The organism is Mycobacterium sp. (assembly GCF_049278535.1).
Lineage (GTDB): Bacteria > Actinomycetota > Actinomycetes > Mycobacteriales > Mycobacteriaceae > Mycobacterium.
In genome coordinates, this window is sequence record NZ_JBAPMI010000385.1 from 1 (window position 1) to 55270 (window position 55270).

Annotated in this window: 61 protein-coding genes and 3 pseudogenes (1 of these 64 cut by a window edge); 35 read left to right on the forward strand and 29 right to left on the reverse strand. The window is 63.8% G+C overall.

The window, feature by feature from the left end:
• Positions 1–622: 622 nt before the first annotated feature.
• Positions 623–1813: a YceI family protein gene (locus WAO18_RS24870; RefSeq protein WP_422208884.1), complete on the reverse strand. Its 1191-nt coding sequence runs from the start codon at positions 1811–1813 to the stop codon at positions 623–625.
• Positions 1810–2190, reverse strand: a complete 381-nt coding sequence (locus tag WAO18_RS24875; RefSeq protein WP_422208885.1) for a DoxX family protein — start codon at positions 2188–2190, stop codon at positions 1810–1812. The genes WAO18_RS24870 and WAO18_RS24875 overlap by 4 nt, the downstream gene beginning before the upstream one ends.
• A gap of 387 nt (positions 2191–2577) precedes the next feature.
• Here WAO18_RS24875 and WAO18_RS24880 point away from each other — a divergent pair, with 387 nt between their 5' ends.
• Together WAO18_RS24880 and WAO18_RS24885 are read left to right on the forward strand one after the other, a co-directional pair.
• Positions 2578–3066 carry a MarR family winged helix-turn-helix transcriptional regulator gene (locus tag WAO18_RS24880; RefSeq protein ID WP_422208886.1) on the forward strand — a complete coding sequence of 163 codons (489 nt, stop codon included), beginning with the start codon at positions 2578–2580 and terminating at the stop codon, positions 3064–3066.
• Between the two features lie 830 nt (positions 3067–3896).
• Positions 3897–4337 carry a pyridoxamine 5'-phosphate oxidase family protein gene (locus tag WAO18_RS24885; RefSeq protein ID WP_422208887.1) on the forward strand — a complete coding sequence of 147 codons (441 nt, stop codon included), beginning with the start codon at positions 3897–3899 and terminating at the stop codon, positions 4335–4337.
• Between the two features lie 171 nt (positions 4338–4508).
• Here WAO18_RS24885 and WAO18_RS24890 read toward each other — a convergent pair.
• Positions 4509–4661 (reverse strand): annotated as a pseudogene (locus WAO18_RS24890) (SDR family oxidoreductase); the annotation flags it as partial.
• Between the two features lie 36 nt (positions 4662–4697).
• Positions 4698–6431: an MOSC domain-containing protein gene (locus WAO18_RS24895; protein ID WP_422208888.1), complete on the reverse strand. Its 1734-nt coding sequence runs from the start codon at positions 6429–6431 to the stop codon at positions 4698–4700.
• Positions 6432–6855: 424 nt separating this feature from the next.
• On the opposite strand from WAO18_RS24895, the gene WAO18_RS24900 reads away from it, so the two are divergent.
• The 4 genes from WAO18_RS24900 to meaB all read left to right on the forward strand — a co-directional run bounded on the left by WAO18_RS24900 (position 6856) and on the right by meaB (position 10907).
• Positions 6856–8433 (forward strand): methylmalonyl-CoA mutase family protein, encoded by a 1578-nt coding sequence (locus tag WAO18_RS24900; RefSeq protein WP_422208889.1) that lies wholly within the window; start codon positions 6856–6858, stop codon positions 8431–8433.
• Positions 8433–8834, forward strand: coding sequence for a cobalamin B12-binding domain-containing protein (locus WAO18_RS24905; protein ID WP_422208890.1), 402 nt, complete (start codon positions 8433–8435; stop codon positions 8832–8834). The genes WAO18_RS24900 and WAO18_RS24905 overlap by 1 nt, the downstream gene beginning before the upstream one ends.
• A gap of 43 nt (positions 8835–8877) precedes the next feature.
• Entirely contained in the window at positions 8878–9951 is a 1074-nt protein-coding gene (locus tag WAO18_RS24910; RefSeq protein WP_422208891.1) for a CaiB/BaiF CoA transferase family protein, read from the forward strand.
• Between the two features lie 71 nt (positions 9952–10022).
• Positions 10023–10907, forward strand: a complete 885-nt coding sequence (meaB, locus tag WAO18_RS24915) for a methylmalonyl Co-A mutase-associated GTPase MeaB (protein ID WP_422208892.1) — start codon at positions 10023–10025, stop codon at positions 10905–10907.
• A 29-nt stretch (positions 10908–10936) separates the two neighbouring features.
• On the opposite strand, the gene WAO18_RS24920 is transcribed toward meaB, so the two are convergent.
• Positions 10937–11653, reverse strand: a complete 717-nt coding sequence (locus tag WAO18_RS24920) for an enoyl-CoA hydratase/isomerase family protein (RefSeq protein WP_422208893.1) — start codon at positions 11651–11653, stop codon at positions 10937–10939.
• A 135-nt stretch (positions 11654–11788) separates the two neighbouring features.
• On the opposite strand from WAO18_RS24920, the gene WAO18_RS24925 reads away from it, so the two are divergent.
• Positions 11789–12433: a GntR family transcriptional regulator gene (locus tag WAO18_RS24925; RefSeq protein ID WP_422208894.1), complete on the forward strand. Its 645-nt coding sequence runs from the start codon at positions 11789–11791 to the stop codon at positions 12431–12433.
• 60 nt (positions 12434–12493) lie between these two features.
• Here WAO18_RS24925 and WAO18_RS24930 read toward each other — a convergent pair whose 3' ends face one another.
• Positions 12494–12916, reverse strand: a complete 423-nt coding sequence (locus WAO18_RS24930) for a PPOX class F420-dependent oxidoreductase (protein WP_422208895.1) — start codon at positions 12914–12916, stop codon at positions 12494–12496.
• A gap of 256 nt (positions 12917–13172) precedes the next feature.
• Between WAO18_RS24930 and WAO18_RS24935 the strand changes: the two genes are divergently transcribed.
• Positions 13173–13601 carry a cellulose-binding domain-containing protein gene (locus WAO18_RS24935; RefSeq protein WP_422208896.1) on the forward strand — a complete coding sequence of 143 codons (429 nt, stop codon included), beginning with the start codon at positions 13173–13175 and terminating at the stop codon, positions 13599–13601.
• A gap of 37 nt (positions 13602–13638) precedes the next feature.
• On the opposite strand, the gene WAO18_RS24940 is transcribed toward WAO18_RS24935, so the two are convergent.
• Entirely contained in the window at positions 13639–14511 is an 873-nt protein-coding gene (locus WAO18_RS24940; RefSeq protein ID WP_422208897.1) for a L,D-transpeptidase, read from the reverse strand.
• Positions 14512–14771: 260 nt separating this feature from the next.
• Here WAO18_RS24940 and WAO18_RS24945 point away from each other — a divergent pair, with 260 nt between their 5' ends.
• The 3 genes from WAO18_RS24945 to WAO18_RS24955 all read left to right on the forward strand — a co-directional run bounded on the left by WAO18_RS24945 (position 14772) and on the right by WAO18_RS24955 (position 16992).
• Positions 14772–15044 carry a hypothetical protein gene (locus tag WAO18_RS24945; RefSeq protein ID WP_422208898.1) on the forward strand — a complete coding sequence of 91 codons (273 nt, stop codon included), beginning with the start codon at positions 14772–14774 and terminating at the stop codon, positions 15042–15044.
• A gap of 166 nt (positions 15045–15210) precedes the next feature.
• Positions 15211–15414 carry a cold-shock protein gene (locus WAO18_RS24950; protein WP_009952110.1) on the forward strand — a complete coding sequence of 68 codons (204 nt, stop codon included), beginning with the start codon at positions 15211–15213 and terminating at the stop codon, positions 15412–15414.
• Positions 15415–15738: 324 nt separating this feature from the next.
• A complete protein-coding gene (locus WAO18_RS24955; RefSeq protein ID WP_422208899.1) occupies positions 15739–16992 on the forward strand; it encodes a cytochrome P450 in 1254 nt (417 codons plus the stop codon).
• Here WAO18_RS24955 and WAO18_RS24960 read toward each other — a convergent pair.
• Positions 16981–17790: a DUF1906 domain-containing protein gene (locus WAO18_RS24960; protein ID WP_422208900.1), complete on the reverse strand. Its 810-nt coding sequence runs from the start codon at positions 17788–17790 to the stop codon at positions 16981–16983. The genes WAO18_RS24955 and WAO18_RS24960 overlap by 12 nt on opposite strands.
• A gap of 212 nt (positions 17791–18002) precedes the next feature.
• Between WAO18_RS24960 and WAO18_RS24965 the strand changes: the two genes are divergently transcribed.
• The 3 genes from WAO18_RS24965 (at position 18003) to WAO18_RS24975 (ending at position 19930) form a co-directional block, all read left to right on the forward strand.
• Positions 18003–18332, forward strand: coding sequence for a VOC family protein (locus WAO18_RS24965; protein ID WP_422208901.1), 330 nt, complete (start codon positions 18003–18005; stop codon positions 18330–18332).
• Positions 18333–18361: 29 nt separating this feature from the next.
• The gene (locus WAO18_RS24970; RefSeq protein WP_422208902.1) at positions 18362–19009 is read left to right on the forward strand and encodes a maleylpyruvate isomerase family mycothiol-dependent enzyme; all 648 of its coding nucleotides are present in this window, start codon (positions 18362–18364) and stop codon (positions 19007–19009) included.
• A gap of 195 nt (positions 19010–19204) precedes the next feature.
• Positions 19205–19930, forward strand: coding sequence for a hypothetical protein (locus WAO18_RS24975; RefSeq protein WP_422208903.1), 726 nt, complete (start codon positions 19205–19207; stop codon positions 19928–19930).
• Between the two features lie 13 nt (positions 19931–19943).
• On the opposite strand, the gene WAO18_RS24980 is transcribed toward WAO18_RS24975, so the two are convergent.
• Complete coding sequence (locus tag WAO18_RS24980; protein WP_422208904.1) at positions 19944–20132, reverse strand: hypothetical protein; 189 nt, start codon at positions 20130–20132, stop codon at positions 19944–19946.
• 38 nt (positions 20133–20170) lie between these two features.
• On the opposite strand from WAO18_RS24980, the gene WAO18_RS24985 reads away from it, so the two are divergent.
• Positions 20171–21016 carry a serine hydrolase gene (locus WAO18_RS24985; protein WP_422208905.1) on the forward strand — a complete coding sequence of 282 codons (846 nt, stop codon included), beginning with the start codon at positions 20171–20173 and terminating at the stop codon, positions 21014–21016.
• Between the two features lie 66 nt (positions 21017–21082).
• Here WAO18_RS24985 and WAO18_RS24990 read toward each other — a convergent pair whose 3' ends face one another.
• From WAO18_RS24990 to WAO18_RS25000, 3 genes are all read right to left on the reverse strand, one after another.
• Complete coding sequence (locus WAO18_RS24990) at positions 21083–21403, reverse strand: barstar family protein (protein ID WP_422208906.1); 321 nt, start codon at positions 21401–21403, stop codon at positions 21083–21085.
• Positions 21400–21828, reverse strand: a complete 429-nt coding sequence (locus WAO18_RS24995) for a ribonuclease domain-containing protein (protein WP_422208907.1) — start codon at positions 21826–21828, stop codon at positions 21400–21402. Before WAO18_RS24995 ends, WAO18_RS24990 begins: the two co-directional genes overlap by 4 nt.
• Before the next feature lie 200 nt (positions 21829–22028).
• Complete coding sequence (locus tag WAO18_RS25000; RefSeq protein ID WP_422208908.1) at positions 22029–22745, reverse strand: PAS domain-containing protein; 717 nt, start codon at positions 22743–22745, stop codon at positions 22029–22031.
• A gap of 78 nt (positions 22746–22823) precedes the next feature.
• Here WAO18_RS25000 and WAO18_RS25005 point away from each other — a divergent pair, with 78 nt between their 5' ends.
• Together WAO18_RS25005 and WAO18_RS25010 are read left to right on the forward strand one after the other, a co-directional pair.
• On the forward strand, positions 22824–23609 hold the full coding sequence (locus WAO18_RS25005) for an aldolase (protein WP_422208909.1): 786 nt from the start codon (positions 22824–22826) through the stop codon (positions 23607–23609).
• A 21-nt stretch (positions 23610–23630) separates the two neighbouring features.
• Complete coding sequence (locus tag WAO18_RS25010; protein ID WP_422208910.1) at positions 23631–24512, forward strand: dihydrodipicolinate synthase family protein; 882 nt, start codon at positions 23631–23633, stop codon at positions 24510–24512.
• A gap of 3 nt (positions 24513–24515) precedes the next feature.
• Here WAO18_RS25010 and WAO18_RS25015 read toward each other — a convergent pair whose 3' ends face one another.
• From WAO18_RS25015 to WAO18_RS25025, 3 genes are all read right to left on the reverse strand, one after another.
• Positions 24516–25454, reverse strand: coding sequence for an SDR family NAD(P)-dependent oxidoreductase (locus WAO18_RS25015; protein WP_422208911.1), 939 nt, complete (start codon positions 25452–25454; stop codon positions 24516–24518).
• A gap of 206 nt (positions 25455–25660) precedes the next feature.
• Positions 25661–26686 carry a fused (3R)-hydroxyacyl-ACP dehydratase subunits HadA/HadB gene (locus tag WAO18_RS25020; protein ID WP_422208912.1) on the reverse strand — a complete coding sequence of 342 codons (1026 nt, stop codon included), beginning with the start codon at positions 26684–26686 and terminating at the stop codon, positions 25661–25663.
• Positions 26687–26779: 93 nt separating this feature from the next.
• Positions 26780–27622: a sigma-70 family RNA polymerase sigma factor gene (locus WAO18_RS25025; RefSeq protein ID WP_422208913.1), complete on the reverse strand. Its 843-nt coding sequence runs from the start codon at positions 27620–27622 to the stop codon at positions 26780–26782.
• 92 nt (positions 27623–27714) lie between these two features.
• On the opposite strand from WAO18_RS25025, the gene WAO18_RS25030 reads away from it, so the two are divergent.
• Positions 27715–28077 carry a DoxX family protein gene (locus WAO18_RS25030; RefSeq protein ID WP_422208914.1) on the forward strand — a complete coding sequence of 121 codons (363 nt, stop codon included), beginning with the start codon at positions 27715–27717 and terminating at the stop codon, positions 28075–28077.
• On the opposite strand, the gene WAO18_RS25035 is transcribed toward WAO18_RS25030, so the two are convergent.
• Positions 28074–29069 carry a glycoside hydrolase family 6 protein gene (locus tag WAO18_RS25035; RefSeq protein WP_422208915.1) on the reverse strand — a complete coding sequence of 332 codons (996 nt, stop codon included), beginning with the start codon at positions 29067–29069 and terminating at the stop codon, positions 28074–28076. The two genes, WAO18_RS25030 and WAO18_RS25035, sit on opposite strands and share 4 nt — an antisense overlap.
• Before the next feature lie 79 nt (positions 29070–29148).
• Between WAO18_RS25035 and WAO18_RS25040 the strand changes: the two genes are divergently transcribed.
• Together WAO18_RS25040 and WAO18_RS25045 are read left to right on the forward strand one after the other, a co-directional pair.
• Complete coding sequence (locus WAO18_RS25040) at positions 29149–30087, forward strand: NAD(P)H-dependent flavin oxidoreductase (RefSeq protein WP_422208916.1); 939 nt, start codon at positions 29149–29151, stop codon at positions 30085–30087.
• A 120-nt stretch (positions 30088–30207) separates the two neighbouring features.
• Positions 30208–30855, forward strand: coding sequence for a hypothetical protein (locus WAO18_RS25045; protein WP_422208917.1), 648 nt, complete (start codon positions 30208–30210; stop codon positions 30853–30855).
• A gap of 42 nt (positions 30856–30897) precedes the next feature.
• On the opposite strand, the gene WAO18_RS25050 is transcribed toward WAO18_RS25045, so the two are convergent.
• From WAO18_RS25050 to WAO18_RS25070, 5 genes are all read right to left on the reverse strand, one after another.
• The gene (locus WAO18_RS25050; RefSeq protein ID WP_422208918.1) at positions 30898–31740 is read right to left on the reverse strand and encodes an alpha/beta fold hydrolase; all 843 of its coding nucleotides are present in this window, start codon (positions 31738–31740) and stop codon (positions 30898–30900) included.
• Between the two features lie 27 nt (positions 31741–31767).
• On the reverse strand, positions 31768–32418 hold the full coding sequence (locus WAO18_RS25055) for a maleylpyruvate isomerase family mycothiol-dependent enzyme (protein ID WP_422208919.1): 651 nt from the start codon (positions 32416–32418) through the stop codon (positions 31768–31770).
• A 61-nt stretch (positions 32419–32479) separates the two neighbouring features.
• On the reverse strand, positions 32480–32929 hold the full coding sequence (locus WAO18_RS25060) for a DUF5990 family protein (RefSeq protein WP_422208920.1): 450 nt from the start codon (positions 32927–32929) through the stop codon (positions 32480–32482).
• A gap of 5 nt (positions 32930–32934) precedes the next feature.
• Complete coding sequence (locus WAO18_RS25065; protein ID WP_422208921.1) at positions 32935–33303, reverse strand: hypothetical protein; 369 nt, start codon at positions 33301–33303, stop codon at positions 32935–32937.
• A 22-nt stretch (positions 33304–33325) separates the two neighbouring features.
• Positions 33326–34123: a HugZ family protein gene (locus WAO18_RS25070; protein ID WP_422208922.1), complete on the reverse strand. Its 798-nt coding sequence runs from the start codon at positions 34121–34123 to the stop codon at positions 33326–33328.
• A 105-nt stretch (positions 34124–34228) separates the two neighbouring features.
• Here WAO18_RS25070 and WAO18_RS25075 point away from each other — a divergent pair, with 105 nt between their 5' ends.
• Positions 34229–34651 carry a hypothetical protein gene (locus WAO18_RS25075; RefSeq protein WP_422208923.1) on the forward strand — a complete coding sequence of 141 codons (423 nt, stop codon included), beginning with the start codon at positions 34229–34231 and terminating at the stop codon, positions 34649–34651.
• 44 nt (positions 34652–34695) lie between these two features.
• On the opposite strand, the gene WAO18_RS25080 is transcribed toward WAO18_RS25075, so the two are convergent.
• The gene (locus tag WAO18_RS25080) at positions 34696–34992 is read right to left on the reverse strand and encodes a hypothetical protein (RefSeq protein ID WP_422208924.1); all 297 of its coding nucleotides are present in this window, start codon (positions 34990–34992) and stop codon (positions 34696–34698) included.
• A gap of 194 nt (positions 34993–35186) precedes the next feature.
• Here WAO18_RS25080 and WAO18_RS25085 point away from each other — a divergent pair, with 194 nt between their 5' ends.
• Both WAO18_RS25085 and WAO18_RS25090 read left to right on the forward strand, forming a co-directional pair.
• Entirely contained in the window at positions 35187–36260 is a 1074-nt protein-coding gene (locus WAO18_RS25085) for a DUF1214 domain-containing protein (RefSeq protein WP_422208925.1), read from the forward strand.
• Positions 36260–37432 carry a sulfotransferase family protein gene (locus tag WAO18_RS25090; RefSeq protein ID WP_422208926.1) on the forward strand — a complete coding sequence of 391 codons (1173 nt, stop codon included), beginning with the start codon at positions 36260–36262 and terminating at the stop codon, positions 37430–37432. The genes WAO18_RS25085 and WAO18_RS25090 overlap by 1 nt, the downstream gene beginning before the upstream one ends.
• 95 nt (positions 37433–37527) lie before the next feature.
• Here the strand turns inward: WAO18_RS25090 and WAO18_RS25095 are convergent, their stop codons facing one another.
• Complete coding sequence (locus WAO18_RS25095; RefSeq protein ID WP_422208927.1) at positions 37528–38097, reverse strand: TetR family transcriptional regulator; 570 nt, start codon at positions 38095–38097, stop codon at positions 37528–37530.
• A gap of 69 nt (positions 38098–38166) precedes the next feature.
• Between WAO18_RS25095 and WAO18_RS25100 the strand changes: the two genes are divergently transcribed.
• The 3 genes from WAO18_RS25100 to WAO18_RS25110 all read left to right on the forward strand — a co-directional run bounded on the left by WAO18_RS25100 (position 38167) and on the right by WAO18_RS25110 (position 41616).
• Positions 38167–39099, forward strand: a complete 933-nt coding sequence (locus tag WAO18_RS25100) for a TauD/TfdA dioxygenase family protein (protein ID WP_422208928.1) — start codon at positions 38167–38169, stop codon at positions 39097–39099.
• A gap of 61 nt (positions 39100–39160) precedes the next feature.
• Entirely contained in the window at positions 39161–39922 is a 762-nt protein-coding gene (locus WAO18_RS25105) for an SDR family NAD(P)-dependent oxidoreductase (RefSeq protein WP_422208929.1), read from the forward strand.
• Positions 39923–40029: 107 nt separating this feature from the next.
• The gene (locus WAO18_RS25110; RefSeq protein WP_422208930.1) at positions 40030–41616 is read left to right on the forward strand and encodes an MFS transporter; all 1587 of its coding nucleotides are present in this window, start codon (positions 40030–40032) and stop codon (positions 41614–41616) included.
• Here WAO18_RS25110 and WAO18_RS25115 read toward each other — a convergent pair.
• Positions 41609–42103: a nuclear transport factor 2 family protein gene (locus tag WAO18_RS25115; protein WP_422208931.1), complete on the reverse strand. Its 495-nt coding sequence runs from the start codon at positions 42101–42103 to the stop codon at positions 41609–41611. The genes WAO18_RS25110 and WAO18_RS25115 overlap by 8 nt on opposite strands.
• 142 nt (positions 42104–42245) lie before the next feature.
• Between WAO18_RS25115 and WAO18_RS25120 the strand changes: the two genes are divergently transcribed.
• From WAO18_RS25120 to WAO18_RS25130, 3 genes are all read left to right on the forward strand, one after another.
• Entirely contained in the window at positions 42246–43346 is a 1101-nt protein-coding gene (locus WAO18_RS25120) for a sulfate ABC transporter substrate-binding protein (protein ID WP_422208932.1), read from the forward strand.
• A gap of 7 nt (positions 43347–43353) precedes the next feature.
• On the forward strand, positions 43354–45150 hold the full coding sequence (locus WAO18_RS25125; protein ID WP_422208933.1) for a SulP family inorganic anion transporter: 1797 nt from the start codon (positions 43354–43356) through the stop codon (positions 45148–45150).
• A 78-nt stretch (positions 45151–45228) separates the two neighbouring features.
• Positions 45229–46464, forward strand: coding sequence for an APC family permease (locus WAO18_RS25130; RefSeq protein ID WP_422208934.1), 1236 nt, complete (start codon positions 45229–45231; stop codon positions 46462–46464).
• A gap of 9 nt (positions 46465–46473) precedes the next feature.
• Here the strand turns inward: WAO18_RS25130 and WAO18_RS25135 are convergent, their stop codons facing one another.
• The 3 genes and pseudogenes from WAO18_RS25135 to WAO18_RS25145 form a co-directional block, all read right to left on the reverse strand.
• Complete coding sequence (locus WAO18_RS25135) at positions 46474–47691, reverse strand: GNAT family N-acetyltransferase (RefSeq protein WP_422208935.1); 1218 nt, start codon at positions 47689–47691, stop codon at positions 46474–46476.
• 81 nt (positions 47692–47772) lie between these two features.
• Positions 47773–49368 (reverse strand): annotated as a pseudogene (locus WAO18_RS25140) (cytochrome b).
• 110 nt (positions 49369–49478) lie between these two features.
• On the reverse strand, positions 49479–49745 hold the full coding sequence (locus tag WAO18_RS25145) for a YdeI/OmpD-associated family protein (protein ID WP_422208936.1): 267 nt from the start codon (positions 49743–49745) through the stop codon (positions 49479–49481).
• Positions 49746–49818: 73 nt separating this feature from the next.
• Between WAO18_RS25145 and WAO18_RS25150 the strand changes: the two genes are divergently transcribed.
• Together WAO18_RS25150 and WAO18_RS25155 are read left to right on the forward strand one after the other, a co-directional pair.
• Entirely contained in the window at positions 49819–50172 is a 354-nt protein-coding gene (locus tag WAO18_RS25150; RefSeq protein WP_422208937.1) for a glyoxalase superfamily protein, read from the forward strand.
• Positions 50173–50244: 72 nt separating this feature from the next.
• Complete coding sequence (locus WAO18_RS25155) at positions 50245–50568, forward strand: PE-PGRS family protein (protein WP_422208938.1); 324 nt, start codon at positions 50245–50247, stop codon at positions 50566–50568.
• A gap of 55 nt (positions 50569–50623) precedes the next feature.
• On the opposite strand, the gene WAO18_RS25160 is transcribed toward WAO18_RS25155, so the two are convergent.
• A complete protein-coding gene (locus WAO18_RS25160) occupies positions 50624–51199 on the reverse strand; it encodes a hemerythrin domain-containing protein (RefSeq protein ID WP_422208939.1) in 576 nt (191 codons plus the stop codon).
• An 87-nt stretch (positions 51200–51286) separates the two neighbouring features.
• On the opposite strand from WAO18_RS25160, the gene WAO18_RS25165 reads away from it, so the two are divergent.
• The 3 genes from WAO18_RS25165 to WAO18_RS25175 all read left to right on the forward strand — a co-directional run bounded on the left by WAO18_RS25165 (position 51287) and on the right by WAO18_RS25175 (position 54058).
• Positions 51287–52006 (forward strand): NUDIX hydrolase, encoded by a 720-nt coding sequence (locus WAO18_RS25165; RefSeq protein WP_422208940.1) that lies wholly within the window; start codon positions 51287–51289, stop codon positions 52004–52006.
• Positions 52007–52108: 102 nt separating this feature from the next.
• Complete coding sequence (locus WAO18_RS25170) at positions 52109–53566, forward strand: aldehyde dehydrogenase family protein (RefSeq protein ID WP_422208941.1); 1458 nt, start codon at positions 52109–52111, stop codon at positions 53564–53566.
• Positions 53567–53704: 138 nt separating this feature from the next.
• Positions 53705–54058, forward strand: coding sequence for a nitroreductase/quinone reductase family protein (locus tag WAO18_RS25175; protein WP_422208946.1), 354 nt, complete (start codon positions 53705–53707; stop codon positions 54056–54058).
• 15 nt (positions 54059–54073) lie between these two features.
• Here the strand turns inward: WAO18_RS25175 and WAO18_RS25180 are convergent.
• Positions 54074–54526, reverse strand: a pseudogene (locus WAO18_RS25180) (winged helix-turn-helix transcriptional regulator); the annotation flags it as partial.
• A gap of 87 nt (positions 54527–54613) precedes the next feature.
• On the opposite strand from WAO18_RS25180, the gene WAO18_RS25185 reads away from it, so the two are divergent.
• Positions 54614–55270: the 5' portion of an acyl-CoA dehydrogenase family protein gene (locus tag WAO18_RS25185; RefSeq protein WP_422208942.1), read on the forward strand. The gene runs 474 nt beyond the window's last position; the window shows 657 of its 1131 coding nt (coding positions 1–657); its start codon is at positions 54614–54616; its stop codon lies beyond the right edge, outside the window.

The following is a 55270-nucleotide window of genomic DNA, read 5'->3' on the forward strand; positions in this document are numbered from 1 at the left end:
GGCGATCGCCGGTTTCGGTGTGTACCGGCTGCACGGCATCTTCGGCTCCAATGACGTGGTGTCGTGGCCGCGTGCCGACTCGATCGAGAACAGCAAAGTTGAATAGCATTGTCGGACAGCCGATTTAGCAGTTTCATGTCACATCAGCCCGGCAGCAGCTCCAGGCGTCACAGTGACAAAATATCGCTCGGACGGAATGACAGTCCTCAGGTCGCGGTGAGTGCCGTGAAACGGTTGACCGGGGCGGGCTGCAAAAGTGGACACGAACGTGAGACAAATCGGTGTGGACACAAAGTGAGACAACGCGCATCGGCACAGATCAGGGCCGCGCAAGTGGACACGGAGCTTGGGAACCTACAGTAGTTGTAGGTCCGCAAACAAATTGGTCACATCTCAGGTGAAATGGCCACACGTTGGCCACTTGGCCATTTAAATCGCGATTTGTGCCCGGCAAGGCCTGTCAAGGCGCCCGAGCGTGCGGCATGGGACGGTTTGGTACGAGCCAGTTGGCCGCCGAGGTAGCAAAGTCAGACGTATTCGTAATTCGCGCTGCGACGTAGCCCATCAAGGTCAATGTCGCCGTCGAACAACAGGATTCCTGCTCGATATCGGCGTCGCCCTCTCATCCTGTCGGCGCGGCGGGTGCCTTGACCGCCTCTAAACACACGGTGACGTCGACGGTGTCTCCGACCATCGGGCCGCCCCCGGCTAACACGGGAGTGTCGGTCAGGACGCCGAAGTCGCTACGCTTCAGTTTGATCCCGCCATCGAACCCGGCCACTTCACCGTGACCCAGGCCGGCGCTCACCCCGAGAAACGAGAACGCCAGTGTTAGGCGTTTGGTGATTCCGCGCAGGGTGAAGTCGATTATGAGCACCCAGTCGTTCTGCCCGGTGCCGTGCATGTCGACCGAGACGAGGGTCGCGGTGGGGGACTGGTCGGCTCCGAAGACGTCGGGTGCCCGCAGGTGCTCGTCGCGGGTTGGGTTGCCGGTGTCAACCGACCCGACCGCGATGGTGGCCGTAATGCTCGGAGTTCCGTTCTCGGGCACCGTGATCGCCCCGGAGAAGTCGCCGAATCGCCCACGTACTCTGCCGACCATCAGGTGGCGAACCGAGAACGTGATGGAAGAGTGGACGGGGTCGATCGTCCACGTGCCGGGGGTCAGATCCCGCCCAACCGCCGACGTCACCTGAGTGTTCTTCTCGAGTTCGGACGGCAGCTCGTAGAGTTCGTGTAAGACTAGGGCGTTGCGGGCTTGGATGAGCACGCCACCCTCGTCGAGACATCCGAGTTCGATTGGGGCGAAGCCGAGCTCGGTGCACAGCCCGGCTACCACCGCGCTTGCCGCGGAGTCGTTGCTGGACACGAAGACCACGCGTTTCCCGAATTCGGGTGGGCGCTTCTCGGCGAGCTGCCTGGCGGCGGTTTGGTTGAACGACTTGACCACCGCGGCGCCCGGAAACGCCTCGGCGTTGTACTCGGTCGAGAGGCGGCCGCCGAGGATTTGCTCGGAATTAGGCACCAGAAACGCGTTCGTCGCGTCGACGACGATCTTGCCCGACCAGTCTGGACGGCGCTTACCCAGCTCACGGACCTGCAAGAACGGAATGGCCAAGATGATCACGTCTGCATCCAGGGCCGTGTCGAGGGTGGCCGGTGTGATCGAGGCGGACAGTTCGGTCACGTCGATCGTCTCCGGACCTCGCGTGTTGGCCCAGAGTGCTGGGACGTGGTGCTCGGAGAACCGTTGCGCCAGAACCGCGCCAACGCTGCCGGTGCCCACGACGGCATACTGCAGAGTGCTGCTCATCGCCCGACCTCCGCGGTCCGAGCGGCCGCGATGAAGGTCGCGAGCGCCAGGAACACGGCGTTCACGAGCCACTTGCTGTACTCCGCTCGTCGACCGTGGAACACCGCCGCGCCCACCTGCAGCAGCGCCAGACCCACGGCAGCGGCAGGCGTCAAGATTGGCGCAATGCCGGTGAGCCACGGCAGGATCAGCCCGAGAGCGCCGGCCACCTCGACGCCGCCGATGAGTTTGATCGACGTCGCAGACATCGCCTCGGCGGCGCCAGCCATGGAGGGATTCTCCGCTAGGCGCTCCCTCGGCGTCAGCAATTTCGTGCCACCGACAAAGAGATATGCGGCGGCGAGTAATCCGGACGCGATCCATACCGCGATGTTCACGAGGGCTCCTCGAAGACGTATGCGTGCGAACAGGGTTGGCCCGAGCGGTTGCGCCTGCGAATCTCGCATTCACGCGGGCACGACGGGCGGCATCAGTTGATGCTTCAACAAACCTAGACCGTGATAACGTGACGCGTCAACTAATGGGGCTGCACCGCACTCATTGCCCGCGAGTCAGCCCGCGACGCCTCGACGATGACCAGACGCCGTCACGTGTGCCACAGGGTTGAGGGTTGTTCCCACGAAATCACCGGTGCCGAGGGTTTCCACGACGGAGCCGTCGCCGGTCGGCGGCTCACATTCAATGGTTGATGGTTGAACTATCCTTCAGACGGAGGAGGAGGTCCGGATGACAGCTGTGCGATGGGACACCATCGGGTCGTCGCCATGACGCGACCTAAGCGTGATAGTCGTCGACACGAAACGGTCTGGCTCGACGACGATCAGCAGCGTGCATGGCGTCAGCTCCTGGCGATGATCATGGAGCTTCCGGCGGCCCTGGAACGCGATCTGCACCGCACCACCGGACTGACAACGTTCGAGTACGTCGTGTTGGCGAACCTGTCGGAAGCCGGCGACAGGACGCTGCGGATGTCGGAGCTCGCCTCCCGTGCCAACTGCTCGTTGTCGCGGTTATCGCACGTAGTCAGGCGCCTCGAAGACGACGGGTTGGTGATCAAGCGTGTCTGCGCCGATGACGGCAGGGTGAGCGTGGTCGAGCTCACGAAGGCGGGAATGAGGCGGGTCGCCGCCGCGGCCCCGTTGCACGTCGCGAAGGTTCGCGAACTGGTGGTGGAACCGTTGACGAAGGCTGACCTGATCAAGCTCGGCAAAGCGGCCGAAGCCATTACTGACCGGATCGCCGAGTCGGGTTGACTGCATCAGCCTCATCGTCTGTCTAAGTAGCGTTCGATGTCTCAAACCCATTGTCCCGGTGCTGTATTCGCACCCGCAATTGCTGTCCCTTTGGGAGGGCAGCGGCGATGAGTTGCAGCAGAAAGGCGGCCGTCCGTCGGCGACACGCGAAGGGCGCACGGCTTCGCCGTCGAGAAGCCGGGCCGCACAGTAGGTTTTATGCGCACGCAGGCAGGCGACCGGGCCGAACCACACAAGGAGGCACCTGAAGTGTTGGACACTCTCACGGCAACAGTACTTAGCTCAGCGGAGAACAGCAGCTCAGGAACAGGATCTACGTTAATTGCGTTGGCAGGCATTCTATTGGTTTCATCGGCGCTTACCTCGCCTACCTTGAACAGCACGCTCAGGCAAGCGCTGCTACTCGTCCCACCACATACAGTGACAGGGCCGCCTGGCAGATGTACAAGCGGGGTGCCTACGCCAAACTGATCACGGCGATGTTTTAAGACGGCCAACAAGACCTGACGGAGTCGCTCGCGCAAGCAGCTTTTGTCGCCAATAGCGAACCGCGCAAAAAACTCTTAGACTTACATTTCGAAGCCGGGCTTAACGGAGCTGGACAAGCGCCTAGAACTTGTTGAGATGCTCGGGCACCGCACCATCCTGCGGTCTGCAGACACTGCGGCGCGGTCATCGAAATACCGGCCGAACAACTCGCCCGGTTGCTTCGAGAAGCCACGTTGTTCAACGCCGCGAATCAGACAGTGCTGAACTGGGTTCACTGACCAAGCTGGACGTCGCCGAACCGCCACGCCCAGAGCCGATTTCGATCTTGTTAACCTCTCTTTATGCCACGAAAATTCAGTGACCAACAAATTGAGGCGTATCTTGATAGCCGCCCGTGCTGGGCGATACTGAGCACCATCGACAAGGATGGATTCCCGCACACCGTACCCCTTGGATACTTTCGCCTTGGCCGCGACATCATCATGGGTGTGCGAGATGGGACACGCAAAGTTGCCAACGTCGAAAGCAATCCGAACGTAAGTATCTTGCTCGAAGACGGCTCCAGCATGGCAGATATCCGGGGAGTGATGTTCCAAGGTCACGCCCGCATCGTTCGCGAACCAAGCGAAGCACTTCAGCTCGCGAGGGAAGGTGCTCGGGCGCGGAGCGTGCCAGAGTCCGACTGGCCCACCGCACCCAGACCGGGCTCCGCCTACATCCGGATGACACCCGTTAGAACAGTGTCTTGGGATTACGCAAATTCAACGCCGGACCAGGCTTAGCTTCGCCAACCTTCGTGGGACGCATCTGCTGCGACCCGGGTTTGTCGGTTTCCCGGACAACCCGGTACATCAGGCACATCGAGCCTGCCGACAATCAACCCTAGGAAATGAGGGCCATCGCCTTATTCGTGCGCACGATCCGCGCAAGCGGTTAGTCGTCGTCGCCAAGGTTCATAGTTGTTGCTCTCCACCGTCGACGAACAATTCTGCGCCGGTCATGTAGCTGCTCTGGTCAGAGGCTAGAAATACGACTGCGGAGGCGATTTCCTCGGGGCGACCGAGCCGGCGCATGGGTATTGCCGACGCCATATTGTCCAGAAGGGCGTCTTGCTCCCCGGGCGGGTCGGGCCGAGGATGCGGTTAAGCGTCGAGGACGAGGTTGTTTGCTGGTGTGGCACAGCATAAAAGGGCCCATTCGCTCCCAGGGTCGTCGAGTGGTTGCGGGCGGTAGGTCACGCTGCCCGACACCAGCGGCGTGATGCAGTTCTGGCAGACGCCGGTGCGACATGACCAGCGGGTGGGCACATCGCACGCTTCGGCAAACTCCAGGAGGTTCGCGAACCGGTCGGAGAAGGGGACCTCGAGTCCGCTGCGCGAGAACGTGATTGATGGGCCGCCGCCCGGGGTGCCATTCGGCGGGTGGGGCGCTGCCGTTCTATTCGGTACTGCGCTGGGTCCGAATGCCTCGGTGAAAATGCGAGCGGGCTCGATACCGGTTTCGGCGATGAGCGCGGTCATCGAGGTCATGAAACTGCTCGGCCCGCAGACGTAGGCGTCGGTGTCGGCGGCTAACGCCAGCGCGTTCAGTGCAGTGCCGTCTGGCCGGCCGTAGTGGACATGTTCAGTGGTGGGTGAGCGCGTTTCGCGGGGGAGGTCGATGGTGTAGAAGATGTGGGCTGATGATGCCGGTAGCGCTGCGAGCAGTTCTGTGACCTCGGAGCCGAAGGGTCGTTGGGACGGGGTTTTGGCGGCTTGTAACCATGTGACGTGCCGCGGGCTGTGTTCGGCTGCCAGGCTGTGCAGCATTGCCATAAGCGGCGTCACTCCGATGCCTGCGGATACGAAGAGAACGGGCCGGCCGGAGCCGGTAAGGGTGAAGTCGCCGCGGGGCTTTGCGGCGTGCAGGGTTCGTCCTGCGGTCAGGTTGGCGTGCAACCACGGGCTGACTATTCCGAGGTCTTCGCGTTTGACGCTGATGCGGTACTGCCCGGCGGCGGGTGCCGATGACAGCGAGTAGTTGCGGATGGTGGGCGGCTTGTCAGGAGCAGCGGGCACGCGAATTGTCAGGTATTGGCCAGGCAGGAAGCGCGGTAGGGCACCGCCGTCCGGTGACGCCAGTGTGAACGATTGGATCTCGGGTGTCTCGGTGCGTACGTCGGTGACCAGTACCGGCTGAAATCCGTTCCAGGCCGGACCAGTTGGTTGTTGAGTTTTGGCGAGAAGGTCCGCCAACGAGTCCCGCCATCCGGTGCTCAGTGCCGGGATCCGGGTTGCGCGGCGTAGATCTTCGGTATCACGGTCGGGAAGGTAGAGCAGAGCGTCGATGGCTGCGACCGACAGCGATATTGTGGGGCGCTCGAGTCGCACGATGGTGTCACCTGCGCATACCTGGCCTTCTTCGAGGACACGGAGGTAGAAGCCGGGGCGGTGGTGTGCCACCAGCAGTGCGGCCATGCTGGGCACACCCAGCCGGACGCCGAGTTTGTAGCAGGTGACGCGCGGTTGGGTGACCTCGAAGACCGCGGTGCCGATCCGGTAACGGTCGCCGACATACACGTCGTCGTCGGAAAGCCCGTCGACGGTGAAGTTTTCGCCGAATTGGCCGTGGCTGAAGTTGTCGCGGCCGAGTTCTTTTTGCCAGTAGGTGTAGGACTCGATCTGGTAGACCAGGATGGCGCGGTGTTCACCGCCGTGACCGATTTTGTCGGCTTGTTCGTCGCCGTCGACGTTGAGTCTCCGCACCCGTTGAGGGCCGTGAACCGGCACTTTCCAGATCGCGGTATTCGTGGTGCCGCCGGCCCAAGTGTGATCGGCCGGCCGCCCGACATTGACCGACAGCAAGGTAGCTACAGCTCCGGGCGGCCCTGGGTTCATCGATCTCACCATAGCGCCGGTGGGTGGGTTAACTCACTAATCGCAAGACGGAGCGCACCCACCCACGGCCGCGACAGTAGCGCGCCCGGTAGCGGCATTCCAGATGCCGGCCTCGATGCCGGCCGGTTGATTCGACGCGTGGCTGGCCGAAAGCCACGTCCCCAAGCTGTTCGTCAGCGTCGAGCACCGAGACGTTGCGATACGTCCCGCGTCGCGTGGAACTTCAAGGCGCACGACCAGACGACAGTGACAGGGACGAGGTAACTTACAATTACGAATCAACCAAACAATGTAATGGCTGTATCCAACTTTGAGATGGTCGTGGAATGTGTTTGAGGAAGTTGATCGAGCATCATGACGCTTGATTCGGTCCGCGACTTCGTCCTGGAGTCTCCGATCCAGAACCAGATGGCGACCAGCCCCGATGAGTGACATCGTTCGGACACCGTCGGGCATCCCGTTAGAACCCGTGTACGGACCGGGTGACCGCGCGCCAGACCCGCCGCCGCCCGGGCAGTACCCGTTCACCCGCGGCAACTTCGCGTCCGGCTACCGGGGTAAAACCTGGACGTTCCGCCAATACTCGGGATTCGGCACCGCCGAGGAGTCCAACAAGCGGTATCGCTATCTGTTGGGCCAGGGCGGCACCGGGCTCTCGGTCGCGCTGGACCTGCCGACCCAGTGTGGCTACGACTCCGATGACGCGGAGTACGGCGAGGAGGTCGGCCGCGTCGGTGTCGCTGTCGACACGCTCGCCGATGTCGAGGTGCTCTTCGACGGCATTCCGCTGGACAAGATCAGCACCAGCTTCACCATCAATGGCACCGCAGCCATCCTCCTGGCGTTCTACGTCGCCGCTGCCGAGAAAACGGGCGTGGCCCGCGAGAAGCTCACCGGCACAATCCAAAACGATATCCTCAAGGAATACGCGTCCCGCGGTACCTGGATCTGGCCGCCGGAGCCGTCACTGAGGCTGATCGCCGACACCATCGAGTTCTGCGCAGCCGAGGTGCCGAGGTTCAACGCGATCTCCGTGGCGGGCGCGCATTTTCGCGACGCCGGCGCCAATGCCGTTCAGGAGATGGCCTTCACGCTGGCCGACGGCGTCACCTACTGCGACACCGTCGTCGAACGCGGTCGGATGACCATCGACAAGTTCGCGCCGCAGATCTCGTTCTTCTTCTATACCCACGGCGACTTCTTCGAGGAAATCGCGAAGTACCGGGCAGGCCGCCGCCGTTGGGCGACCATCGTCCGCGAGCGCTACGGCGCGACGACCGATAAGGCGGCCATGTTTCGCTTTGGCTGCGTCGCGGGCGGCGCGTCGTTGTATGCACCTCAGGCGCAGAACAACTTGGTGCGCGTCGCCTACGAGGCGCTGGCCGCGGTGCTCGGCGGCGTCCAGTCGATGTTCACCGCGGCGTGGGACGAGCCGTTCGCTCTTCCCAGCGAGGAATCCGCGACGCTGGCGCTGCGCACCCAACAGATCCTCGCCTACGAAACCGGAGTGGCCAAGGTGGCCGATCCGCTGGGCGGTTCCTACTTCGTAGAGGCACTGACCGATGCCACCGAGGCCAAGATCATCGAAATCATGGACGACCTCGAAATGCACGGTGGCATGGTGCGTTCCATCGAGGACGGCTATCTGCAGGGGCTGATCGCCGACGAAGCCTTCAAGATTCACCAAGAGGTCGAGTCCGGCGAACGCCCAGTGGTCGGGGTCAATAAGTTCGTCACCGACGAGCCGTCGCCTGACATCGACACCTACGAACTGAACGCGGAGGGCCGCGATCTTCAGCTGAAGCGTCTTACGAAGATCAAAGCCGAGCGTGACTCGATCGCCGTCAAGGACACGCTTGCCGCACTTGCGCATTCGGCGGAGGGCACCGACAATCTGATGCCCCGACTAATCGACTGCGCCAATGCTTACTGCTCCGTCGGGGAGATGGTGACCGCGCTCAAGGCGGTATGGGGCGAATTCCAGCAACCGGTGGTGTTCTGATGGGGGCTCGCGTCCTGGTGGCGAAACCCGGTCTGGACGGACACGACCGCGGCGCAAAGATCGTCGCGCGCACGCTGCGCGATGCCGGATTCGAGGTCATCTACACCGGAATTCGCCAGCGCATCGAGGACATCGTTTCGATCGCGCTGCAGGAGGACGTCAAGCTTGTCGGGCTTTCGATCTTGTCGGGCGCCCATCTGGCGCTGACCGCCCGCACCGTTGACGCGCTGCGAGCCGCCGACGCCGGCGACATCGCGGTGGTCGTCGGGGGCACCATCCCGCAGGCCGACGTGCAGAAGTTGTTGGATGCCGGTGCAGCAGCGGTGTTTCCGACGGGCACTTCACTGGAGACCCTCGTCCGAGACGTACGCACGCTGACAGGCGCCGGAGAAGAAGACTGATGCGTCCGGGCGTGATGATCGCTGCGCGACCGCAGGTGCTTCGGTGACCGGGCCGACGGAGGCTCGGCCTGTGGGCCCTCTCGCCGGCATCCGCATCCTCGAGATCGGCCACATGTTAGCCGGGCCGTACGCCACGATGATGCTGGCTGACCTCGGCGCCGAGGTCATCAAGATCGAACCGCGGAGCGGCGACATCTCGCGGCAAGTCGGAGATTCATATTTCGCCAGCCTCAACCGAGGCAAGCGCAGCATTTGCGTGGACCTGACAACCGAAGCGGGCCAGCGCGAGCTCGGTGAACTCGTTTCCAAATCGCATGCGCTGCTGGCGAATTTGAAACCATCCGGCATCCGCCGGTACGGCCTCACCTACGAAGCGCTACGGCGGTGGAACGACCGGATTGTCTGCGTGGCGCTCACCGGTTTTGGACTGGACGCGGGTGATGATCCGGCATTCGACTACGTCATCCAGGCGACCACCGGCATCGCCGCGCTGACCGGCGATCCGCTTGGACCACCGACCTTGCCGGGGTACTCCGCGGCCGACAATTCCGCCGGGCTTACCGCTGCCCTGGGCTTGCTGGCCCAGATCGTCTCCGGCTGCGGGGGGCAGGTCGAGGTATCACTGCGGGATGTGATGCTCTCTCAGCTGAATTACCGCGCGTCGGCCTACCTCAACGACGGCATCGAGCCGCAACGGTTGCCGATGGGTGCGCACTCGTATTATGTTCCAGCCCAACTCTTTTCGACTGCAGACGGGTTCCTGGCACTGTTTATCACGCACGACAAATTCTGGAAGTTATTCGCCGCGGAGGCCAACGTCGTAGGGGCCGAGACGATGAAGGAGCGGGCCGCAGGACGCGACGAGGTACTCGCCTTGGTGGCCAACGCTCTGGCCACCGATACCGCCGCGAACTGGGAATCGCGGCTGCGTCCACTGGGCGTGCCCGCCGCCGCCGTCCGCACACTGCCCGAAGCGCTCGCCGCTCATCCGGAAGTGATCGTTGACGCCGGCGCATTTCGATTGATCCGGAGCCCAATTCGGATTGACGGGTATGAACCCGACTACGGCGCACCGCCACGTCTCGATGAGCACGGCGGAGCTAATCTCTCAGTTTGAGATCGCCGTCGGCTCGCAGTACCAATCACCGTTCGGTTATTGAGCGATACGGCCGGAAAAGGGGGTGACTTATGAATGTCGCTGATCTGATCCAGGCAGCGCTGAGCGGCTCTACCCGGGCGACGGGTCGCCTGCTGAGCCTGATCGAGGGCGATCGTCGCGACGAGGTGCTGGCAGCTGTGGATACAGCCTCCGCTCGGGTTGTCGGCATTACTGGTCCTCCGGGCGCAGGAAAGTCGACGACGATCGCCGTGCTGGTTGGCGCCTATCGCGCACGAGGAATGCGGGTCGCGGTGCTGGCGGTGGACCCGTCATCGCCTTACAGCGGCGGCGCCATACTCGGCGACCGCATCCGGATGGCCGCCCACATTGACGACCCCGATGTGTTCATCCGATCGATCGCAACTCGCGGTCACGTCGGCGGTCTCGCCGCCGCGGTTCCCGCGGCGATCCGGCTGCTTGCAGCACTGTCCTACGACCTGATCGTGCTTGAAACGGTCGGTGTCGGTCAGTCGGAGATCGAGATCGCCGCCGTCGCCGATCCCACCATCGTCATCCTCAATCCCGGTGCGGGTGACGCGGTCCAAGCCGCGAAGGCAGGCCTGCTCGAAGTGGCTGACATTGTGGTCGTCAATAAAGCGGACCGCGACGGCGCGACGCAAACCGCCCGCGATCTGCGGGCCGAGACGTCGGCGCCAGTTCTCACACTCGTTGCAGCGCGCTCCGAGGGCGTTACCGACTTGATGGACGCGATCGACGCCCACCACCGCGCCGACACGCCTGCCCGGAGGGCATCGCGCGCTCGGGCACAGATCCTCTCTCTGGCCCAAACTCGCTTGCACTCCCACCCTGAACTCGCGGGTTTGGCCGCCGCCGTCGCTGACGGCCGATGCGATCCGTATACCGCCGCTGGTCTGCTGCTGATCGAGTCAGCCACCGCCGATAAATCCGATTAGTTCGCTGGCCCGACAACCATCGACCCCATTCATCGGCTGCGTTTCATCACCCGGTCCGCCGCGGCCCAATGTTCATCGGATACCCATAGCGAGGCGAAAGCTGCGACAGCGTCGTCGGCAGGTACGCCCGAGATGACCCGCTTGATGTCGCCGGCTGGCCGATTAGCCAGCGCCCGCGCCAAGGAGCGCCACTCAGTTTCGAACATCGCCCTCGGCAGCACGCGATCCACCAGCCCGACTCTTTCGGCTTGATCGGCGGTGAGTATGGCTCCGGTGCCCGCGAGCATCAGCGCTCGGCCGCGGCCGACGAGGGCCGCGAGCCGCTCCGCGCCACCCCAAGCCGGCATTATTTCGAGGGACACTTGATTGAACCCGATCTTGATGTCGTCAGCGGCTACCCGTATGTCGGCGGCGACCGCGACCTCGGCTCCGCCCCCGAGCGCGTGGCCGTTTAGCGCGGCGACGACCGGGGCAGGGAAATTCGCGAGCTCATCACACAGCGACCGCATCCGCCGCGCCATGGCTGCCGCCTGCTCTTCGGTTCGCAGGGCACTGAGCTCCTTGAGGTCCCCGCCGGACACGAACGCCCTGTCTCCCTCGCCTCGAATGACCAGGCACAATGCGCCCTCGGCACCGGCTATGGCCTGCTCAAGCTGGTCCATGGTGTGAAGCGCGATGGCGTTACGCGCCTCAGGGCGATTGATAGTGATGACGGCCAGCCCTTGGTCGAGTTCTAGATCAACCACTCGCGGTCTCCATCTCGGGCATCGGGCCGTTTGGCTTGGTTGGCGGGTTGCCATGAGCGTATAGAGGTCGTCGAAGCCAGTAATCTCTATATCAGATTTCAAATGTGATATGCCCTTGCCAGCTACCGTTGATTTATGCCAAAGGCTGTCGATATCTCCGGGACCGTGCGGGAGCGCGCCGTGCGCGAGTTGCGCGACCGAATCCTGACCGGAGCATTGTCCGCGGGCACGCGCATTGACCTGGACGCCATCACCACTGAGTTCGCCACAAGTCGGACACCGGTGCGTGAGGCCCTCCTGGAACTGTCGTTCGAAGGCTTGGTGCATGTTGCGCCGCGCAGCGGAATCACCGTCATCGGCATCAGCTCGAAGGACGTGATCGACAGCTTCACCATCCTGGGTGTCCTGACCGGACAGGCCGCCGCCTGGGCGGCGCAGCGGGTAAATCCGCAGGAGCTCGCCTCGCTACGCGAGCTTGCCGGCGAGGTCGCTGCGCGCTCGGGTGACGACAGCATCGGCGAAGCCAACTGGCGCTTCCATCAGGAGATCCACCGCGCGGCTCATTCCCGGCGGCTACTTGCGCAACTCACCCAAGCCGCGCGCATGGTCCCTACCAACTTCCTGACCCTCTTCCCCGAACACGAAAAGCACTCACTCGACGAGCACGACGAACTGATCGAGGCAATCGCCGACCACGACGCCGAGCGTGCTCGTTCGGTGGCCGAACGTCACGTGCTGGAAGCCGGCCGCTCGCTGGCTTCCTGGTTGGACCAACGCTGACCCAACCGGATCGCGCTCGACGCGTTATTCGAGCCCGCGCCGGATCCCCGGCAGCCAGGTTCAGATGGCCCACGGGCCGACGCCGCCGACCTTCTCGATCGTGATGTGAGTCAGGTATCCGGGCGGCGAATCGGGCGGGGGGAAACCGGTGCCGGGGCCGAAGATCGTCGTGGCGATCTCGTCGAGCAGTTCGGGAGCGCCGCCTTCCCCGACGCGCGCGGTGCCCTTGATCGACAGATAGGGTGTCTGCGGCCCGCTGCGGTCGGTCGACACGATTGTCACCGCCACATGGGGATCGCGCCGGATGTTGCGGATCTTCTGATGCTCCTGCAGATGAGCGGTGACCAGCTCATCACCGCCGTCGGGCGTACTTTGCACCGTCACCCAAACCAAGCTGATTTGCGGGCTGCCATCGCGATTGATCGTGACAAGTGTTGCCGGGTTGGAACCGATCAGTTGGCGTGCGCTGTCGTTGAGTTTCATGATGCGACCGCATCTCCTTGGTAGCGAGCAGAACCCGATGTTCACTCTCTATCTGTTCGACGAACAACGCCGCCGCAATCCGACGGTGGGATTGGAAAAATCAGGAAACACGGCGCTAACAGGCAGGTGTGGTGCGCGCGACCGGTCGTTTGATCGAAGCGAAACATTTCACGACGGTTTCGGTTGAGCAAAGCTACGGCAGCGTACCCGTGATGTGAGGGCCGATATCGCCTGTTCGGCTATAGCGTTGGCAGCCATGGGCGGACTGGGCAGTTACGTGAAGCGCTGGCGCACAGTGCTTCACATAACTTTGCCGGCGTTGATAGTTGCCTTCCTTGGACTCGGCACGGCCCCGGCGGCTTATGCGGCTGCGGCCACGGCGACGTTGTCGGTGGAACATACGTGGCAGACCGGCTTCATCGCCCGCTTCGCTATCAGCAACGCGAGCGCGGTGCCGCTATCCGATTGGAAGCTTGAATTCGACTTGCCGGTCGGAGAATCCGTCTCGCACACGTGGAATAGCACCCTTACCCAATCGGGTACGCACTATGTTCTCACCCCAGCGAATTGGAATCGCGTCATTGCACCCGGCGGATCAGCCACAGGTGGTCTACGAGGCGTGCTGACCGGTTCCTATACGCCACCGTCGAATTGCTTGCTCAACAGGCAATATTTTTGCACCTAGAGACGACTGGGTACTGCCTCGTCTCGATAGCCGGGAGCTAGCTTTGCCAGTCGTTGGAGCCGTCGTGCCTGGAGTAGGTGCCGCCGCCGGAGTTGGTCACCACGATGGGATCACCGGCGTTGAAGTTGTCGAAGAACCATTTCGCGTTGGTCGGGCTGATATTGATGCAGCCATGACTGACGTCGCGCTTGCCTTGGTCATCCACTGACCATGGAGCGCTGTGGACGAAGTCGCCGCTGTCATCGAACCGGACGGCTAGCTCGACCGTGGTCTTGTATCCATACGCTGAGCCGACCGGAACGCCGTAGGTGGAGGAATCCATGACGACCGACGGCATCTTCTCCTGGACGTAGTAGGTGCCGTTCGGGGTTTGGTGGCCGCCGGATGTCATCCCCATCGACATCGGGATGGTCTTCTCCACGGCCCCGTTGCGGGTGACGGTCAGTTGGTGCGTGGCGTCGTCGGCCGTAGCCACCAGGGTGTCACCCGTTTGGAAGCTGGACACGGTGCCGCCCGCATCGACGGTCACCGCGGTATGCGCGGGCCAGAAGTTCAGGGGCCGCCAGCGCAGCTGCGTGGGCGTCATCCAGTAGAACTTGCCGGGAACCTCCGGGACCGAAGAGATGTGGACGGCGCCTTCGGCTGCACCGGCGTCGTCGACGAGCCCCGGGAAGTTGATGACGATCGGCTGGGCCACACCCACCGTCGACCCGTTGGCAGGAACGAGCCTCGGCGGACCGAATGGCGCCGCGCCGGGGAACGGCGCCGGGGCCGGACCCCCACCGGGATCTCCGGGAGCCGGATCCGCCCACGCGTGATCCGTACCCACCACCAGCAAGCAGCCCAATATCGAAGCCACGCCGGCTGACTTCAGCGCGGCGAAAATGCTTCCCCTCGTCCAGCCCGACATATGTCCCTCCGGTCACTTCGTCGAATCAGTCTCGCATAGCGCCCGGGCCGATCATTTCTTCTGTCGCGCCGTGACTCGCGAAAGCCAACGGCGGAACGACCCGAGGGCTGAAGGCAGGGTATCGCGGGGATGCGAAACCGCTTGTGAGAGAGATTATTGTGCGTCGTCACCGCGGCGAGTAACGTGAGCGCCCCAAGCGCAGGAAGTCCCAATTTAAGGGGAATACCGTGCGACAACCTGAGCTAACCAGCCTCATCGGCGTGCGAGACAGCGCTGGGGATCGACTCATTCTCGTACGCGTGGAGCGGCCCAACGGGACGCGCGGCTACATGCTGAGGGTCGGAACGGGGAAAGTGCTCCTGACCGCCGGCGATCTGGCCCGACTGAGCACCGTCATCCGATTCGAATTGCTCTCGGCGAACCAGATCCGATTCTTCGCGCAGGCGATCTGGGTACTGATCCTGTGCGCACTGGTGTGGCTCCTGGCATCTGCAGTCCCCGGGCCATTGTTTGCCTACCCCTGGTCGAACTGAATCCCGACCACATGGACATGGCTGACCTCGGCCTGACCGGCGCGGTCCGGCGGGTGCCCCGCCGTAACGCCACCGCGGGACGGATTCATAGAAGCCCAATTGTGGGGTAAGCTGCAGGCGAATGTGTTCTGCATTCGCGAAAGTAAACGAAAGAAGTACAGGAAATATGACGCAAGGAACCGTGAAATGGTTCAACGGCGAAAAGGGCTTCGGCTTCATCGCTCCCGACGACGGTAGTGCGGACGTCTTCGTCCACTACTCCGAGATTCAGGGCGGTGGCTACCGCTCACTGGAGGAGAACCAGCGGGTTCAGTTCGAGGTAGGACAGGGCGCCAAGGGCCCCCAGGCCACCGGAGTGACCGCAGTTTGATCTTTACGTAATCTGTGGGCCGGCAGGGGATTACCCTTGCCGGCCCACAGATCGTTTGTGGCGGTGTTGTGGCTCCTCGGCCTGATTGGCCCCGCCGTTCCAGCCATCTGGCAGCCGGCGCCGAGCGGCGGCTAAGCAGCCGACTGTCCCAGCCGACCCTGGGCGCGCCAAAGGCCACGCCGGCCGCGCCCCATTTGGGTATCGCGAGCCTCGCCCCCTTGATGGTCGGCTTGTCGGCGACCGCGACGGCGTATTTGGCGATACCAGCTTCCACACGCACTGTTGTGAAGTATTCCTGAACGTAAGTGTCAGGAAGGCGTCCGCATGTCCACTCCGTTATTGCCGCCCGGTTTCGACTTCACCGATCCCGACATCTACGTCCACAGATTGCCGGTGCAGGAACTGGCCGAGTTGCGTCGCTCCGCTCCGCTTTGGTGGGTTGAGCAGCCACCTGATGTGGGCGGTTTCGGCGACGGTGGTTACTGGGTGGTGAGTAAGCATCGCGACGTACGCGAAGTCTCACTCAGAAGTGACGTGTTCTCTTCCGCTAAAAAATCCGTGGTGCCGAGGTACAAGGTGACTGGCGGCGGGGGCCAGATCGAAGCCGGCCGAGCTTCGATGATCATGATGGACGACCCCGAACACGCTCGATTACGCCAAATTGTTTCTCGTGGATTCACTCCGCGGGCCATTGAGCGGCTGCGTGCCGAACTCAGGGAGCGAGCCCAGCGCATCGCCGTCGACGCGGCCGCAATGTCTTCCGGTGACTTCGTGACACAGGTCGCCCGAGAGTTGCCGCTTCAGGCCATAGCCGGCCTGCTCGGTGTACCCCAAGAGGACCGCGAAAAGCTGTTTGATTGGAGCAACCAGATGATCGGCGACGAGGATCCGGAGTTCGCTGAATACGATTCGCTGGGGTCCGCCGCTGAATTGATCTGGTACTCCATGCAATTGGCGGCAGCACGCAAGGGCGAAGAGCACGGTGACGACATCGTCGGCACCCTGATCGACGCCGACGCCGATGGTCAGCTCACCGACGCGGAGTTCGGGATGTTCGTCGTCACCCTCGCCGTCGCCGGCAACGAGACGACACGGCAATCGATTACGCAAGGCATGATGGCCTTCACCGATTTTCCGGAGCAATGGGAACTGTTCAAGCGAGCGCGCCCTGCCACTACGGCCGACGAGATCATTCGCTGGGCCTCGCCGATAAACGCCTTTCAGCGCACCGCGCTCGCTGACACCGAACTCGGCGGCGTACCGATCAAAAAAGGCCAGCGGTTGGTGTTGTTCTACCGCTCCGCCAACTTCGACGAAGAGGTCTTCGACCGCCCCTTCGACTTCGATATCCTGCGAAGCCCCAATCCCCATCTCGGGTTCGGCGGCACCGGTGCCCACTATTGCGTCGGCGCTAACCTCGCGAGGATGACCATCGATCTGATGCTCAACGCGATCGCCGACCACCTTCCAGACCTCACCTCCCGGGGCGAACCCGAGCGCCTGCGGTCAAGCATGATCAACGGAATCAAGCATTGGCAGGTCGACTACACCGGAGGGTCTACGACCTCACGGATGTAGGTTCCACTGGCCGCAATCCTGGGCCAGGACGTCGCTGACGTCGACTTCTAGCCCGCCGACCACCGGGCCTGGATTTGATGCGGTGCTCACTATGCGTTGGTAGAGAACTGCGGCGGGGTCGACCTGACCGTGCGACCAGGATCGCGTCTGCCAAGCCCACCGTTTGCCAGGCGTGCGTGAATTCCCGATGACGCCATCGGCGGCGGCCCACTGGCAGGTATTGATTCCCCCGTACACGCCGGTGCGCTGCACCCCAAGCACCGAGTTGATTCCGCGAAACCACTGCAGCGCAACACTATTCCACGTTTCGCGGTTGATGTCGTCGTCGACGGTGAAGAAGACCGGCGCACTCTGGCCGCCGCCTGCCGCGGTATGCAGTTGCCAGGCCGTGCGAGCGTCCGAGACGCCACCGGCAAACCCACGGGTGAAGTCCGAAGGTGCTGTGCTGCCCGGCTTCCCGTATTGGTAGTTGCTGACGATCGCCAGTCCAGCGGCGGTCAGCGACTGGGCGTAGGGCCGGGTAATCGGCTTGGCGCCAAAGGACGAGCCGGGACGCGATAGCGAGACGTAGTTGACCACTCCGGAGTGGCCCGCGGCCCGGATGTCCTGGGCCGGAATCTGGCGCATCGCGAAGTCGATCAGCGTAGGAGCGGCGGCCGCCGCCGTGGGGGCGCCGACGCTTATTGAGGCCGCACCCAAGCCGGCCAGCGCCGACGCAGCGGCGGCATACCGCATTGCGTCACGCCGAGAAACCGGGCGTGATCGCCGGAGGCTGCTAGTCCCCGACAAGTCCTGCATCGCGTGATGTTAACAATGTGACTGCTGTTAACGGTGTAGCCCACGCTGGCCGAGGTGGCGCCAAAAGCCGCCAACCAACTGCGCACTCGGGCCCACTAGCGGCCACTGCATTTTCATGGCACCGCCACCCACGTCTTTTCAACAGCTAGATACCATGCCGCGTGAGCGTTGAGCGTCCAGTGGGATTTCACTCTGTTACACCCCGCATCGTCGTGAGCGACGCCGAGGCAGCGGTCGAGTTCCTCCGCGATGTCTTCGAAGCCGAGGGCAAACTGGCTGACGGCCGTCCAGCCGAAATGCGGATCGGTGACTCTCTTGTCATGGTCAGCTCAGCCGGCGAGCGCGAGGTGTTTCCGGCTTTCCTCTACGTCTATGTCGAGAATGCGGACCGGGTCTATGGTCGCGCCCTCGCGGCCGGCGCGGTATCCATCGAAGCACCGTTCGACACCCCGTATGGCGACCGGCGAGCCATGGTGCGCGACCCATTCGGCAACGTCTTCCAGCTCGCACACCGAACGACCGACCCAGCGGGACCCCACTGATCCCAGGTCTTTCCGGATATCGTGCATTTGTGCGGCTCAGCCAGGGGGAACGCGAAAGGGTATTCGCGACAGTGGCAGACGAGCGACGGTCGATCGCCATGATGGTCGACGGTCTTGCTGCCGATCAATTGGCAACAGCGAGTCTGTGCAGTGGGTGGGATGTCAAAACGGTTGCTGCGCATCTGGTTAGCGATTTTGCCGATGGTTTCTGGGGCTTTATGGTCAGTGGCCTTCGGCACGGCAGCATTGATCGCGGAATCGACGCACTTGCCCGTCGCCGGGCCCAAGCCCCCGCCGGAGAGATCGCCGAGATGCTGCGCCGTCACGCTGACTACAGGCTGAGCCCGCCGGTGACGGGTCCGGTAGCAGGCCTCACCGATGTGTTGGTCCACGGTGCCGACATGCGGATACCGTTGGGACTCGAGCATCGACCAGATCCCCAGCATGTCGCCCAGGTTATTGACTTTCTCACGGGCCCAACGCAATTCGGATTCTTCTCGCGTCGACGTCTGCGCGGCATCGCGTTGCACGATGACGACACCGGCCGAACATGGGGCGACGGCGATCCGATTCGCGGACCGGGCCTGGCGTTGATGCTGGCCATCTGCGGACGCAAAGTCGCCTTCGACCGTCTTGATGGCTCTGGACTCGCTGTGCTGCAGGACCGCCTGACCTGACTGCGGGCGGGCGACTGGGTTGGTGTGGCCCTTCGTTACGGTGCATTGCGTGGCCAACGTGAGCCGAATGTGGGCCAGCCCGTTATTCACCAAGACGGTGAGTCAGTAGTGCGGTACTGAAGCGATTTCGGCGGTCGCGCGAGACACTGTCGTTAGCCCTTCGACAAGGTCGGGCCCTCAGCAACGGGAGCGGAAATGTTGATCGCGATTGTCAACCAGTCGACTTTGGTGTCGAACAAGGACGCCGCCACCATGACCGAGGCGATCGCTTCTCAGGTCCGTTTAGATGTTGCCCCGCTTTGGGATCGGGCACCTGCCGCGGTGATCTTCTACACAGACCCCAAAAATGTACCCGCGGCGGCGCATGGCATTGCTTTGGTCGACACGATCAAAGATCAACCCAAGGGTGTGCTCGGGTACCACACCGAGGACCCGGGCGGGAAATTGTGGGGCGTGGTCGCGGCCCAGCCGGAGCTCGACAATGGGGGCAAGGCGACGACGGGGGATTGGAGCGTCTCCAGCGTGCTATCGCACGAAGTGCTCGAAATGTACATCGATCCCAACTGCAACCTGTGGGCCAACGACGGCCACGGCAAGGCGTACAGCTTCGAGGTGTGCGACCCGGTCGAGGCACCGACCTATGTGGTCAAAGGCGTCTCGGTCTCCAACTTCGTGACGCCTGCGTGGTTCGACCCGCTCTCGGATCACACCACCGCGCAGTACGACAAGCTGGGCAAACTGCACGCCCCGTTCAGCATGCTCAAAGGCGGCTACGTCGTATACGAGGCCGCCGGGGCCGAGCATCAGCAGTTCGGCGCCGAATTCCCGGCCTGGCGCAAGAAAATGAAGTCGGGAAAGCTGGCCCGCACCCAACACCGGCTCGAGCAGACCAAGGCGCTGTTCGCGCCGGCAACCGTATGAGCTGAGGATCCCGCTACCCGTTGCTGCCCGACGCGAAAACGCTGCTCCACGAGGGCGACACCGGAACCGTCGACTTGTCGGACGGCGTATGGCGCAACGAGACGACCGGGAACTCGGGTTCGGTACCGCGCTTGCCCGATCCACGGCGTGTGACGGTGGCCTGTACTTCCATGCAGACCGCAGCGCGCGATACGGTCGACATTCCGAAGACACTCCAGTCGTACATCGCGGAGGTGAACGGTGCGCCAGCGATCAATCGACGATGCGGTCGGCGCGAGCACGGGCATCGATTGGTCGATCTGCATTCGAGATGCCGCCGGTCATGAATTAGCCTGCCGCAACGCCGATCGTTCGATGAACACCGCGAGCGTCGGCAAGCTTCTGCTACTCGTCGAGGTCGCACGACAATGCGGCGAGGGCGATCTGGACGGCTCGACTTTGCTGAACCGGGATCCAGAGCTCCTGGTCGCCGATTCGGGGATCTGGCAGCACCTTCACGTCGAGGAGTTACCCGTTCATGATCTCTGCGTGTTGATCGCCAGCGTCAGCGACAATGTTGCGACGAATGTCCTGCTCCAGCTCGTCGGATTGCAAACGCTCCGCAACCTTTCCGAAGCGCTCGGTCTCGAGCATACGGCGCTACTCGATTACGTCCGGGATCACCGCGGGCCAGATGACCCGCCGACCCTGTCTACCGGTTCCGCATCAGAGTTATCGCGTGTGATGAGTCAGTTGTCCCGTCAAGAGCTGGTATCGGCAACGGTGTCCGAACAGGTGAACGCGTGGCTGGCAACAGGCGTCGACCTGTCCATGGTCGTGTCGGCGTTCGGTCTCGACCCGTTGGCGCATGCGACGTCGGATCGAAAGTTCTTCATTCGTAATAAAACTGGTGCTGATGCCGGGGTTCGAGCCGACGTCGGGACGGTTGGGACAGACACCACCGGCTTCTCCTACGCGGTGATCGCCAATTGGGATACCTCCGGACCTGATCGACGTGACGCGGCGCTCGCAGGAATGCAGGCCATCGGCGCGACACTGAGGACCATGCTCGAAAGTGGTGAAACATATTGCGCCACTGATTTTTAACGGCCGCAGAGATCTCCGACAAGAAGAAGATAGGCATCCCACTCGACTGAAAGGCCGGGCGAGGGATCACTGAAGGCGCAGCGTTATTCCCGCGTCGCTGAACACGTCTTGTATCGCATCGAATAATGTTCGCTCCCCGCGGCTAACGTCTTCGAGGTAGTGCCGCGATAACGCGCTGTGTTGCCATTCGAATTCGTATGGCCGATGTTCGGGGGTACCGAACCCGCCCCTGAGGCAATCAGCCAACGCGTCGAGATTACGCCCGAAGTATCCGCCCGGTCCGTTGACGGCAGAGCCGATCTCGCGGTAGAAGTCGTTGGCGGAGCGGATCTTTCGGCCGTCGATGTGATAGGTCACGGGCAGGTTCTGGGTGGGCTCTCGTGTCATCGTTGCTTTCCTGCGTCAGTGACCAGACAGAATGAGTCGTAGTGGTTGCCCGTGTAGAAGTACTGGCTCGGATCGGCCAATGGTGTTCCGCCGGTGACGATGCGGCGCATGGAGCGGTCTCGGGCGCGCGGAGTGATCACCGTGTACTCGTGGTAGTAGCCCCCGTGCTGCTTAGGCAGATGGCCCTCGCGGTTGGTGAACACCGCACCGTCACTGTGCGGAAAAGGAAAAGGGCCGCCCGCGTGGATGCGCTTCACGGTGTCGACCACCTCGCGCGGCAGGGTGGCTATCGGACATGTGGTCTCGCCGGCTTCGCCGGCCGTCGTTGGCGCCGGTTCGGGATGATGACTGCGCGACAGCAGCCATCCGCCGAAGATGACGATGAGTGCACACAGCGCGACAAATGCCAGCCTGCGTCGACCCACCTGCGCTCCTTGCTTCGCGGTTCGCTCAATTACAGCCCTGACACGCGAAATGAGAACCTACAGTGACAGGTTCTCCAGCTTCTGTGTACAACAGATTGCCGACGACCTCCACGCCCATCTGAACGCCAGGGGCGTCACGTTGCTGGATGTCGGGACCATGGTCAACGCCGCACACGGGACAGGATGCCGACGACATCCGCTCAGCCTGGTTCGGGTGGGGTGGTCCAGACCAGTTCGGTGATGTCGGTGACGCCGATCAGCAGGATCTCGTCGCTGGCACGCAAGAACAGCGTCTCGGATATCACGCTGCGCACCGGGAAGCCTTCGACATGGAGCCAGTCGACGATTACGTTGCTGGCCGCACGCAGTGCGGTGACACAATCACGTGGCGGAGTCGCTGAATGCCCGGCCAGCAGCGCGGGAAGCGGTAGTCCGGTCAACATGACGTTGTCGGGATGGTGGCCGAGCATGGTCGCGAAAGCTGGGTTGACGTAGACGACGACGCCGTCGAGTCCAGTGGCGAGCATGGGCACAGGCAAGCGATCCAGCAGTACTATCCCGGGCAGCGCGCGGAGGTATTCTTCCGGGCTGCTGGGTGACGGCCGGCGGCGCCTTTCGCCCCTGAGTAGGCCCGAGTCCAGGGATTGGTCGTGACCATTGGTTTCCGTGTTGGCGGGTTCGGTCTGTTTCGTTCGCTGCGCAAAAGAATCAGGTGAAATACTCAATGGCGATCCCGGAGTGTAGTGAGCCGCCGTGAATGTCGAGTCGCGGCGCGGGACGCCTGGAGTTCTGCGGTGGTCTCGCAACGGCGGAACTCGTACCCGACCAGCTTGATTTGCCAGCCGTCCTGAAAATACGCCATGCGACGCGGTTAGGGGGGCGGTCGTGATTAATTCTGCGGTCGACTGGGTTAACACTTATGCAGCCGAGGGTGGCTATGGAGCGCAGGTCGGACGCCGGTTTTGGCGCTTCCGACGAAGTGACACCATGGTCGGGTGGGCTCAACATTCAGCGACTCCAAAGATGACCTCAAGCGCCGTGCGCAGGACGCCATGGAGCAGCAGAGCGCCGAGGGTGGGTGGACGCTACGCGAGAAAGTGGCGCTGACGTGCCGCGTACTGTTCGACGGCGGACACGACTCGGGACTGGCCGGCCAGATCACCGCGCGGGCCGAGCAACCCGGCACCTTTTACACCCAGCGACTCGGCCTGGGATTCGACGAGATCACCGCCGCCAACTTGCTCCTGGTGGATGAGGATCTCAATGTCTTGTCCGGAGACGGAATGGCCAACCCGGCCAACCGCTTTCACTCGTGGATCTATCGCGCCCGCCCTGACGTGCAATGCATCGTGCACACCCATGCGCTTCACGTCGCGGCGCTGTCGATGCTCGAAGTGCCGCTGGTGGTCTCCCACATGGACCTCACGCCGCTCTACGACGACTGTGCCTTCCTGGCCGACTGGCCCGGTGTGCCGGTAGGCAATGAAGAGGGCGAGACCATCAGTGCTGCGCTGGGCCAAAAGAAGGCAGTGCTGCTGGCCCACCACGGACACGTGATCGCCGGGGCCAGCGTCGAAGAGGCTTGCTCGCTGGCGGTCCTGATCGAACGCGGCGCGAAACTACAACTGGCCGCAATGGCCGCCGGCACCATCGCCCCGCTGCCGGAAAAACTGGCTCGCGAAGCCCATGACTGGACCCTGACCCCGCAACGCAGCCAGGCCAACTTCGCTTATTACGCCCGGCGCGCACTCGCACGCCACCCCGACGCCCTTTCCGACTAGCGCCCACTCCGAGGAGATTCTGTGACAGCCACGCCGGCCATCCACGGCATCATCGCCTACCCGATCACACCCTTCGGGTCGGATGGCGGTGTGGACACCGCAACGCTGGCCGCGCTCATCGAAAAGCAGGTCACCGCAGGGGTTCATGCCATCGCTCCGCTCGGCAGCACCGGCGAGGCTGCGTACCTCACCGAAACCGAATTCGACAGCGTCGTGGATACCACCGTCAGCACTGTTGACCATCGAGTCCCGGTGATCGTGGGCGCCTCGGACTTGACCACTGCCAACACCGTTCGCCGCGCACGCTACGCCCAAACCGCCGGCGCGGACGCCGTGATGATCCTGCCGGTGTCGTACTGGAAACTGTCCGAGCGCGAGATCGCCCAGCACTATGCGACAGTCGCTGCCGCACTGGATATTCCGGTCATGGCTTACAACAATCCGGCCACCAGTGGCATCGACATGAGTCCCGAGCTGCTCGTCCAAATGTTCACCGAGATCGACAATTTCACGATGGTCAAAGAATCCACCGGCGACCTCGAGCGCATGCTGCGCATCAAAGAGCTCACCGGAGACACCCTGCCGTTCTACAACGGCAGCAATCCGCTCATTCTCGACGCGCTCACCGCCGGCGCGAGCGGCTGGTGCACGGCCGCCCCGAACCTACGGCCACAACCGTGCCTGGACCTCTTTGCGGCGACTCAGTCGGCGGACTATGACGCCGCCAAAGCGATCTACGACGAACTGGCACCGCTCCTGCGCTTCATCGTCGCGCGCGGCCTGCCCGCCACCGTCAAGGCAGGCCTCAACCTGTTGGGCACGAACGTCGGAGATCCACGCCGACCTCTGCTACCTCTGGACGCGGCCGCACTCGACGAAATGCGCTCTCTGCTCGTCGATTAGCTCTTATGCGCCCATCGCGGTGACACCGAGCCGTTCGCAGATAGCGAAAACCTCTTCGAAGATGGAGCCGGGAATCGTATAGGGATCGGTGGCAGTGACCTCCGAGAGGTGGGCGATGATGTCGTCGGCGCTCGGCTGGCTGTCGGGTTCGGCGAGCCAACCCTCGCCGAGTCCGACGAACACGCGGGCGAACCTCCCGCCGCAGGCCGAATAGTTCTGGTGCGTCAACTCGCAGGCGCGACTGGCCAGAAATACCACGATCGGCACGACGAATTCAGGTTTGATGACCTTGGTGAAGCCGATCTCTTCGAGGGCTTTCGGATCACCAATGGTTTCGGTAACCATCCGCGAAAAACCAAAGGGCAGAACGGTGTTGGACTTGATACCATGCTCGGCGCCTTCGATCGAGATCACATTGGAAAGGCCGACCAGCCCAGCTTTGGCGGCGGCGTAATGAGCCTCCGACGGCTGACCGAACATCCCGCCCGACGACGAGATGAACACGAACCGCCCATAGCCTTGCCGTTTCATCGCCCGGTAGGCCGGCTGGCTGAGGTGGAATCCACCATCGAGGTGGACCCGCAGCATGCGCGTCCAATCGTCATGAGTGAGTTGGTCGAACGGGACGCTGTTGAAAATGCCGGCATTACTGACAACCGCGTCGAGGCGACCGAACGCTTCTAACGCAGTGTTGACGATGGCCTCGCCACCTTCGGGGGTGTCGACCGAATGATGCGAAGCCACAGCCTTGCCGCCGGCATCTTCGATTTCCCTCACGACGGCGTCGGCGACACCGGCATCTTCGCCGTCTCCGTGCATGCTCCCGCCCAGGTCGTTGACTACCACCAACGCGCCCCGCTTCGCCAACTCCAAGGCGTACAGGCGGCCCAGGCCCCGGCCGCCTCCGGTGATGACCGTGACCTGCTCCTTGAAGTCGATCATGGTGAACTCCCCTCATGAAAGCGTTCACAGTTTCCTAAAACAAGGCTGCCGTGGAAACGAACATTTGGTTATTCGGACCGCGCTGAACGGCTTGTCCTTCGCTGTCAGCGTCTCCGACCGGGTGAGACTGATGCGGCCCTATATAAGATCAGACCAAATTATTGGTCCACTTGCAAGTCCGCGCGAGGTTTCTTTCGGCCGGTAACTCAGGTGAAGCGGACGCCCAGCGTGGCCATGCCAAATATCTTCTTGCCACCGGATTTTGCGGTGACAATCACGACACCGGAGCGCGTCTCGGGGTCCAAAGACTTGATTTTGCCACCGAACTCGATATCGCAGCCCTCTTTGGCCGACACGATTGCGGGGGCCGACAGCCGCACCGCGTAACGCGTGACGGCACCCGGGTCGCCTGTCCAGGTGGAGGCGAACCCGGCGCCCAGACCCATCGTCAGCATGCCGTGAGCGATCACGTCGGGCAGGCTGGCCAGCTTGGCGATGTCCTCGTCCCAGTGAATCGGATTCGCGTCGCCGGCCACGCCGGCATAGTTCACCAGGTCGCCGCGGGTCAGCCTGGCGTGCAGCACCGGCAACTCCTCGCCGACCTTCACGTCATCGAACGATGCCGTCCCCGGCGTGCGGGTGAGGCCTCCGTCGGCGATCCGAATCTCGCCACCGGGGCGCACCGTCTTGTGGTAGTCGTCTTCGCCGATTCCGAAGATGTCCACGTCGTGCATCATCGCGTTCTGCACAGCGGTCTTGATCGCCGGATCGACATCCGCGGCGGTGACGCCGACGACGGTGGTGTGCAAGGTGTGCACCCGCTCGCCCGCCGCGTCGGTGAAGGTGTTGGTCACCGTGATCAAGTCTCGGCCGGCCATCCTGCGCACCGACGTCAGCTCGACGTCAACCTTGAGTTCGTCGCCCGCCACGATCGGGCGGTGCTGCTCGAATAATTCTTCGGTCTGCATGTAGGTGTCGTAGCCGACGACGACCTGTTCGAACATCCGGCGATTGCAGGTCATGCCGGGCGTCGACGTGAATGTCAATGGCGCGACCAGGTCCGGATAACCCAGGTCAACGGCGGCGGCGACGTCCCAATGGGCGGGGTGGTAGTCCTGCACGGCGCGGGCGTACTCGCGTAGCTTTTCGCGGCCGACGAGGTACGTGCCGTCCATCTCGTAGTGATGGCCAATCCGCGCTTCGAGTACCGACGAATCTGCTGGTGCAGTCATGAATTTGCTCTGCTTTTCTGCCGGCTTGTTCACTGAAGCCGACCAAAAGACACTAACGCCGCGGCCAGAGCAGCCATACAGCGCGTGCCCTGGTCAGCCCAGGCCATCGAACGTCGCGTGGGCGGAGGCCCGGCTGATGTCGATCCGGGCGACTCTCCCGTCTCTGGTGGTGACGTCGATGACTGCGAGTAGGTGGCCGCCGGGCGCAATGATGTAGGCCGGCCGACCGTCGACGAGCATCGTTGTGCTGGCGCGGATTCGGTCGGCAAACAACCTTGTCTCCTCGGCGACTGCGGAGGCGCCGGTGACGACGGTTGGTGTACCGGGAGGGACGAGAGCCGGGTCGGCGGTGCGCACGCAGTCTTCGGTCATCAGGGCGAGCATTCGTCCGATGTCGCCGCCGGCAGCCGCGGTGAGGAACGCATCGACGACGGCGCTGTCGATGCCGGTCGTTGCGGGCGCGGGTTCGGTCTGCTCGATTCGTATGCGTGCCCGGCTGGCGTGCTTCTTCGCGTTGCCAGGCGTGGTGTCGAGGGTCTTTGCCACCTCGTCGAACGGGATATCGAACAGGTCGTGCAGCACGTACGCGACGCGTTGGGAAGGCGTCAACAGCTCGAGAACCACCATCAACGCGCGGGAAACGTTCTCACGCCGCAGATAGTGCTCGTCTGCCGCAAGCGTTTCAGCGGGTATCGCGTGCGCGAGCAGCGGCTCCTCGCGGCGACGGTTCCGCATGCGTAACTGGTCGAGGCACACGCGGGTGAGCACGGTGGTCAACCACGCGGCCGGATTACGCAGGCCGTCGGTGTCCGCGGTCGATGCCTTGATCCAGGTGCTCTGCACGGCGTCTTCGGCATCGTGGACGGATCCCAGCAGTCGGAACGCCAACCCGGTCAGTTGGGGCCGGGCCGCTTCGAACTCCGCAACTGGTACCACCAGATGTCACCTTCCCGGGTCGCGAGACGTCGGACAGACGAGACCACCAATCTCACATCCGACAGTCCACCACCGAGAGGAGACACCCGCCGATGAACATCCAGACGGCCCTATTCAGCGCCACGGTCGTGTGCATCGTGGCAAACGTATCCGTCGCTGTCACCGACTATGCCCGGGCGGGGTTCGTGTTGAAGAACTCCGCCGAGGTGCACGTGCCGGAGAGCGCCCTGCCCTACCTCGCGACGCTGAAACTGGCCGGCGCTCTCGGGCTCGTCGTCGGGATTACCGCCATACCGTGGCTCGGCGTCGCCGCCGGAGTTGGCCTGATCCTTTTCTTCATCGGTGCCCTCGTCGCCCACCTCCGAGCCCGCGTGTTCTACAACATCGCTTTTCCCGGCCTGTACCTGATCCTCGCGACAGCGTCTGCCGCCTACATGATTCGGGTTGCGGCCTAGTGGTGCGCGGCGCGGGCCAGGTCGATGGCGTACTGGTTCACGAAGTGGCCCGGCCCCGGGTCACCGCGGCCGCATGCTCCGTCGGAGTCGCCGGGACGCTTGACCCATAGGTAGGCGTCGGCATGCGCCCCCGCAGTCGCCGTTGTGGGCGGGACGCCGAGCGCCCGGCCCGCGGGATTGCACCAATTGAGCGGGGCGTCGGGAGCCGGTCCGGCGCCGTTGCGCGAGGTGTCGACGACGTAGTGCGCACCTTTGGTGAGCCCGGAAACCGCTTCGCCGTAGCCGATTTCCTCCTCGGTGGTGAAGAAATTCGACGTGTTGAGGCTGAAACCTCGCGCGTGTTCAACACCGGCTTGGTTGAGCCTGGCCGAGATTTCTTCGGCGGTCTTCCAACGTGAGTGCCCGGCGTCGACGTACACAGCCGCGCCGGGATCGCGGGTCAGTGTGTCGACGGCATACCGGATCAGACCGAAGCGCTCGTCGCGTTGGCCAGCCGACAGGCAGTCGGCCATATCGAGCGCATCGGGTTCGACGATGACTGCCACCGGCGAGGCCCCCACAGCGCCTGCGATGCCGTCGATCCACTGGCGGTACTCCGCGGCCGTCGCGAATCCACCCGCTGCGAAGCTCCCGCAGTCGCGATGTGGAATTGCATACAGCGCCAGCGTCGGCATGCTGCCGGCGGCTTGCGCCCCGTTGACGTACCCGGCGACTGCGGCGGAAGTAACCCCCGGGTCGACCCAGTGCGCCTGCGGCGTGTTGGCGATCGCGTCGAGTTCGGGACTCGGCGGATTGGCGCGATGCGCGGCGGCCATGGCCGGCGACGTGGGATCCACGTAGAAGGCATGCCCGGCGAGCGGGTTGGCGGCATCGACCAGGCGCACCGCCGGGGCGGGACCGGTTTGTAGTGAGGCGGCGGCAAAAGTCACGCCGACGACGGTCAGGAACGGAACGAGCCACCGAGCAACTGCGCCAACAACTGAGGACATCACCTGAGGAAAATTAGCGTCCCGTCTCCGGGCGCGCCAATCCGGGCATTGTTTTCGCGGCGGCCTGACAGAGAATCAACGCGTGACCAACCGCATCCAAGCGCTCCTCGGCGTCGAGTACCCCGTCGTCCAGGCGCCGATGACATACATCGCCAGGGCTGAACTTGCCGCCGCCGTCTCCGCCGGTGGCGGCATGGGCATGATCGAGACCCTGACCCCCGAAGGGCGCGCTGACCTGCGCAGGGTGCGCGAACTCACCGACCGCCCGGTCGCGGCCAACCTGATGATCCAGGGCTGGAAGCGGGACCCGTCGATCGTCGACGAGCTCATCGACGCCGACGTTCGCCACGTCTTCACCTCCGCCGGTGATCCAGCCTTGTTCACGACCCGGCTGCACGAAGCGGGTATGACGGTCGTCCACGTCGTCGGTTCGGTGAAGGGCGCGATGAAGGCGATGGATGCGGGCGTCGACGCGCTGGTGGTCGAGGGAGTGGAGGGAGGCGGGTTCAAGTCGGCGCTGGGCGCATCGACATTGGTCTTGCTTCCGCTGGTCGCCGATCGGGTCGATATTCCAATCATCGCGGCTGGAGGCATCTGCGACGCTCGGTCCGCGGCGGCCGCCGTCGTTCTCGGTGCCGAGGGTGTGCAGATGGGCACCCGAATGCTGGCCAGCCACGAAGCCGCTGTGCACGCGAAATTCAAGAACGAAATCATCGCCGCCGGCGATGACGGCACCGTGATGCTGGACCTGCCTGGCAACCCGACAATGCGGGTGCTACGAATCGGACTCGCGGCTCGCGTCGCCGCGGGCGATCCCGAGGTCGAGCTGCTGGGCCGGATCACCGATCTCTACTTCAAAGGTGACTTCGACGCCAGCGTCGCCAATACCGGCCAGGTTTCCTCGCGGATCATCGATCTCCAACCGGCCGCACAGATCGTCAAACAGACGTGGTTGGAAATCGAAACTGCGTTGAGCGAGAGTCGATCTCGGCTCGGCGACGGAGGCCGGCCGACTTTGTAAGCGGCCATCCCGGTATGCCAGGTAACTGAAAACTGCGAGCGCCCGCGCGTCGGTGCGCCGTTTCCCGAAGTTTATGTCTAAGATCCGCTCAGGCTACATCTGAGCTTTTTGAGGAGCACCTTGCGCGTAAAGGTCGCCGCCGCCGCATGTTTGGTCGGTCTCGTCGCTCTGGTGGCCGCTCCCGCTGCTGCGTCGCCGGTCGTCTCGCCCGCGGCGGTCCTCGCCTATCCGAGCGCTCAGCGTGAGACAGGAATGTACGGCGACCCGGCGGCCGCCGCGCCGTACTGGCGCGAGCAACACGCTTCTGATTGCGGGGAAATGGCGGTGGCCGATGTGGTTGGCCAGATTACCCGCCGCGAGCCAACCGAGCAGCAGATCACCGCTTTGGCCGAAAGCGCCCCGAGCACGGCGCATCCCGGGCCGATTTGGAAGCCACCTGGAACCACCGACATCCGAGACCTGCCGGTGCTGCTGCGGCACTACGGGATTAGCGCCGATAACATCCAGACCAATACCCACGCCCTCACCGAGATGCTGGGGGCACACCGCAAGATCATCGTGATACTCAGTGCGGAGACAATCTGGAACCGGCCCGGGAAGCCGAAGTCTGCAAATCATTTCGTAGTTGTGACCGGCATCGACAGCAGATCCGGCGTAGTGCATCTGAACGACAGCGCCATTAAAACCGGCCGCGACGAGCAGGTTCCCATCGCCACCTTCGAGCGGGCGTGGGCCCCGAACTACGACTCGGCAGTAGTGACCCGATAGCGCAACGTGCCTGCTTGCAAGGTATTTCGATGACGGCTGGGGTCAGCCGACCTTGTGAGCGGCGAACCACTCGAGCAATAGGTCGGCCAGCTTGTCTGGCTGTTCATCGGGTATCCAGTGCGAAACGCCGGGCAGGATCTCGAACCGGTACTCCCCGGTGACGTATCGGGCGGTGTTGTGAGCGGCTTTGGGCATCAACGCGATGTCCTGGTCGCTCCACACGTAAAGTGTTGGCACAGAGATATTTTGGTTGATCGCACGCGGATTGGTCAGCGGCAACGCTCGGTACCAGTTGAGCGCGGCCGTCAGTGCGCCGGGTTCGTTCATGGCGTGTGCATCGCGCTCGGCTGCAGCCGCGGTCAGGCCGGCCTGCCGCAGCGATTTGGACAGCATGGCGCCGTTGCGGCGCAGCATCGACCACTCGGGGACGCGCGGCAACTGAAAGGCGTACATGTACCAGGACGCCAGGCCCTGACGGCTGTTGGCGAACGATTTGATGAATGCGGCGGGGTGCGGCACGGATACCGGCGAGACAGTTGCCAGCCGCTCCGGCATTTCCGCCGCGGCGGCCCACGCGACCGCGGCGCCCCAGTCGTGTCCAACCAGGTGCACCTGCCGCGCACCGCTGGCATCAATCAGTGCGCCCAGATCGGCGACGAGTTCGGGCATGCGGTAGTCGCGACGACGGGGTGGTCTGGCGCCCGCTGAATAGCCTCGTTGGTTGGGCGCCAGGCAACGGTAGCCCTCAGCGGTGAGCCGGTCGATGACGGCGTCCCAGCTGTCGTTGTGTTGTGGGAAGCCGTGCAACAGCACCACGACTGGTCCGTCGGCCGGCCCGACGTCGCGGACATCGAAGGTCAGATCATTGCGGCGGAAATGCTCCATCCGCCAAGCATGTCGCATCGGAAAATCTCAGGCGCCCGCGCCTGCTGTTCGCGCCCGGAGGAGCTGCACACCAGGGCCGCTGAGCTTGTCGACGTATGCCGCACGACCAGCCATGCTCATGACCAGGGCGAGCGTCGATCCGGTGACCAGCGAGCCGCTACCGGCGCTGAACGGCCCGTCGTCTGCCCGCAACTCGAGGTCGGCGACGTGGCTACGACTGGGCACGGTGAAGTTGCGGTGGGCGAAGAATTCAGCGACCGGCGTCAGAGCGTCGAGGCTCGGTGTTCGCGTCAGCCCCAGTGGCTGACGAATGTCTTGGGCGTGCACCACGACCTCGCCGAGGTAGGCCGGGATATGAGCTGAGGGCGCGGTGGTGCGGTCGACGATGGCGCGGAACCGATCGAGCGTCTCGGCGGGTGTGCTGCCACGGTGCTCGGGCAGCCGGCGCTGATTGTGCACGGCGGGGCGGAAACGCGCGCCGGCCATGCTGCGCAACCACTTCCACTGGTTCAGGCTCGCCGTGGCGGTCAGGTGCGCGACGACTTCCTCGACGTCCCATTTCCCGCACAACGTCCCGTGGCGCCACTGCTCGTCGCTGAGCCCGGCAAGGTCCTGCGCCAGCGCGGCGCGCTCGGCGTGCGCCAGCGCCCATAAGTGATCGTGTTCGGGCTTAGCCATGTCGTCCTACTCCGTCAGGGTGGTGTTGTCACTCGACATAGACCCGGGCTGACCGCAAACCTCATTGAGTTTCGCTCGAGCTCCAGCGGATCTGCGGTGGCTTCACCCGCGCGCACAACGGATGCCCTTTGGCGTCGCTGAGACCGAGGGTCCCGACCAGAGTCCCGGATGCCGCAGCCGCGGCCAGCACATCGGAGGGTACATCTGCGAGCATCAGTTTCGCGCGCCGAAACATCGTGAAGTGACCATCACCGTCGACGTTGCCCCAGCTGAGGTAGATGAAGCGCTCTCCCGGCCGACCCTGAATATGCGGTCCGCGGACGTCGGTGCCGTCCACGGAACAGTCCAGCGTCCAGGTCGCTGACGGTGCATCGCCTCGGTGGAGATCCAGTAGTTCGTCGCGAGAGTTCTTCCGCTGCACGCCCACGTGGATGTTGGAGTATCCAGGGAAGTTATCGCCGGCGCCGCAGTCACGCCCGGGGAGCTGAGTTCCTACGATTCGAATCTGCACGGGGTTTAGCCCGGTTCGGCCGACCGACGCACGGCTCGCACAGCTGAGACATTCGGCGCCAGGTCGAGGTCTTCAAGGACGGGAGCGACGCCGTGCTCGATCGCTCGCTTCAGTAGGTGCGCGTCGCGTTGTTGGCGACGGTAGCCCGCTGGGTAGGCGCGCCCGGTGACGCGTTCGAGCCGATCGACGTTTTCGCCGCTCTCCCTGCGAGAGCGAAGCTGCTCCGCCCTCGCGTGGATGTCAGCGTGGAACTCGTCGGGATTGTCGAACGCCGCCACCACAACGTGTCGGCGCTCGCGGCGATCAGGGTCATAGCGGTAGTGCGCAACGACCCAGCGGGCAATGGTGTCATCGTCTGGATCCACCATGGGCACGTTGGCAGCATACGGTCGACTTCTACGCTTGAGAAGCTGCACGGGCCAATTCCGCTGTAACCGAGCGTAATTGGCCAGCTGAAGTCAGCGGCTCGGGAAAGCCGACCCGGGTGTAGGCCACCCCGCGCGGGGTGTGCACCCGCAGGTCGAGACCATAGCGGTCGATGCCGGTGCAGACAGCGGTGTCGGTGTCGGGATAGCCGCCGAACGCTTGAGCCATCGCCACCAAGGAGTCGGCATGATCGGCGTTGAGGTGCGCGATCGCGCGGCCCGCGTCCGGCGTCACCGGGTCGGGTTCTGCGGCGAGGTATTGCTCGGCGGCTGCCGAATCCATCCGGCCGTATCCACCGACCCAACGCACCCGCTCGACGCGTAGCACCCACAACCTGAAGTCGCTGAAGTCGACGTAGAACCTGGAGGCGGGGACCGCATCCAGGTATGCCGCCCGTGCCGCGTCCCCATCGCCGGCCGGCGGTGTGACGACACCGGCCAAGGTGATGCGGCTAGTGGCCAGCGGGTCTACGTCACCGCTCGCCGTCACGATCGACAGGCTGGCCCGCGGTTCCTGGGCCAGGTTGCGGCCATGCTCGGCCAGGTTCGACACGCACAGCACCGGCGCCCCGTCCAACAACCCATACGCGACCAGCGAGGCCCACGGGTCACCAGCGGACGTCAACGTGGCAAGGGTTGCCGCGTTGTTGGCCGCGGCGATCGTGCGGGCCTGCTCCGCCGCCGACGGCCGGACCGAGTTGGTCGGCGGCCGCAAAGGCGGCGGCGCCGACGGCGCATCACCAACATCGCCATGATCGCGGGTCACCACAGAAGCGAGGCTACTGCCGGCAGCCGAGCGCTTCCGGAATAACCCTGGCGGTTGCCGCGGTTGCACTCCTCCGGTTGCGTCGCTCGCGCGGGGAAGGAAACGCACATGCGTCTTGGAGTGTTCACGTTTCTCAATGACACCGCCATCGGGTCGCTGTTCGTCACCGAGCATTCCCACATACCGGTCAATACGAAAACGCCATACCCGATGGGCGGGCCGATCCCGCCGCAGTACTACCGAACGCTTGGTGCGGCGAACTTCTCCCGCATCGAGGAGCTGGGCGCCGGCTGGCTCTCATTGAGCCCGTCGGCTGATGCCCTGTCCGGCGACCTGGCGAAGCTGCGCGATATCGCCGGACCGGACGTTCCAGTGATCAGCTCTCACGTCGGAAAGGTCACAGCGGAGGCCTTGGCCGGCTACCGCGATCTCGGAATCGAACACGTCACCGTCGAATTGCCGACCCAGCCCCGCGACGAGACGCTGCGCCGTCTGGACGCGCTGCACGCCGAATACGCCAAGGTGGGCTAGGCTTCGATACCCCGCCAGCACGCCTGCGTGCCAACGGATTTGGCTCAGTGCTGGAATGTGTTGAGCCGTTCCTCTACTTGTAGTGCGTGCAGCGCGTGCGCTGCCGTCTGATAACCCTTTACGACGCCTTCCAATCGTGCGGTGGAGCCGTCGAAGCAGGCCCAGTCGAAGACCGCCTGGCAGACATGGTCAGCCAGGCTTCGCAAGATGCCGTCGCGAGGAGGGTTGTCGATGACTCTGATCGCGGCCGCGCACAGCGATCCTTTGTCGACGGTGCCGCTGCGTAATGCTTGGTGAGCCAACGACATGAGGTCGCGGGTATGGTCACCCTCGAAGTCCATACAACTCCTTGCCCATCATTGATTCTCAGCCCTGTGCCGTCAGGTGCGCTGTCGATCAGTCGAGTCGTAAACCTAGCCGAAAATGGGCACGCACCGGCCACGTTCCGGTAACAGAGCTACATCTTCAGTTCCTGGCCGAGGCGCAATCTTGACGACGGGACACGTTCTGCAACCGGCCGTCGTACGGTTAGGTCATGCTTGACAGCGTCGCGGAGCTGGAGTCTGTCGGTGCCTGGCAATTCTTTCAAGACATGCTGCACGACATGACCACGGTGGTCACCGAGGACGCCGAATCTGAACGCGAGTTCGTCGAGGGCTTACGGGCCATCGCGCGGATCTCAGCACTGTGCGCGCAACTGTCGGTGGAAGCCGATTCCGACCAGCCGTCGTTCTTCGATATGTGCACGCCGAACCGAATGGTCGGCGGTCCTAATCCCGACGGCAATTACTACCTGGCGATGATTCGTGGCGACCGCGGCTACCGGATCACCGGCAACCGCGGTACGAGCGCATATCTCGGACTCCAGATTCTCGCCGGCACCGGGCTCACTCCGCGACGGATGGCCGGCTATCTCAGTGATGTCGACTTGACCTTGGCCGCTGGACAATTCGCGGTCGTTCTGTCCGGCCAGGAGCCGGCTGATCTCGGCGGCGCACAGTGGCTGCAGATCCCCGAGGATGCGTCATCGGTAGTGGTGCGTGAATACATCGGCGACCGTGCCACCGAACAACTCGCCGATCTCGAAATCACCCCGCTAGAACCCGATCGCGTCACGGCGCTCACCGACGGCGCCTTATCGGAGCAATTCACCGCGATGGCATGGACGTTGATGAAACTGGCCACGCTGCACCGCACTATCAAGCCCGAACTCCTCGAACGGCCGAACACTTTGCTGACGGCGCAAGCCGCCGAACTCGGCGCCGCCGACACCACACCGGACAACCTGTACATGATTGGAACTTATCGGCTCGAGCCCGACCAAGCCCTCGTGCTGGACATCGAGCCGCCGGCCACCCGCTACTGGAATGTCACGTTGGAAAACATCTGGCATGAGTGCCTGGAGCCGCGGCGCAGACATAGCTCGGTGACCAATAAGGGTGTCCAGCCTGACACGGACGGGCATGTGCGCATTGCGATTTCAGCCCGCAACTTTGGCGTGGGCCATTGGCTCGACACCGGCGGGCGGCACCGAGGCTTCGTCGTACTGCGTTGGCTCGACAATCCCGAACCCCCGACGGTCGCCACGTCGATCCACCAGGACCGGTGATGAGTCTGCAAGAACGTTTTTCACCGGACCAACTGATTTCCACCGCGTGTGCCCAGACCGGATTCGACGACTTCGGCGACGACGGCTGGCAGCCCGCCTTGGACCGGCTCGTTGACGGCTTGATCAACGAGGCACGGCTTTCGGCGATCGGCGTCGAAGTCGCCTACGGCGACCTTATTCGCGCATTGTCGAACCGCCTCGGCGTAATCGATTGGCGTAAAACGCATCCCGAGGTCGCCACGGAGCAGATTACCCGACCCATCGTCATCGTCGGGCAACCCCGCACCGGCACCACGATCCTCTACGACTTGCTCGCCCAGGATCCGGAGCTGCGTGCGCCGCTGACCTGGGAGGTCGACGAGCCATGCCCGGTACCCCAACCCGAGACCTACCACGACGATCCGCGCATCGCCCAAATCCAGTCGAACATCGAGCTTTCCGAGCAGATCATTCCCGGCTTCCTCAAGTTCCACCCGATGGGCGCACTGGTTGGTCAGGAGTGCGTCCGGATCACCGGCGGTGAATTCACCAGCATGATCTACTCGGTGCAATACCGACTTCCGAGCTACTATCGCTGGTTGCTGTATGACGCTCAGTACGCGGGTGCTTATCGCTACCACCGAATCTTCCTGCAGCATCTGCAGTCTGGCGTGCCTGGACAATGGTTACTGAAATCACCCGCGCACCTATGGCAACTCGACACGCTGCTCGCCGAATACCCTGACGCGCTGATCGTGCAGACCCATCGCGACCCGCTCAATGTCATCTCCTCGATCGCGGCGCTGACCCACCATCTGCGGCGGATGAGCACCGATGAGTCCACCGTCGCCGAATGCGCGGCGCAGAGCTACGAGGAGATCATCGTCGGACTCAACCGCGAGATGGCCCTTCGTGACAGCGGTTTCGTCCCGGACGATCGGATCGTCGACGTCAAGTTCACCGATTTCATGAAAGACCCGTGGGCCACGATCGGCGGGATCTATCAGGTGTTGGGCCGGGAGCTGCGGCCCGAGGCCGAGCAGCGGATGCGCGACTTCCTGGCGGCCCATCCCTCGGATGGTGGGCACGGCCGCTACACCTGGTCGGACACCGGCCTCGACGCCGACGAGGTCCGCGTACGGGTACGCGCGTACCAGGATCGCTACGACGTACCCACCGAGGAACTGCGATGACCGGGCCGGCGCGGGTGCCCGACTGCCGGCCGTCCGAGGCCCTCCAGGCCGTTGCCGCGGCGGTGCGAAACATCCGCGTCTGATCGTCGGCGTTGTTATTCAGCGGCAACGATTTTGGCGATCTGCGCCGCGACCGCCTCGTGTATCTCCTCGTCGTCGAGATCCTGCAGCCCGAATGCAACCCGCAGCGTCGGTCCCATAAGTCCCCATCCCACTTGCAGTGCCATGCCATGGGCGGCCAATAGTCGCGCGGTGCGCTCATCACTGTGACCGGCGCGCACCTGGTCCAAAAACGCTTCCATACCGGGGAATCGCTGCTGCAGTTCTTCGACCGGAAAGCCGTCGAGCATCGAACGCACCATGACACGTGCTTGGAATTCGTAAGTGGCTTCTATTTCCGACTGGGATGCTCCTGACTCGCGCAACACTGCCGCCGAGTCGGCGAGATGTTGCAACGTGGCCGCCAGGAGTTGACGCTTGCTGCCGAAGTGGCGGTGTAGTAGGCCGTGGTTGACGCCGGCTCGTGCGGCGACCTCACGAATGGAAGTCGCGGCCGGGCCCTTCTCGGCGAACAACTCGCTGGCTGCTTGCAGGACTGCGGCGCTGACCTCGTCTTTGCCCACTGGCTTCGCCGCGGTCGCAACCGTTGCCTCCGATGTAGCCATCTGTGTACAGTAACGGACAGCGATGTGTAGACAAGCGCCTACAACCGGGAAATGTCGACGGGAGCAGTCGTGAGCAGTGATCTTCGTGTGGTGAAGCTCGGTGAGAACATCGGGGCGCGTGTCGACGGGGTCCGGCTCGGACAGCTCGACGCTGAAACCGCGGCGGCGGTCAATACCGCTCTGATCACCCACAAGGTGGTGTTCTTCCGCGGGCAGGCGCACCTGGACGACGACTCCCATCACGCGTTCGCCGAGAGCCTGGGAGTGCCGACGACTCCGCATCCGACGCTGAAATTCGAGGGCAGCAGGGTCATGCGATTGGAGTCGATCGGCGGCGGCGGCGCCAATCAGTGGCACACCGACGTCACGTTCGTCGACCGCCCGCCGAAAGCCTCGATCCTGCGGGCCGTCGAGTTGCCGGCCTACGGCGGCACCACCACCTGGGCCTCCACGGTATCCGCCTATCAGCAGCTGCCTCAGCCGCTGCAGCAGCTGGCCGACGGTCTGTGGGCGATGCACAACAACGCGTTCGACTACGCCCAGGTCGACCCGGCCAAGCTGGCTGCCCTGGAAGCCGACCCCGAAGCAATATCGAAGTACGCCAGCCAGTTCCATTCCACCCACTACGAGACTCACCACCCGGTGGTGCGGGTGCACCCCGAGACGGGTGAGCGGGCGCTGCTGCTCGGCAACTTCGTCAAGGCCATTCTCGGAGTCAACAGCGCCGAGTCGCAGGCGTTGTTCCGGATCTTCCAGGACCGGATCACCTGGCTGGAGAACACGATTCGGTGGAACTGGGAACCCGGCGACGTCGCAATGTGGGACAACCGCGCGACCCAGCACTACGCAGTCTCCGACTACGGCACTCAACGCCGGGCGATGCACCGCATCACGCTCGCCGGCGACATTCCGGTGAGCATTCACGGTGAACGCAGCCGAGTGGTTTCCGGCGACGCCAGTGACTACTCCATCGTGGACATCCCCAAACCACTCGTCGCCTGACCGCGCTCCCGATGCGTACGGAATGATCGGTGGATCGGCACGCATTCACCGGGAGACTGTGATGGGACTGCTCGACCACAAGACCGCCGTGATCACCGGGGCCAACTCCGGCATCGGCCTGGCCGCCGCCGAGAGGTTCATTGCCGAAGGAGCCGACCGGGTGTTCATCACGGGTCGACGGCAGACCGAACTGAGCACTGCTGCAGCGCAATTGGGACCGCACGCGGTACCCGTGCCCGGTGATGTCGGAACGCCGGAGGATCTGGACCGGCTCTACGCCGAGGTCCACGCCGCGGGTAAGGGTCTCGATATCGTGGTGGCCAATGCGGGGTCGACGAGAGTCGCGCGCCTGGGTGATATCACCGACGACGACCTCGACGCGCTATTGACCACCAACGTCAAGGGCGTGGTGTACACCGTGCAGAAGGCCCTGCCGCTGCTGAACGATGGCGCGTCGATCATTCTGGTCGGCTCCACCACCGCCGACCGGGGCCGTTCGGGGTTGAGCATCTACGCCGCGTCCAAAGCGGCCGTGCGGTCGCTGGCGCGCACCTGGGCGAACGAACTCGCCGACCGGAACATCCGGGTCAACGTCCTCGTCGCGGGTTCCACCGCGACACCGGGTAGCGACAATCTCGCCGCACAGACCGATCCCAACTCGTCGATCGAGGAATTCCGCGCCGGCCGCGTCGCGACCATACCGTTGAAGCGCTTCGCCGATCCCGTCGAGATTGCCAACGCCGCAGTGTTTCTGGCCAGTGATCTATCCAGCTTCATCACCGGGTCCGCCGTCACCGCCGACGGCGGGTTCAATCAGGTCTGAGCGACCTGCCCCTGGTAGTTGGCCTCGCCACCTGGAAACGAGACTGATAGTCTCGTTTCCAGGTGCGTGCTCTTGAGAGCGCAGCCAGTGGGTGGAGGGGGTGTCGCATGGTCAACGCGTTGACCCCACCGCGGCCCGACGGCGGCTTCGCGCTCGCCGGCCTGTCAACACGATCCCGGCTCTGGCTCCTCACGGTCGCCTGCTTCGGCGTATTGCTGGTGATCTCATCGATGGTGGCGCTGAACACCGCGCTCCCGGACATAGCGACAGCGACGTCGGCCACCCAGAGTCAGCTCACCTGGATCGTGGACAGCTACACCCTGGTGCTCGCCTGCCTGCTGTTACCGGCCGGCGCGCTCGGAGACCGCTACGGTCGGCGCGGGGCGATGCTCGTGGGTCTTGCCATATTCGGCGCCGCATCGTTGGTACCGACTGTGCTGTCCGATCCCATGGTCGTCATCGTCTCCCGCGGAGTCGCCGGTGCAGGTGCGGCGCTGATCATGCCCGCCACGCTGTCACTGATCACCGCGGCTCACCCAAAAGATCAGCGGAACAAGGCAGTTGGCATCTGGGCCGGTGTGGCCGGATCAGGCGCGGTCGTCGGGATGCTCGGATCCGGTGGCCTGCTGAGCTTTTGGTCGTGGCACTCCATTTTCTGGGCGTTTGCCGGGGCGGGGCTGACCATTTTCGTCCTGACGTTGACCATCGCGAGCTCGCGGGATGCCGACGCAAAACCACTGGACTGGCGCGGCGCTCTGGTCATCGGCGGGGCAGTGGCGACGCTCGTGTTCGGCATCCTCGAGGCGCCGACGCGCGGGTGGACCCACCCACTGGTGGTTACCAGCATCGGCGTGGGCCTGCTGCTGGCCCTGGCTTTCGGCTTCGTCGAGGTGCGACAGCGCTATCCGCTGTTGGACGTGCGATTGTTCGCGGTGCCGGCATTCGCGACCGGCGCGGCCACGATCACGGTCTTCTTTCTGTCGATGTTCGGCTTCATGTTCCTGCTGATGCAGTACATGCAGCTGATCCTCGGTTACAGCGCCAACAAGACGGCGTTTGCGCTGAGTCCCATCCTGGGGCCGATGCTGGTGCTATCGGTCCTGTCGTTCTGGTACCTGCCGCGACTAGGCCTGCGCGTGGTCGTGTTCAGCGGGCTGCTGCTGATCGCAATCGGGTCAATCTGCCTGCTCGGCATCGAAGTAGGTTCGCCCTACTGGCGAGCGGCCTGGCCGATGTTGGTGATGAGCGTCGGAATCGGATTGTGCACTGCACCGACCACGTCGGTGATCATGACCACCGCTCCCGACGACAAGCAGGGTGTCGCCTCGGCGGTGAACGACGCCAGCCGAGAAATCGGTGCGGCGCTGGGTATCGCGCTGGCCGGTTCGATGTTGGCTGCGCGGTATGCGAAGACCTTGGCTCCCAACCTGATCGGATTCCCGAAACCGGTGGGCGACGCCGCCTCCAGCTCGCTGGGCCAAGCGCTGGAGGTCGCACGACGACTGGGGCCGCCGGGCGCTCGGCTGGCCGATTTCAGCAAGGTGGCGTTCATCGACGCCATGCATTCGTCGCTGCTGGTGCTGGGTGTCCTGATAGCAGTGAGCGCCGTCGTGATCGGACTCTGGGCGCCGGGGCGCGACGACCAACAGCTGCGGCCCTTGCGCGAATTCCTGGCGCGGCGGCAGCCTAAGTAGGCGGCCCCGTCAAGTGGTCGTAGCGCGGATCGGTGTGGTCACGGCTTGGCTGCCAGTACTGCGAGACATCGTCGCCGGGAATGGTGACGTCGGCCACGACCCGTCGATAGCTGAGCTTCCAAGTGCCGCCCAACCGCTGGAAATAGTCGATGTAGCGGCCGTACCCGGCCGTCACCTGGCCAGCCATCAACGCATGCATGACGAAAAACGTTTCGCCCCAAGCCTCGTCGCCGCGGACGTCAAAGACCGACTGACCGAGTAGGTGGTGCATGGTCAGCTGCCCCGCACGACCGGCGGGCGCACAGATCATGTCGGCGAATTCCGAACCGGATCCTTTGAATCCGCCGTGGTCGTCGTATGACTGCGGCGCGTAACAATCGATGATCGCCGCTTTGTCAGCGCGGTCGACCGCAGCAGACAGCTTCGCCAGTAGTTCGGTCAGCGTGCATTTATCGACCCAGGCATTCATCTGCTCGGTGGTGGTCATGGCAAACATTCTGTCCTGTCCCGCCGTTGCAATCAGGCTGATTTACACCGCTGCTTGTTAAGGGTCCCGTCGATAGTCTGCAAATCCCGGTCGCCGGCAGCCGGCAACTTTCACGATTCGGTTTATGGGTATGGAGGCCGCAATGACGGAGCCCGCGCAGCCGGAAAAGCGCCGCGGCATACTGCCTTTTTCGGTATCGCGACTCAACATCCTCGGGATCGTCGCGATCGTCTTCGCCGCAGGTCTGATCGGCGTCCACAATCTGCATCACGACAACTCGCCGAACCAGATCCTCAACGTCTCCTATGACCCGACCCGTGAGCTGTACGCCGCGATCGACAAGACCTTCGTCGACCAGTACCGGCGGCAAACCGGGGTCTCGGTGGAAGTCAAGCAGTCACATGGGGGTTCGGGACGGCAGGCTTCCGAAGTCATCAAGGGCCATGAGAAGGCGCACATCGTTTCGCTGGCATTGCCGAGTGACGTTGACGCACTGCGGAAGCGCGGACTCATCGCATCCGACTGGCAGAAGCGTCTGCCGAACCACTCCGTCCCCTACACGTCGACGATCGTGTTCGTCGTCCACAAGGACAATCCATTGGGTATCCACGACTGGCCGGATCTCATCAAAGATGGCGTCGAGATCGTGTCACCCGATCCACGCACCTCGGGCAATGGAAAGTTGAGTGTTCTCGCGGCCTGGGGTTCGGTGACGACGCGCGGCGGCAGCGACCAGGAGGCCACTGACTACGTCAGAGCGCTGCTGAGCCACGTCAAGGTCGCCGACACCGGATCGCGCGGCGCCGCCATTTCCTTCTCGGTGGAAAAGATCGGCGACGTGCATCTGACGTGGGAGAACGAAGCCCTGCGGGAGGTCGCGGAGAACAAGGACGAATTCCAGATCGTCTATCCACCCGTCAGTATTCTCGCCGAGCCTGCTGTCGCCTGGGTCGATGCGAACCTCAAGGACAAGCGGATCGCCTCCTACGCCAAGTCTTACCTGGAATATCTCTACACCGACGCCGCGCAGGAAACCGTCGCCCAGTTTGGCTACCGTCCGATCAAGCCGGAAATCCTTGCCAAGCATGCGGATCGGCTACCGCCGATCAATCTGTTCCCCATCACGGCGGTCGCCAAGAGTTGGTACGACGCGCAGGAGAAGTTCTTCGGCACCAACGGCACCTACGACGTAATCTCCTCGGCTCCCGCCAGAGTCGCGTCTGCACACTTCGGCGAAAGGTGAAGACGCCATGAGCATTGTGGACAATGTGAAACGCCTGAACTACGACGGGGATAAAGCGCGTCGCGATCTGATCGCCGGACTCACTGTCGCGGCAGTGTCGTTGCCGCAGGGCATCACGTACGCGTTGGTGGCCGGTGTCGACCCGAAATTCGGCGTGTACTCGGCGATCGTGGTGACCTTCGTCGCATCGGTTTTCGGCTCGTCGTCGCATTTGGTCAACGGTCCGACGAGTGCCATATCGCTGCTGGTGTTCAGCTCGTTGGCGTTCCTAGACCCGGAAAACCGGACAGTCCTGTTCGAAGCCTTGTTCCTGCTGGGCGTGCTGGTCGGTGCATTCCAGATTCTGATCGCGGTATTCAAACTCGGCGATCTGACCCGATACATCTCCGAATCGGTCATCCTCGGGTTTCTGCTAGCGGCGGCCATCTTGATCGCCCTTGGCCAACTCGGCAACGCGCTGGGAGTAAAGGACCAGGGCAACGGGCACCAGTCGATGCTGAAACGTACTTACCTCACGCTGTTCCACGGCGAGGCGTTCAACTACCGCGCGCTGATCATCAGTACTGCGACGGTGGTGTTGGCTATCATCTTGCGGCGCTTGGTGAAACGGTTCGGACTGCCGCAATTGGACCTACTGGCGGTGTTGATCCTTGCGGCACTGATCGCTTACTTCTCGGGATGGTCGACCGAAGATCACACCGGTAAAACCGCCGTGACCCTGACCGCGAAAATTCCGCAGAGTCTGCCCGCCCCACACATTCCGTCCGTGCAGCTTGGCGAGATCGGCCAGCTGTCCTCGGGCGCGCTGGCGATCGCGTTCATCGGCCTGCTCGAGGCGTTGTCGATCGCCAAAGCCATTGCCTACCAGAGTGGACAGAAGATCGACTACAACCGGCAGATCCTCGCGGAAGGCCTGGCGAACCTCGCCGGTGGCTTCTTCCAGGCCGTGCCGGGCTCGGGCTCTGTGACCCGCTCGCCGATCAACTACCAAGCCGGCGCGGTGACCAGATTCTCCGGTGTCGTCGCCTCGGCCGGTGTCGCGATCGCTGTGCTGCTGTTCGCGCCGCTGTTCCACTACATGCCGCGCGCCGCGCTGGCCGGCCTGCTGCTGATCACCGCCGCACGGCTGATCGACGTCAAGCGGTTGGGCTATGCCATCAAGGCGTCACGCTACGACGCGGGGCTGGTCATCGTTACCGCGCTCGTCGGCGTGCTGGTCGATCTGGACACCGCGGTGTTGCTCGGCGTCGCCCTGTCGATCCTGCTGTTCGTGCCACGGGCGGCCAAGCTCAAGGCGCGGGAATTGGTAGTCGCGCCGGAACGGGTGGTCCGTGAGCGGGTGCCGTCCGATCCGTCCGATCCGTCGACGCTCATCTATGACTTCGAGGGCGAGTTGTTCTTCGGCGCCGCACCCGAACTCGAGAACTACCTCGACGCGCTGGCTGAACGGATCAAGCGGGACAACATCAAATACCTCGTGCTGCGTGTCAAGCGGGTGCGTCACCCGGACGCCGTGGTCATCCAGCGGCTCGAGAAATTCGTCCGAGAGGAAACCGACAGCGGCGTGACCGTCCTGCTCGCGGGCGTGCAGGCCGATTTGTGGACACTGTTGACGAACGTAGGATTCGACAAGTGGTTCCCATCCGAGCGGGTGTTCCCCGAGGAGGACGAGGAATTCTCCGCGACGCTGAAGGCTGTCCGCTACGCCCATGCCCTGCGTGGGTTCGACGAGGCCGGTGAGCCGGTCCCGGTAACTGCCGTCGCGGCCAACGGAGATGCCAAGCACTACTACTACCTCGTGTAGGTCGCAGACGTATTCTCGCTCAATGGCATTGGACGAGGTATGTGACCCTGGGGCAGGCGCCCGCCGGTACATCATCAGATGACCGATGGCGAAGCGCGCCCTCAGCTGGAACGCCGACTCGGGACCACCGATGCCGTCGTACTGGGCCTGGGTTCGATGGTCGGTGCCGGTGTCTTCGCTGCACTGGCGCCGGCTGCAGCGGCGGCGGGCAACAGCTTGTTGATCGGCCTGGCCTGCGCCGCGGTTGTCGCATACGTCAACGCGACATCGACGGCGCGCTGTGCCGCCCGCTATCCCGAGTCCGGCGGCGCTTACGTGTACGGGCGCGAGCGACTTGGCAGGTTCTGGGGGTATCTGGCCGGCTGGGGCTTCGTCGTCGGCAAGACGGCCTCGTGTGCGGCGATTGCACTGATCGTCGGCTCTTACGCCTGGCCCGCGCAATCCCATGCGGTCGCCGTTGTGGCGGTGATCGGCCTGACCGCGATCAACTACACCGGGATCCGAAAGTCACTGTTGGTGACGCGGATGATCGTCGCCGTGGTGCTGGTGGCGCTGGCGGTAGTCGCAGTGGTTGCGCTCACGGCCCCGCACAGCGACCTGGGCCGTATTGACATCGGAGGGGGCGCCGGCGTCCACGGGGTGCTGCAGTCGACGGGGCTGCTGTTCTTTGCCTTTGCGGGCTACGCGCGAATTGCGACCCTGGGTGAAGAAGTTCGCGACCCGGCGCGCACCATCCCCCGCGCTATCCCGTTCGCGTTAGGTATCGCACTGGTCGTCTATGCGGTCGTCGCGGTCGCGCTGCTGGCTGTGCTGGGCAGCGCACAGCTGGCGCAGTCTTCCGCACCGATCGCTGATGCGGTGCGCGCAGCCGGCGCAGCGGGATGTGAGCCAATTGTGCGAGGCGTCGCGGTTTTGGCAGCGCTCGGGTCGCTGCTGTCGTTGATCCTCGGCGTCTCTCGCACGACATTCGCGATGGCGCGCGACCATTATCTGCCGCAGCGGCTTTCGGCTGTACAGCCCAGGTTCAAGACGCCGTATCGCGCCGAGATGGCGGTCGGTGTCGTGGTGGCCGTCTTGGCCGGAACCACCGATGTCCGCAGTGCCATTGGGTTCTCGTCGTTCGCGGTGCTGGTGTACTACGCGATCGCCAACGCAGCGGCGTGGACGCTCGGCGGCAAGATGATCCCGACGGTGGGGTGCATCGGCTGCGTGGTGGTCGCCTGTGCGCTGCCGCTCAATTCGGTAATCCTGGGCACCGCGGTGCTGCTCGCCGGGGCCGCCTTATACGCGTTGCGTCGCAGATGGCACGCCTGAAAGAGCCTGCTAGAAAAAGAATCCCGCGTGCGGCGCTTCGCGCACCGCGAACAGGCGCTCCGCCGTAGCGAGCGCAGCGGGGCCTTCGGCCCGGGCGACTCCGGCGACGGTCAGACTGTGCCACGTCGCCCCGCCAAGCAAAACAGCGGAAAGGCCCGCCACGTCAACGCGAAGCTCAGGGTGCCGATCGGTTCGTTCGGCGCCGTGTCCGGTGATGGTGGCGGTGATCGAATTGTCGGGCAGCAAGGGGTCGTCGACAGCGACGGTGACGGCGCCGTCCCCGTCGTATTGCCGTGCAGTCAGCGCTTTCTCGACGTCGACAATGCGGAGCCAGGTTTCGTCGTGGGTTGCGGTCGCCCGTACGGCGCGGCGATCGAGCAGCAGCCATGGCAGCGGATCGTCGACGGGCAGCATCCAAAACACCACGCGATCAACCAGGTCCAATCCGAGCAGAAAACGCAACAGCCCGAGATAGGCACCGGTGTCGGGTGCAAAGAAATCTTCTACGACGATGGTGCGCTGATCGCTGATGAACCACTTCTCGGTATCGATCGGGCGGTAACGCGCGAACCCGGTCTCGGAGCCCGACTCGCCGTGTACAGCGACATACCAAGGCTGCGAGGAGGATTCGGTGCGAAGCCGGACGCTACGCCACCACACATCGGGGCGGTCGATGGTTCCCGGGCGTGACGGCCGATTCTCGGCATAGATCCGGGGCAACACATCCCATACCTGCTCGACATCCAGCAGGCGGACCGGCCCGCCGGTTCCGACGCCCGGTCGAAACTCGGCCCGCGCCGTCTGCACTTCGACGGTCTGCGACGAACTCGCCACGCCGTAGCCGTACCGCTCGTAGATCGTCGCTTCCGAAGCCCGCAGCGTCGCGACCGTCTCGCCACGCGCGGCGACGTCGCGCAGCTGATGGCGCATGAGATCGGTGGCGATGCCCTTCCGGGTGAACGACGGCAGAACCCCGACATGGGTGACCGCGGCGTGGCCGACGATGGTTCCACCGGGAAGGGTGAGCCGGCTCGTCACCGCATCGGCGGTGCCTACGAGTTGGCCGTCGACGAATGCGCCGGCGGTTCGGCCCGGTTCCAGCAGCGTGGTGATTTGCCCCGGCGCGAGGCCAGCCAAGGGCGGGAAGCCGATCATCGCGGTACGGAACACATTCGCCGCGACGACGAGGTCGCCTTCGCTCTCGAGCACGCGGATGTCGGTGGCCATCCCGACATCATGTCCCGCGGCAGGTGCGGCGGCGAAGGCGCCTCATTGGAACAGGCGCGACCCGCCTAAGCGTTGACCCGCTCAGCGACTACGCAGCGCGGTAAGCGCGCGACGCTCGGCGTCGTGACGGGCTTGGGACAGCGCTGTGTCCTCGGCGTCCGGGTCGGCGTACAGGAAGCTACCCGAGCCCGGGGAGCCACCGGAGCCGAGCTTGTTCATCTTGGAAGGCACTGGGGCGCCTTGATACTCCAGCGGTAAAGGCCCGAGCGGCTGGTGTATTTCGACGTAAGCGCCATGCGGCAACCGTTTAATGATGCCGGTTTCGATGCCGTGCTCGAGGACAGCGCGGTCGCTGCGCTGCAGTCCCACACACCAACGGTAGGTGATGAAGTAGACGATCGGTGGCAGTGCAACCATGCCGATGCGCCCGATCCAAGTCGTCGCGTTGAGCGAGATGTGGAACTTCAGCGCGATGATGTCGTTCATCGCCCCCAACGTCAGCACCGAGTAGAAGGCAATCGCCATCGCCCCGATACCGGTGCGCACCGGCACGTCGCGTGGCCGCTGCAACAAGTTGTGGTGGGTTTGGTGGGTGTAGTCGCCGCTGAACCGCTTCTCCAGGAACGGATAAACGATCAGCAACACGAACACGATGCCCATGATCAGCGCGGCGCCCACGGCTGCGGGCACCGTGTGGTGGCCAATGTAGATCTCCCATGCCGGTCACAATCGCTGCAGCCCCTCGGTCCACATCATGTAGAAGTCGGGCTGCGATCCCGCCGACACGTGAGATGGCATGTAGGGGCCCAGGTTCCAGATTGGGTTGATCTGCAGCAGCCCGCCCATCAGGCCAAGGACGCCGGTGATCAGTGCGAAGAAGGCGCCGGACTTGACCGCGAAGATCGGCATGACGCGGACGCCGACGACGTTGTTCTCGGTGCGGCCGGGGCCGGGGAACTGGGTGTGCTTTTGGAACCACACCATCGCCAGGTGTGCGCCGATCAGCGCGAGAATGATCGCCGGCAGCACCAGGACGTGCAGTGTGTAGAGGCGTGGGATCAGCGTGGTGCCGGGAAAGTCGCCGCCGAAAAAGGCCCAGTGCAGCCAGGTGCCAATCACCGGGAATCCCAGCATGATTGATGAGAGTGCGCAGCGCAGACCAGTGCCGGACAACAGGTCATCGGGCAGCGAGTAGCCGAAGTAGCCCTCGAACATGGCCATGATCAGCAGCAGCGAGCCGATCACCCAGTTGGCTTCGCGCGGCCGGCGGAACGCGCCGGTGAAGAAGACTCGGGCCAGATGGACCATGATCGACGCGGCGAACATCAGCGCGGCCCAGTGGTGGATTTGGCGGACGAACAGGCCGCCGCGCACCTCGAAGGAGATGTTGAGGGCTGACTCGTAAGCGCGCGACATCTGCACACCGCGAAGCGGTTGGTAGACCCCGTGATACGGGACTTCGATCATGGACGGGTCGAAGAACAGCGTCAGATAAATGCCGGTGATCAGCAGCACGACGAAGCTGTAGAGCGCGATCTCACCGAGCAGGAACGACCAATGAGTCGGGAACACCTTGTTCAGTTGGCGCCGTAGCGCGGCCGAGGGGTGATATCGGGCATCGATATCTTGGGCCTGGCGCACCGCGGTATCGGCCGGTCGGAGGTTCATGGTAGCCATCCCCTCGCGGCTGAAGCCGCTGCTCTGCGGCCAGCCGAGCGTCTACTATGCAACGTAGTACCACAGAGCGTAGTACTGAATGGCTCGACAGTAAAGGCTCGGTTCGGGCCTTATTTTCCGGTGCGCTCGCGGTGCTTACAGCCCGGCCAGCAGCAAGGTCGGCGCATGCCTTCCTCGAGTTCTTCCTGGGTCCGGCGAATACGACGCTTCCGGGTCGCTTCTTGTTTAGCGTCATCGACCCAGCAGATGAATTCGTTGCGCGCCAGCGGCGTGATGTCTTTCCAGGCCGCGAGTGCGGTGGAGTTGCCGAGCAGCGCTTCGCGCAGATCGGAAGGAAGCTTGTGCACCACCCCGCCGGGCACCCGGTTGCCGCTCATGGCGCCAGCGTAATGCGGGGGCCGGCCGCTACCGTGGAGGTCGCCGCCGGCTTCACACCGCGAGGAGAGACGCATGCAAGCCACGAAGATATTTGCCAACCTTCGAGTCGCGGACATCGAGGCTGCCAAGGGCTTCTATACCGACTACCTCGGACTGACAAACGAAGAATTCAACATGGGTTGGGTGGCCCGGTACTCCTCAGCCGACGCCGGCGCTCGGCTGCAGTTGGTGACCGGAGACAAAACCGCCGCCGAAGACTCGGTCATTTCGGTGTGCACCGATGACATCGACGCGGCCTATGCGGAGGCACAAGAACTCGGCTACGACATCGTCCATCCGCTGACCTCCGAAGCGTGGGGCCTGCGACGCTTTTTCGTCCGGGCGCCGGACGGCAACGTCATCAATGTGGTGAACCATCACGACTGAAATTTGATGTTTTGGGCATGTGTGGAAGGGGGTATAAGCCCCAACATGTCCATGTTTGAGAAACTCAATTTCATGAAACCGCTGGTCATCGGTGGTGCTGCTGCTGCAGCGATCGCCGTGATGCCGGTGGCTGCGGCGGAAGCCGCTGTTGGTGCACCGGCTAGCGCTGGACCGACCCACAGCGTCTTCAAGCAAGACCCGGGTGGCGGCGGCTGCGACGCCAACGGCAATTGCGGGTCCGGCGGACAGTTCGGCGGGCCCGGTGGCGGGCCCGGTGGCCAGGGCTGTGTCCCCGGCGTCGGCTGTGGCTCCGGCGGGCAGTTCGCAGGTCCGGGTGGCGTGCCCGGCGGCACCGGATGTCTTCCGGGCGTCGGCTGCGGCTCCGGCCACGGCTAAACCGCGCAATTAGGAGTTGACTCGTGCGGCCTGGGAGACCAGGCCGCGTGAGTCGTCACTCACCCTTCAGGCTGCCGATACCGAGCGAGAAGTCGGGGCGGGGCGGTCCCGCATTGCGTTCCTGTTCCTCGACGTAGCTTTGTGGGTCGCGGTCGACGATCGACAGCCCCCGGGTGGTCGGATGCTGAGCCATGAACTCGCGGTACTGACGCCCGAGCGCTTCGCGTAGTCCGATCGGCGCGTGGCGGCGAAAGTCGGCCAGCCCCTCGCGTTCCTCTTCGCCCATGTGGTCGTCGTTGGCCAAACGAGTTCGACCGACCGCCGCCCACCATTCGTCGGTGGCTGTCGCGGCGGCGTTCGTGTCACGGACCCCGTCGCGAATGTCATTGTGGTCACCGATCGCGTCGAGTGTTTCGCCCTCGGGATCATCGGTGCCGCGCTTGAGCAATTGCGGGTAGAAAATCTTCTCTTCGATGTACGCATGGACGTCCAGCTTGTCGGCAAGCGGACGCCACACCCGTTGCAGCGCACGCTGGTCGACCGGCGTCTGCGCTTGCAGCTCGTCCAGCTTGGCGAACTGTTCACGGAACCAGTCATGATCGGCGAGGATCAGCATGGTGATGTCAGCCATCCCGACTAGTTAATCAGCACTGCCGTCAACGCATTGGACTTCAGCCGGTCGTGCTCGATGGGCGGTCCGTCGGCCTACGCTCGGGTGATGACCATCCGTTACGACGAGGCTCTCCGCGAGCGGATCCGGGACCATCTGGCGGGTCATGACCGTCGCGTCGTGGCCGACCCGACGAAGCGGCATGCGGCTGTCGCGGTGCTGCTGGTCGACTCCGAGGTAGGCGAGGACAGGATCGACCCGGCGCCGGTCGACGACTGGATAGGGGAACGCCCGATGCCGGAGGCCGGCCTCGACGGCCGCATGGTCGACGTCTCCGGTGGTGCGGCGTTCCTACTGTGCCGCAGGACTTCTCGTCTTAGCTCCCATCCGGCGCAGTGGGCGCTTCCGGGCGGGCGCCTCGATCCGGGGGAGGGCGCGGTCGATGCGGCTCTTCGCGAACTGGACGAGGAGGTCGGCATCAAACTGGCCGTCCCGGCCGTGTTGGGCCTGCTTGACGACTATCCGACTCGGTCGGGATATGTCGTCACCCCGGTGGTGATCTGGGGCGGCGGACGGCTCGACCCGCAACTGGCGCCCGACGAGGTTGTGGCGGTCTACCGAGTGGGGCTGCATCAACTGCAACGCGCGGACTCGCCACGGTTCATCACCATTCCGGAAAGCCCACGACCGGTTGTCCAAATCCCGTTGGGCAACGACCTGATCCATGCACCGACGGGCGCGGTGCTGTTGCAGCTTCGCTGGCTGGGCCTGGAAGGGCGCCACGATGCGGTCAACGAGCTGGAACAACCGGTCTTCGCCTGGAAGTAAGCCTGCTTTGTGACCTAGGTCATGGGTAACTCCGGCTTTGGGCTACACTCGTGATCGCTCTCTCTACAGAGATAGAGTCGCAGCGAAGCGAAGGGACCCGCCATGACAGTGCAGGACGTGCTGGACGACATCCGCAAGCGACCCGGCACCGGCGAGGTGATTCCGGTCATCGACCCCGCGACCGAAGAGCAGATCACCGAATTCACCGACTGCGGACCCGAGGCCATCAACGATGCGGTCGCCCGCGCCAAGGAAACCTCCGAGTCCGGCGTGTGGTCCGGGATGGCCGACTACGACCGGGCCAAAGTGCTGTGGAAGATCGCCGACCTGATCGACGAGAACGCCGAGATCCTCGCCGAACTCGAATCGCTCAACGCCGGTATCCCACCGGCTCAAGCGCAGATCATCACCAAGGTCGGGTCGGAGTGGTTTCGCTACTACGCCGGCTGGTGCACCAAGATCGACGGCATCGCCCGCGACGTGAACACCGGCGGCTTGACCGGGGTCGACTCGCACATGCACACCTACACGCTGCGCGAGCCGTACGGGGTGGTCGGGCTGATCTTTCCGTGGAACGGCCCGGTGTTCAACTACTGCGCCAAGCTCGCCCCTTCGTTGGCAGCCGGCTGCAGCAGCGTGGTCAAACCCGCTGAGGAAACCCCACTTTCAGCCCTCGTCCTGGACCGGATCCTCGCCGAGGCCGGCGTACCCGACGGTGTCGTCAACTTGGTGAACGGGTACGGCCACACCGCCGGGGCTGCCATCACCGCGCACCCCGACGTCGAGAAAGTCGCGTTCACCGGTTCGACCGAGGTCGGCCGGGCCATCGTGCGCGCCTCGGCCGAGAGCAACCTCAACAAGATCACCCTCGAACTCGGCGGCAAGTCCCCGGTGGTGATGTTTGACGACGCCAACCTCGACTTGGCGATCCCGATGGCGTCGTTCGGCAGCTTCATCCATTCCGGCCAGGCATGTGTATGCGGGTCGCGCATCTTCGTCCAGCGCGGCGTGTACGAGCGGGTCGTGGAGGGCATCGCCAACATGGGCAACAACCTGCTGTTGGGTGGGCCGCAGGACGAGGGCGCCATGGTCGGCCCGTTGATCAGCCAGAAGCAGCTCGCCCGCGTGCTGGGCTACCTCGATCAAGGAAGGTCGGACGGCGCCGAAATCGTCAGCGGTGGGCACCGGCTCGACCGCAAGGGCTATTTCGTGCATCCCACCGTGGTGACCAACATCGACCCGGATTCGAGCCGGCTGTTCCAGGAGGAGATCTTCGGCCCGGTCGTCACGATCCTGCCGTTCGACGACGAGGACGAAGCGGTCGCGCTGGCCAACAACAGCACCTACGGGCTGGCGGCCACTACCTGGACCAACGATCTCGGCCGCGCACACCGGATGGCCAAGAAGCTCAAGGCCGGCACCGTCGGGCTGAACTGCCAGATGCAGTTCGACCACTCGATGCCCTTCGGTGGCTACAAGCAGTCCGGCTGGGGCTACGAGTCAGGCAAGGCCGGCATCGAGACCTACTTACAGACGAAAATCGTTTGGGCGCAGATGTAGGAGTGCCCGGCGCAGTAATGTGAATGCATGCTGGGCCGCCTGGTAAGCGCTTTTCAACGATGGCAATATCGCAAAGGCCGGCCGGGATGGTCTGCCCGTATCGCAAACCGGTTGGGCGCCTTGTCTTTTGCCAAGGGTATGGGGCCTAGCGGAGCTGCCACGCTCGAAGTCCGGGGCCACAAATCGGGACGGATCGTTTCCTTCCCGGTGGTCGTCGCCGACTACCAGGGCGAGCGCTACCTGGTCTCCATGCTCGGCCCGAAGGCGAACTGGGTGCGCAACCTGCGCGCAGATAACCGTGGGGTTTTGGTGCGCGGTCGGCGCGAAGAGGTGACGTTGGTGGAAGACGAGTCCGACAAGCGCGCCGCGATCTTGCGTCGGTATCTCGAGCTAGCGCCGGGTGCGCGTCCGTTTTTCACGATCGATCGGCGTGCGCCGCTGGACGACTTCGCGCGAATCGTGGACCAGTACCCCGTTTTTCGCGTCGCCTGAGACTCCGATGTCGGCGAAGCCGGGCCCAGGCTGTGGCGTGACGTTGTGTGCGGTGATCTCCTGCCGGCAGTGCGCACAAACCAGCATCGGCTCGGCGGTCTGATCGCACGGTTGGTGATGCAGCACGATCGGCGGGCCTTGCGGGTTCGGGAGGTGGTTATCGCCCCACTGCATCAGGACCACGATCGCCGCGAACAGATCACGGCCGGGGTCGGTCAGCCGGTACTCGTGACGGTCGGGATCGCGTGCGTAGAGCGCCTTTTCCAGCAGACCCTTGTCGACCAGGGTCCGCAGCCGCACCGACAACGTCGGCCGTGGAATCTGGAGGTTGCGGGCCAGTTGGCCGAAGCGGCGCACCCCGAAGAACGCCTCGCGCAGGATCAGCAGAGTCCAGCGCTCGCCCACGATCTCCAGCGCCCGCGCGACGGATTCGCCCTCAAAGCGGTGGGACAGGTCAGGGTAATCCATGGTTCATCCAATGTACCGGTTCAAAAACTAAACCGGTAGTGGTAACGTGACTGAACCACCCACACCGTTTGTGCAAAGCGAGGACGTATGGACACCGACGTCATAACCGCGCCCGTTCTGACCCGCGCCCGCGAGATCGCCGATCTTGCCCGCGGCATGGCCGATCAGATCGACGCTGGACGCAGATTGCCAACCGAACTGGTTGAGGTGCTGCGAGATTCAGGCCTGCTACGCGCCGGTGCGCCGATCGAAGTCGATGCTCTGGAGCTGCCCGCGGGCACCGCTTTGCGGTGCGCCGAGGAGGTGGCACGTGGCGACGCGTCGGCCGGTTGGTGCGTGTCGATCGGGATCACCAGCACCCTGCTGGTCGCCTACCTGCCGCCGGTGAGCCGTGACGAGCTGTTCGGCAACGGCCGCGGCTTGGCCGCGGGCGTGTGGGCGCCGCAGGGTAAGGCCAGACGCGTTCCCGGCGGTGTGGTGGTCTCGGGCCGCTGGGCGTTTTGCAGCGGCATTACCCACGCCGACGTGCTTTTCGCCGGCTGCGTGCTGGACGACAAGCCGGCGGTGGTTGCACTGCCGACCGAGCAGCTGCAGATCCTGGACACCTGGCACACCCTCGGACTGCGCGGCACCGGCAGCCACGACACCGTCGCCGAAGACGTCTTCGTCCCGGACGCGCGGGTGGTTTCGATATTCGACGGGCCGGTGATCGACCGTCCCTTGTATCGGTTCCCGCCGTTCGGG

Bases quoted from the DNA above. Each gene is read 5' to 3' on its own strand.
- WAO18_RS24870 (WP_422208884.1), bottom strand. From the start codon at position 1,813: ATGAGCAGCACTCTGCAGTATGCCGTCGTGGGCACCGGCAGCGTTGGC.
- WAO18_RS24880 (WP_422208886.1), top strand. From the start codon at position 2,578: ATGACGCGACCTAAGCGTGATAGTCGTCGACACGAAACGGTCTGGCTC.
- WAO18_RS24885 (WP_422208887.1), top strand. From the start codon at position 3,897: ATGCCACGAAAATTCAGTGACCAACAAATTGAGGCGTATCTTGATAGC.
- WAO18_RS24895 (WP_422208888.1), bottom strand. From the start codon at position 6,431: ATGAACCCAGGGCCGCCCGGAGCTGTAGCTACCTTGCTGTCGGTCAAT.
- WAO18_RS24900 (WP_422208889.1), top strand. From the start codon at position 6,856: ATGAGTGACATCGTTCGGACACCGTCGGGCATCCCGTTAGAACCCGTG.
- WAO18_RS24905 (WP_422208890.1), top strand. From the start codon at position 8,433: ATGGGGGCTCGCGTCCTGGTGGCGAAACCCGGTCTGGACGGACACGAC.
- meaB (WP_422208892.1), top strand. From the start codon at position 10,023: ATGAATGTCGCTGATCTGATCCAGGCAGCGCTGAGCGGCTCTACCCGG.
- WAO18_RS24925 (WP_422208894.1), top strand. From the start codon at position 11,789: ATGCCAAAGGCTGTCGATATCTCCGGGACCGTGCGGGAGCGCGCCGTG.
- WAO18_RS24930 (WP_422208895.1), bottom strand. From the start codon at position 12,916: ATGAAACTCAACGACAGCGCACGCCAACTGATCGGTTCCAACCCGGCA.
- WAO18_RS24935 (WP_422208896.1), top strand. From the start codon at position 13,173: ATGGGCGGACTGGGCAGTTACGTGAAGCGCTGGCGCACAGTGCTTCAC.
- WAO18_RS24940 (WP_422208897.1), bottom strand. From the start codon at position 14,511: ATGTCGGGCTGGACGAGGGGAAGCATTTTCGCCGCGCTGAAGTCAGCC.
- WAO18_RS24950 (WP_009952110.1), top strand. From the start codon at position 15,211: ATGACGCAAGGAACCGTGAAATGGTTCAACGGCGAAAAGGGCTTCGGC.
- WAO18_RS24955 (WP_422208899.1), top strand. From the start codon at position 15,739: ATGTCCACTCCGTTATTGCCGCCCGGTTTCGACTTCACCGATCCCGAC.
- WAO18_RS24960 (WP_422208900.1), bottom strand. From the start codon at position 17,790: ATGCAGGACTTGTCGGGGACTAGCAGCCTCCGGCGATCACGCCCGGTT.
- WAO18_RS24975 (WP_422208903.1), top strand. From the start codon at position 19,205: ATGTTGATCGCGATTGTCAACCAGTCGACTTTGGTGTCGAACAAGGAC.
- WAO18_RS24980 (WP_422208904.1), bottom strand. From the start codon at position 20,132: ATGTCGACCGTATCGCGCGCTGCGGTCTGCATGGAAGTACAGGCCACC.
- WAO18_RS24990 (WP_422208906.1), bottom strand. From the start codon at position 21,403: ATGACACGAGAGCCCACCCAGAACCTGCCCGTGACCTATCACATCGAC.
- WAO18_RS25015 (WP_422208911.1), bottom strand. From the start codon at position 25,454: ATGATCGACTTCAAGGAGCAGGTCACGGTCATCACCGGAGGCGGCCGG.
- WAO18_RS25020 (WP_422208912.1), bottom strand. From the start codon at position 26,686: ATGACTGCACCAGCAGATTCGTCGGTACTCGAAGCGCGGATTGGCCAT.
- WAO18_RS25030 (WP_422208914.1), top strand. From the start codon at position 27,715: ATGAACATCCAGACGGCCCTATTCAGCGCCACGGTCGTGTGCATCGTG.
- WAO18_RS25050 (WP_422208918.1), bottom strand. From the start codon at position 31,740: ATGGAGCATTTCCGCCGCAATGATCTGACCTTCGATGTCCGCGACGTC.
- WAO18_RS25055 (WP_422208919.1), bottom strand. From the start codon at position 32,418: ATGGCTAAGCCCGAACACGATCACTTATGGGCGCTGGCGCACGCCGAG.
- WAO18_RS25075 (WP_422208923.1), top strand. From the start codon at position 34,229: ATGCGTCTTGGAGTGTTCACGTTTCTCAATGACACCGCCATCGGGTCG.
- WAO18_RS25080 (WP_422208924.1), bottom strand. From the start codon at position 34,992: ATGGACTTCGAGGGTGACCATACCCGCGACCTCATGTCGTTGGCTCAC.
- WAO18_RS25085 (WP_422208925.1), top strand. From the start codon at position 35,187: ATGCTTGACAGCGTCGCGGAGCTGGAGTCTGTCGGTGCCTGGCAATTC.
- WAO18_RS25090 (WP_422208926.1), top strand. From the start codon at position 36,260: ATGAGTCTGCAAGAACGTTTTTCACCGGACCAACTGATTTCCACCGCG.
- WAO18_RS25095 (WP_422208927.1), bottom strand. From the start codon at position 38,097: ATGGCTACATCGGAGGCAACGGTTGCGACCGCGGCGAAGCCAGTGGGC.
- WAO18_RS25105 (WP_422208929.1), top strand. From the start codon at position 39,161: ATGGGACTGCTCGACCACAAGACCGCCGTGATCACCGGGGCCAACTCC.
- WAO18_RS25110 (WP_422208930.1), top strand. From the start codon at position 40,030: ATGGTCAACGCGTTGACCCCACCGCGGCCCGACGGCGGCTTCGCGCTC.
- WAO18_RS25115 (WP_422208931.1), bottom strand. From the start codon at position 42,103: ATGACCACCACCGAGCAGATGAATGCCTGGGTCGATAAATGCACGCTG.
- WAO18_RS25120 (WP_422208932.1), top strand. From the start codon at position 42,246: ATGACGGAGCCCGCGCAGCCGGAAAAGCGCCGCGGCATACTGCCTTTT.
- WAO18_RS25125 (WP_422208933.1), top strand. From the start codon at position 43,354: ATGAGCATTGTGGACAATGTGAAACGCCTGAACTACGACGGGGATAAA.
- WAO18_RS25130 (WP_422208934.1), top strand. From the start codon at position 45,229: ATGACCGATGGCGAAGCGCGCCCTCAGCTGGAACGCCGACTCGGGACC.
- WAO18_RS25135 (WP_422208935.1), bottom strand. From the start codon at position 47,691: ATGGCCACCGACATCCGCGTGCTCGAGAGCGAAGGCGACCTCGTCGTC.
- WAO18_RS25145 (WP_422208936.1), bottom strand. From the start codon at position 49,745: ATGAGCGGCAACCGGGTGCCCGGCGGGGTGGTGCACAAGCTTCCTTCC.
- WAO18_RS25150 (WP_422208937.1), top strand. From the start codon at position 49,819: ATGCAAGCCACGAAGATATTTGCCAACCTTCGAGTCGCGGACATCGAG.
- WAO18_RS25155 (WP_422208938.1), top strand. From the start codon at position 50,245: ATGAAACCGCTGGTCATCGGTGGTGCTGCTGCTGCAGCGATCGCCGTG.
- WAO18_RS25160 (WP_422208939.1), bottom strand. From the start codon at position 51,199: ATGGCTGACATCACCATGCTGATCCTCGCCGATCATGACTGGTTCCGT.
- WAO18_RS25165 (WP_422208940.1), top strand. From the start codon at position 51,287: ATGACCATCCGTTACGACGAGGCTCTCCGCGAGCGGATCCGGGACCAT.
- WAO18_RS25170 (WP_422208941.1), top strand. From the start codon at position 52,109: ATGACAGTGCAGGACGTGCTGGACGACATCCGCAAGCGACCCGGCACC.
- WAO18_RS25175 (WP_422208946.1), top strand. From the start codon at position 53,705: ATGGGGCCTAGCGGAGCTGCCACGCTCGAAGTCCGGGGCCACAAATCG.